This is a genomic window from Nitrosopumilus sp., from assembly GCF_025699125.1.
Taxonomy (GTDB): domain Archaea; phylum Thermoproteota; class Nitrososphaeria; order Nitrososphaerales; family Nitrosopumilaceae; genus Nitrosopumilus.
Map to the genome: position 1 here is coordinate 282,951 of NZ_JAILWC010000001.1, position 57,671 is coordinate 340,621.

At 32.7% G+C, this 57,671-nt stretch carries 65 protein-coding genes and 1 pseudogene (2 of these 66 cut by a window edge); 38 read left to right on the plus strand and 28 right to left on the minus strand.

The features are described from left to right. Positions 1–825, minus strand: the start of a protein-coding gene (locus tag K5783_RS01685) for a tetratricopeptide repeat protein (RefSeq protein ID WP_297471837.1). 978 nt of this gene lie to the left of the window's left edge; 825 of the gene's 1,803 nt are visible here — the first part of the coding sequence; its start codon is at positions 823–825; its stop codon lies off the left edge, out of view. Positions 826–961: 136 nt separating this feature from the next. Here K5783_RS01685 and K5783_RS01690 point away from each other — a divergent pair, with 136 nt between their 5' ends. Further along, positions 962–3,283 (plus strand): Ig-like domain-containing protein, encoded by a 2,322-nt coding sequence (locus K5783_RS01690; RefSeq protein ID WP_297471838.1) that lies wholly within the window; start codon positions 962–964, stop codon positions 3,281–3,283. 30 nt (positions 3,284–3,313) lie between these two features. Here the strand turns inward: K5783_RS01690 and K5783_RS01695 are convergent, their stop codons facing one another. After that, complete coding sequence (locus tag K5783_RS01695) at positions 3,314–4,009, minus strand: hypothetical protein (protein WP_297471839.1); 696 nt, start codon at positions 4,007–4,009, stop codon at positions 3,314–3,316. 183 nt (positions 4,010–4,192) lie between these two features. On the opposite strand from K5783_RS01695, the gene K5783_RS01700 reads away from it, so the two are divergent. Continuing rightward, positions 4,193–5,041 (plus strand): matrixin family metalloprotease, encoded by an 849-nt coding sequence (locus K5783_RS01700; protein WP_297471840.1) that lies wholly within the window; start codon positions 4,193–4,195, stop codon positions 5,039–5,041. A gap of 51 nt (positions 5,042–5,092) precedes the next feature. Continuing rightward, complete coding sequence (locus tag K5783_RS01705; RefSeq protein WP_297471841.1) at positions 5,093–5,563, plus strand: response regulator; 471 nt, start codon at positions 5,093–5,095, stop codon at positions 5,561–5,563. A 26-nt stretch (positions 5,564–5,589) separates the two neighbouring features. Here K5783_RS01705 and K5783_RS01710 read toward each other — a convergent pair whose 3' ends face one another. Both K5783_RS01710 and K5783_RS01715 read right to left on the minus strand, forming a co-directional pair. Continuing rightward, entirely contained in the window at positions 5,590–6,741 is a 1,152-nt protein-coding gene (locus tag K5783_RS01710) for an ATP-binding protein (protein ID WP_297471842.1), read from the minus strand. Positions 6,742–6,857: 116 nt separating this feature from the next. Then, on the minus strand, positions 6,858–7,241 hold the full coding sequence (locus tag K5783_RS01715; protein ID WP_297471843.1) for a hypothetical protein: 384 nt from the start codon (positions 7,239–7,241) through the stop codon (positions 6,858–6,860). A 136-nt stretch (positions 7,242–7,377) separates the two neighbouring features. On the opposite strand from K5783_RS01715, the gene K5783_RS01720 reads away from it, so the two are divergent. The 8 genes from K5783_RS01720 to K5783_RS01755 all read left to right on the plus strand — a co-directional run bounded on the left by K5783_RS01720 (position 7,378) and on the right by K5783_RS01755 (position 15,464). Then, positions 7,378–7,626, plus strand: coding sequence for a hypothetical protein (locus K5783_RS01720; RefSeq protein ID WP_225866908.1), 249 nt, complete (start codon positions 7,378–7,380; stop codon positions 7,624–7,626). A gap of 279 nt (positions 7,627–7,905) precedes the next feature. Further along, positions 7,906–8,070 carry a DUF1059 domain-containing protein gene (locus K5783_RS01725; protein ID WP_109877304.1) on the plus strand — a complete coding sequence of 55 codons (165 nt, stop codon included), beginning with the start codon at positions 7,906–7,908 and terminating at the stop codon, positions 8,068–8,070. A gap of 391 nt (positions 8,071–8,461) precedes the next feature. Continuing rightward, complete coding sequence (locus K5783_RS01730; protein ID WP_297471844.1) at positions 8,462–9,520, plus strand: ATP-binding protein; 1,059 nt, start codon at positions 8,462–8,464, stop codon at positions 9,518–9,520. Between the two features lie 3 nt (positions 9,521–9,523). Beyond that, positions 9,524–9,712, plus strand: a complete 189-nt coding sequence (locus K5783_RS01735; RefSeq protein ID WP_297471845.1) for a hypothetical protein — start codon at positions 9,524–9,526, stop codon at positions 9,710–9,712. Positions 9,713–9,759: 47 nt separating this feature from the next. Further along, positions 9,760–10,185 carry a response regulator transcription factor gene (locus K5783_RS01740; protein WP_297471846.1) on the plus strand — a complete coding sequence of 142 codons (426 nt, stop codon included), beginning with the start codon at positions 9,760–9,762 and terminating at the stop codon, positions 10,183–10,185. A 262-nt stretch (positions 10,186–10,447) separates the two neighbouring features. Further along, positions 10,448–14,653, plus strand: a complete 4,206-nt coding sequence (locus K5783_RS01745; RefSeq protein WP_297471847.1) for a hypothetical protein — start codon at positions 10,448–10,450, stop codon at positions 14,651–14,653. Further along, positions 14,653–15,039: a hypothetical protein gene (locus K5783_RS01750; protein ID WP_297471848.1), complete on the plus strand. Its 387-nt coding sequence runs from the start codon at positions 14,653–14,655 to the stop codon at positions 15,037–15,039. The genes K5783_RS01745 and K5783_RS01750 overlap by 1 nt, the downstream gene beginning before the upstream one ends. Positions 15,040–15,050: 11 nt before the next feature. Then, positions 15,051–15,464, plus strand: a complete 414-nt coding sequence (locus K5783_RS01755) for a hypothetical protein (RefSeq protein ID WP_297471849.1) — start codon at positions 15,051–15,053, stop codon at positions 15,462–15,464. A 63-nt stretch (positions 15,465–15,527) separates the two neighbouring features. Here the strand turns inward: K5783_RS01755 and K5783_RS01760 are convergent, their stop codons facing one another. The 3 genes from K5783_RS01760 to K5783_RS01770 form a co-directional block, all read right to left on the minus strand. Then, positions 15,528–16,043 (minus strand): hypothetical protein, encoded by a 516-nt coding sequence (locus K5783_RS01760; RefSeq protein WP_297471850.1) that lies wholly within the window; start codon positions 16,041–16,043, stop codon positions 15,528–15,530. Positions 16,044–16,172: 129 nt separating this feature from the next. Continuing rightward, the gene (locus K5783_RS01765) at positions 16,173–16,997 is read right to left on the minus strand and encodes a signal peptidase I (protein ID WP_297471851.1); all 825 of its coding nucleotides are present in this window, start codon (positions 16,995–16,997) and stop codon (positions 16,173–16,175) included. Positions 16,998–17,042: 45 nt separating this feature from the next. Then, positions 17,043–17,492 (minus strand): hypothetical protein, encoded by a 450-nt coding sequence (locus tag K5783_RS01770; protein WP_278975086.1) that lies wholly within the window; start codon positions 17,490–17,492, stop codon positions 17,043–17,045. Between the two features lie 756 nt (positions 17,493–18,248). Between K5783_RS01770 and K5783_RS01775 the strand changes: the two genes are divergently transcribed. Then, positions 18,249–18,455, plus strand: coding sequence for a hypothetical protein (locus K5783_RS01775; RefSeq protein ID WP_109877296.1), 207 nt, complete (start codon positions 18,249–18,251; stop codon positions 18,453–18,455). On the opposite strand, the gene K5783_RS01780 is transcribed toward K5783_RS01775, so the two are convergent. Continuing rightward, on the minus strand, positions 18,456–19,619 hold the full coding sequence (locus K5783_RS01780) for a citrate synthase (RefSeq protein WP_297471852.1): 1,164 nt from the start codon (positions 19,617–19,619) through the stop codon (positions 18,456–18,458). It lies immediately after the preceding gene. A gap of 118 nt (positions 19,620–19,737) precedes the next feature. On the opposite strand from K5783_RS01780, the gene K5783_RS01785 reads away from it, so the two are divergent. Continuing rightward, positions 19,738–19,929 (plus strand): hypothetical protein, encoded by a 192-nt coding sequence (locus tag K5783_RS01785; protein ID WP_297471853.1) that lies wholly within the window; start codon positions 19,738–19,740, stop codon positions 19,927–19,929. A 45-nt stretch (positions 19,930–19,974) separates the two neighbouring features. Then, a complete protein-coding gene (locus K5783_RS01790; protein WP_297471854.1) occupies positions 19,975–21,081 on the plus strand; it encodes a DHHA1 domain-containing protein in 1,107 nt (368 codons plus the stop codon). Positions 21,082–21,086: 5 nt separating this feature from the next. Here the strand turns inward: K5783_RS01790 and K5783_RS01795 are convergent, their stop codons facing one another. From K5783_RS01795 to K5783_RS01815, 5 genes are all read right to left on the minus strand, one after another. Continuing rightward, complete coding sequence (locus K5783_RS01795; RefSeq protein ID WP_297471855.1) at positions 21,087–21,455, minus strand: PPOX class F420-dependent oxidoreductase; 369 nt, start codon at positions 21,453–21,455, stop codon at positions 21,087–21,089. Between the two features lie 22 nt (positions 21,456–21,477). Next, entirely contained in the window at positions 21,478–22,257 is a 780-nt protein-coding gene (locus K5783_RS01800; RefSeq protein ID WP_297471856.1) for a PEFG-CTERM sorting domain-containing protein, read from the minus strand. Between the two features lie 203 nt (positions 22,258–22,460). Continuing rightward, on the minus strand, positions 22,461–22,916 hold the full coding sequence (locus tag K5783_RS01805; RefSeq protein WP_297471857.1) for a RidA family protein: 456 nt from the start codon (positions 22,914–22,916) through the stop codon (positions 22,461–22,463). Between the two features lie 63 nt (positions 22,917–22,979). Next, positions 22,980–23,336, minus strand: coding sequence for a response regulator (locus K5783_RS01810; protein ID WP_297471858.1), 357 nt, complete (start codon positions 23,334–23,336; stop codon positions 22,980–22,982). A gap of 133 nt (positions 23,337–23,469) precedes the next feature. Continuing rightward, positions 23,470–24,630: a TrmB family transcriptional regulator gene (locus K5783_RS01815; protein WP_297471859.1), complete on the minus strand. Its 1,161-nt coding sequence runs from the start codon at positions 24,628–24,630 to the stop codon at positions 23,470–23,472. Between the two features lie 159 nt (positions 24,631–24,789). On the opposite strand from K5783_RS01815, the gene K5783_RS01820 reads away from it, so the two are divergent. From K5783_RS01820 to carB, 5 genes and pseudogenes are all read left to right on the plus strand, one after another. Further along, positions 24,790–25,353 carry a hypothetical protein gene (locus K5783_RS01820; protein WP_297471860.1) on the plus strand — a complete coding sequence of 188 codons (564 nt, stop codon included), beginning with the start codon at positions 24,790–24,792 and terminating at the stop codon, positions 25,351–25,353. After that, positions 25,350–25,841, plus strand: coding sequence for a hypothetical protein (locus tag K5783_RS01825; RefSeq protein WP_297471861.1), 492 nt, complete (start codon positions 25,350–25,352; stop codon positions 25,839–25,841). The genes K5783_RS01820 and K5783_RS01825 overlap by 4 nt, the downstream gene beginning before the upstream one ends. 9 nt (positions 25,842–25,850) lie before the next feature. Next, complete coding sequence (locus tag K5783_RS01830) at positions 25,851–27,044, plus strand: AAA family ATPase (RefSeq protein WP_297471862.1); 1,194 nt, start codon at positions 25,851–25,853, stop codon at positions 27,042–27,044. Positions 27,045–27,212: 168 nt separating this feature from the next. Further along, a complete protein-coding gene (gene carA / locus K5783_RS01835) occupies positions 27,213–28,328 on the plus strand; it encodes a glutamine-hydrolyzing carbamoyl-phosphate synthase small subunit (protein WP_297472690.1) in 1,116 nt (371 codons plus the stop codon). A 91-nt stretch (positions 28,329–28,419) separates the two neighbouring features. Next, positions 28,420–31,578: pseudogene (gene carB / locus K5783_RS01840) on the plus strand (carbamoyl-phosphate synthase (glutamine-hydrolyzing) large subunit); the annotation flags it as partial. A gap of 12 nt (positions 31,579–31,590) precedes the next feature. Here the strand turns inward: carB and K5783_RS01845 are convergent. Continuing rightward, positions 31,591–32,337: a metallophosphoesterase gene (locus K5783_RS01845; protein WP_297471863.1), complete on the minus strand. Its 747-nt coding sequence runs from the start codon at positions 32,335–32,337 to the stop codon at positions 31,591–31,593. 34 nt (positions 32,338–32,371) lie between these two features. On the opposite strand from K5783_RS01845, the gene K5783_RS01850 reads away from it, so the two are divergent. Further along, positions 32,372–32,674, plus strand: coding sequence for a hypothetical protein (locus K5783_RS01850; protein ID WP_297471864.1), 303 nt, complete (start codon positions 32,372–32,374; stop codon positions 32,672–32,674). Between the two features lie 48 nt (positions 32,675–32,722). Further along, on the plus strand, positions 32,723–32,974 hold the full coding sequence (locus K5783_RS01855; RefSeq protein WP_297471865.1) for a hypothetical protein: 252 nt from the start codon (positions 32,723–32,725) through the stop codon (positions 32,972–32,974). Here K5783_RS01855 and K5783_RS01860 read toward each other — a convergent pair whose 3' ends face one another. Further along, the gene (locus K5783_RS01860) at positions 32,975–33,274 is read right to left on the minus strand and encodes a hypothetical protein (protein ID WP_297471866.1); all 300 of its coding nucleotides are present in this window, start codon (positions 33,272–33,274) and stop codon (positions 32,975–32,977) included. Positions 33,275–33,363: 89 nt separating this feature from the next. On the opposite strand from K5783_RS01860, the gene K5783_RS01865 reads away from it, so the two are divergent. Genes K5783_RS01865 through lsrF form a run of 3 tightly spaced genes read left to right on the plus strand, consistent with a single transcriptional unit; the run spans position 33,364 to position 35,723 of the window. Next, positions 33,364–33,657 carry a V-type ATP synthase subunit F gene (locus K5783_RS01865; protein WP_109877281.1) on the plus strand — a complete coding sequence of 98 codons (294 nt, stop codon included), beginning with the start codon at positions 33,364–33,366 and terminating at the stop codon, positions 33,655–33,657. A 40-nt stretch (positions 33,658–33,697) separates the two neighbouring features. Beyond that, on the plus strand, positions 33,698–34,726 hold the full coding sequence (locus tag K5783_RS01870) for a zinc-dependent dehydrogenase (RefSeq protein ID WP_297471867.1): 1,029 nt from the start codon (positions 33,698–33,700) through the stop codon (positions 34,724–34,726). A 46-nt stretch (positions 34,727–34,772) separates the two neighbouring features. After that, a complete protein-coding gene (gene lsrF, locus K5783_RS01875; RefSeq protein WP_297471868.1) occupies positions 34,773–35,723 on the plus strand; it encodes a 3-hydroxy-5-phosphonooxypentane-2,4-dione thiolase in 951 nt (316 codons plus the stop codon). A 4-nt stretch (positions 35,724–35,727) separates the two neighbouring features. Here the strand turns inward: lsrF and K5783_RS01880 are convergent, their stop codons facing one another. Next, positions 35,728–36,129, minus strand: a complete 402-nt coding sequence (locus K5783_RS01880) for a nuclear transport factor 2 family protein (protein ID WP_297471869.1) — start codon at positions 36,127–36,129, stop codon at positions 35,728–35,730. Positions 36,130–36,353: 224 nt separating this feature from the next. On the opposite strand from K5783_RS01880, the gene ilvB reads away from it, so the two are divergent. Genes ilvB through K5783_RS01905 form a run of 5 tightly spaced genes read left to right on the plus strand, consistent with a single transcriptional unit; the run spans position 36,354 to position 41,963 of the window. Beyond that, on the plus strand, positions 36,354–38,051 hold the full coding sequence (gene ilvB / locus K5783_RS01885) for a biosynthetic-type acetolactate synthase large subunit (protein WP_297472692.1): 1,698 nt from the start codon (positions 36,354–36,356) through the stop codon (positions 38,049–38,051). A gap of 9 nt (positions 38,052–38,060) precedes the next feature. Beyond that, positions 38,061–38,543 carry an acetolactate synthase small subunit gene (gene ilvN, locus K5783_RS01890; RefSeq protein ID WP_297471870.1) on the plus strand — a complete coding sequence of 161 codons (483 nt, stop codon included), beginning with the start codon at positions 38,061–38,063 and terminating at the stop codon, positions 38,541–38,543. Beyond that, on the plus strand, positions 38,540–40,054 hold the full coding sequence (locus tag K5783_RS01895) for a 2-isopropylmalate synthase (protein WP_297471871.1): 1,515 nt from the start codon (positions 38,540–38,542) through the stop codon (positions 40,052–40,054). Before ilvN ends, K5783_RS01895 begins: the two co-directional genes overlap by 4 nt. A 32-nt stretch (positions 40,055–40,086) precedes the next feature. Beyond that, on the plus strand, positions 40,087–41,106 hold the full coding sequence (locus K5783_RS01900; protein WP_297471872.1) for an isocitrate/isopropylmalate dehydrogenase family protein: 1,020 nt from the start codon (positions 40,087–40,089) through the stop codon (positions 41,104–41,106). A gap of 11 nt (positions 41,107–41,117) precedes the next feature. Further along, positions 41,118–41,963: a hypothetical protein gene (locus tag K5783_RS01905; RefSeq protein WP_297471873.1), complete on the plus strand. Its 846-nt coding sequence runs from the start codon at positions 41,118–41,120 to the stop codon at positions 41,961–41,963. Between the two features lie 249 nt (positions 41,964–42,212). On the opposite strand, the gene K5783_RS01910 is transcribed toward K5783_RS01905, so the two are convergent. Beyond that, complete coding sequence (locus K5783_RS01910) at positions 42,213–42,488, minus strand: hypothetical protein (RefSeq protein ID WP_297471874.1); 276 nt, start codon at positions 42,486–42,488, stop codon at positions 42,213–42,215. 161 nt (positions 42,489–42,649) lie between these two features. Between K5783_RS01910 and K5783_RS01915 the strand changes: the two genes are divergently transcribed. Beyond that, positions 42,650–42,781 carry a hypothetical protein gene (locus K5783_RS01915; RefSeq protein WP_263970079.1) on the plus strand — a complete coding sequence of 44 codons (132 nt, stop codon included), beginning with the start codon at positions 42,650–42,652 and terminating at the stop codon, positions 42,779–42,781. Position 42,782: 1 nt separating this feature from the next. Here K5783_RS01915 and K5783_RS01920 read toward each other — a convergent pair whose 3' ends face one another. Genes K5783_RS01920 through K5783_RS01930 form a run of 3 tightly spaced genes read right to left on the minus strand, consistent with a single transcriptional unit; the run spans position 42,783 to position 44,865 of the window. Next, positions 42,783–43,028 carry a hypothetical protein gene (locus K5783_RS01920; RefSeq protein WP_297471875.1) on the minus strand — a complete coding sequence of 82 codons (246 nt, stop codon included), beginning with the start codon at positions 43,026–43,028 and terminating at the stop codon, positions 42,783–42,785. A 35-nt stretch (positions 43,029–43,063) separates the two neighbouring features. Then, the gene (gene aspS, locus K5783_RS01925) at positions 43,064–44,350 is read right to left on the minus strand and encodes an aspartate--tRNA(Asn) ligase (RefSeq protein WP_297471876.1); all 1,287 of its coding nucleotides are present in this window, start codon (positions 44,348–44,350) and stop codon (positions 43,064–43,066) included. A gap of 2 nt (positions 44,351–44,352) precedes the next feature. After that, positions 44,353–44,865, minus strand: a complete 513-nt coding sequence (locus K5783_RS01930) for a transcription elongation factor NusA (RefSeq protein ID WP_297471877.1) — start codon at positions 44,863–44,865, stop codon at positions 44,353–44,355. 84 nt (positions 44,866–44,949) lie between these two features. On the opposite strand from K5783_RS01930, the gene K5783_RS01935 reads away from it, so the two are divergent. Continuing rightward, on the plus strand, positions 44,950–45,885 hold the full coding sequence (locus K5783_RS01935) for an ABC transporter ATP-binding protein (protein WP_297471878.1): 936 nt from the start codon (positions 44,950–44,952) through the stop codon (positions 45,883–45,885). 5 nt (positions 45,886–45,890) lie between these two features. Here the strand turns inward: K5783_RS01935 and K5783_RS01940 are convergent, their stop codons facing one another. Together K5783_RS01940 and K5783_RS01945 are read right to left on the minus strand one after the other, a co-directional pair. Next, entirely contained in the window at positions 45,891–46,175 is a 285-nt protein-coding gene (locus K5783_RS01940) for a hypothetical protein (protein WP_297471879.1), read from the minus strand. A 143-nt stretch (positions 46,176–46,318) separates the two neighbouring features. Further along, positions 46,319–46,699, minus strand: coding sequence for a DUF6659 family protein (locus K5783_RS01945; protein ID WP_297471880.1), 381 nt, complete (start codon positions 46,697–46,699; stop codon positions 46,319–46,321). Positions 46,700–46,790: 91 nt separating this feature from the next. Here K5783_RS01945 and K5783_RS01950 point away from each other — a divergent pair, with 91 nt between their 5' ends. After that, positions 46,791–47,423, plus strand: coding sequence for a VTT domain-containing protein (locus K5783_RS01950; RefSeq protein WP_297471881.1), 633 nt, complete (start codon positions 46,791–46,793; stop codon positions 47,421–47,423). Positions 47,424–47,428: 5 nt separating this feature from the next. Here the strand turns inward: K5783_RS01950 and K5783_RS01955 are convergent, their stop codons facing one another. The 4 genes from K5783_RS01955 to K5783_RS01970 form a co-directional block, all read right to left on the minus strand. Continuing rightward, on the minus strand, positions 47,429–47,980 hold the full coding sequence (locus K5783_RS01955) for a DNA-3-methyladenine glycosylase (protein ID WP_297471882.1): 552 nt from the start codon (positions 47,978–47,980) through the stop codon (positions 47,429–47,431). Then, complete coding sequence (locus tag K5783_RS01960) at positions 47,970–48,563, minus strand: uracil-DNA glycosylase (protein WP_297471883.1); 594 nt, start codon at positions 48,561–48,563, stop codon at positions 47,970–47,972. Before K5783_RS01960 ends, K5783_RS01955 begins: the two co-directional genes overlap by 11 nt. 2 nt (positions 48,564–48,565) lie before the next feature. Then, complete coding sequence (locus tag K5783_RS01965; protein ID WP_297471884.1) at positions 48,566–49,978, minus strand: TldD/PmbA family protein; 1,413 nt, start codon at positions 49,976–49,978, stop codon at positions 48,566–48,568. 244 nt (positions 49,979–50,222) lie between these two features. Further along, the gene (locus tag K5783_RS01970; protein ID WP_297471885.1) at positions 50,223–52,106 is read right to left on the minus strand and encodes a HAMP domain-containing sensor histidine kinase; all 1,884 of its coding nucleotides are present in this window, start codon (positions 52,104–52,106) and stop codon (positions 50,223–50,225) included. 55 nt (positions 52,107–52,161) lie between these two features. Between K5783_RS01970 and K5783_RS01975 the strand changes: the two genes are divergently transcribed. Genes K5783_RS01975 through K5783_RS01985 form a run of 3 tightly spaced genes read left to right on the plus strand, consistent with a single transcriptional unit; the run spans position 52,162 to position 54,769 of the window. After that, complete coding sequence (locus K5783_RS01975) at positions 52,162–52,521, plus strand: Hpt domain-containing protein (RefSeq protein WP_297471886.1); 360 nt, start codon at positions 52,162–52,164, stop codon at positions 52,519–52,521. Positions 52,522–52,557: 36 nt separating this feature from the next. After that, entirely contained in the window at positions 52,558–52,947 is a 390-nt protein-coding gene (locus K5783_RS01980) for a response regulator (RefSeq protein ID WP_109877261.1), read from the plus strand. Between the two features lie 4 nt (positions 52,948–52,951). Continuing rightward, positions 52,952–54,769, plus strand: a complete 1,818-nt coding sequence (locus K5783_RS01985) for a PINc/VapC family ATPase (protein ID WP_297471887.1) — start codon at positions 52,952–52,954, stop codon at positions 54,767–54,769. Here the strand turns inward: K5783_RS01985 and K5783_RS01990 are convergent. Then, positions 54,756–55,220, minus strand: a complete 465-nt coding sequence (locus tag K5783_RS01990; protein ID WP_109877260.1) for an iron dependent repressor, metal binding and dimerization domain protein — start codon at positions 55,218–55,220, stop codon at positions 54,756–54,758. The genes K5783_RS01985 and K5783_RS01990 overlap by 14 nt on opposite strands. Before the next feature lie 134 nt (positions 55,221–55,354). Here K5783_RS01990 and K5783_RS01995 point away from each other — a divergent pair, with 134 nt between their 5' ends. Then, positions 55,355–55,705, plus strand: coding sequence for a hypothetical protein (locus K5783_RS01995; RefSeq protein WP_109877259.1), 351 nt, complete (start codon positions 55,355–55,357; stop codon positions 55,703–55,705). Positions 55,706–55,734: 29 nt separating this feature from the next. On the opposite strand, the gene K5783_RS02000 is transcribed toward K5783_RS01995, so the two are convergent. Then, positions 55,735–56,289 (minus strand): hypothetical protein, encoded by a 555-nt coding sequence (locus tag K5783_RS02000; RefSeq protein WP_297471888.1) that lies wholly within the window; start codon positions 56,287–56,289, stop codon positions 55,735–55,737. A 275-nt stretch (positions 56,290–56,564) separates the two neighbouring features. Here K5783_RS02000 and K5783_RS02005 point away from each other — a divergent pair, with 275 nt between their 5' ends. Beyond that, positions 56,565–57,056, plus strand: a complete 492-nt coding sequence (locus K5783_RS02005) for a DUF192 domain-containing protein (protein WP_297471889.1) — start codon at positions 56,565–56,567, stop codon at positions 57,054–57,056. 41 nt (positions 57,057–57,097) lie between these two features. Next, positions 57,098–57,671 carry the 5' portion of a hypothetical protein gene (locus K5783_RS02010; protein ID WP_297471890.1) on the plus strand. Its footprint extends 68 nt past the window's final position, so 574 of the gene's 642 nt are visible here — the first part of the coding sequence; the start codon lies at positions 57,098–57,100; its stop codon lies off the right edge, out of view.

Sequence of the window (57,671 nt, forward strand, 5' to 3'; positions counted from 1 at the left end):
ATGTGCCTCTATATTGTTTGGTGTTTTATTTAGTACTTTTTTAAAGTGTGCAATTGCATCATTAAAATTATTGATTTCAACATATATTTTTCCTAAAAGCAAATGAGCTTCTACATGGTTTGGTGAAATCTCTACAAGTTTATTCAAATATATTAAAGCCTTTTGATATTCATTTTGTTTTGTAAATGTATGTCCTAGCAACAATAATGAATCAACATGATCATTATCTGCAATGATTGATTCTAATATGCTAATTCCATCTTGAATATTTCCAATTTTTATTTGTGATTTTCCTAAATAAAATTTGGCCTCTAAATTTTCAGATTCTAAATCTAGTATGTTTTGAAACTGTTTAATTGCTTCTGAAAAATTTTGTTTTGCAAACATGATTTTCCCTTTCATAAAAAACGCCTCTGGAATATTCTTATATGTAATTAAGGCTTCATCATAACATGTTAGCGCCTCATCTAATTTTGATAATTTAAAAAGACATAATCCCTTGTTACATAAAGCTGAATATGATTGAGGGTTTTTTGCTAAGGCACTTTCATAGTACCTTAATGATTCAGAAAATTTTCTACATGCAAGAAAATAGTTTGCAAGATTTAGATCATCTGTAAAATCTTCAAAATCATCATCTCCGTCAATTTCTCCTTTAATTCTCTCTCTTGATTCTAATAATTTCTCGATTTTTGATCTTACTTCCGTATCAATTTGGGGTAATTTAGGAAATAACGTTCTAAATGATACTCTATTTTCCTCCAAAATACTGCCTATTAGGCCATTTACCATCTTAAATTTGACTAACGCAGAATTTGCAGACATTAATTATGCAGAGATTTTTGTTGTAATAGCATTCTGTACGTTCAATTTGTTTAAACTGAGCATTTTTGTTGGAAATATTTGTGCGTTCAATTCGGGTGAACTTATGATTATAATGTTCATTTAAGTTGTTTATATATTGAAATCAATATTATTTGGAGTATCTCTTTTGTTGACTTTTTCTGTCATAGGCTATGCTTATGCAATAGAAAATGAGTATGAATTGGAATATAATCTTCTTCCTAACAAAATTCATGAAAATGATATAGTTACTTTAGAAGTGTATAACACACATGGCAGTAAAGTATCTTTGGATAAAATACGTGATCTGAAAGTTGAATCTCTTGACAAATCCATTATTGAAGTAATTGATTTTGAAAAAATCCATCCCTACAAAACCTTGATTAAATTAAAAGCATATGATGAGGGTGAAACAATTCTTTATGTTTTCACTGAAGGTTCTACATTATTGGAGATTCCTGTAAAAGTTTATGGAAATAATCTTCCAAAAAACATCTCTCTTGATCTATTTCCTGATGTTTTTGAAATAGACCAAAACAATCAAGGAATATTGTCACTTTTACTTACCGATGAAAATGGTATGGTGACAAGAGCAGACAAAGATTATTTAATAAAACTTGGTGCTTCAAAATCGGGAGTTATCACTTTTAGTGATTCTACTGCGATTATATCTAAGGGGGAGTTTGAAACCATGCAAACTTTTACGGTAAATAAAAAAGGATTAATCACTATTACTGCAAAGTCTGATGATCTTGAATCATCTAAATTATTAACTGTTGATGAATCTGCTGACAGAGAAATTCAAATATTTATAATTCCTGAAGATATTAGTTCGTCTAACACTTCAAGTGGACATTTAATTGCACAGCTATTTTCCAATGGAAAGTTAATCAAAGCTACAAAAGATATCACTGTTTTCTATGAAATTGAAAGTTCAACTGATTCAGAAACTGTAAACACAAGTTCTGATGTTAATACTATAAACCCTAATGGATACTTTCAAATTAAAAAAGGGCAAACTTATGGACATGAGTTATTTTCAATTCAAAAAGGCGAAACTGACTCCTACACACTTACTGCAACAACTCAAGATCCATTAGTAATAGTCGAAGAAACATTTGAAACAATAGATGTTGAATTGTATGGGCATGAACAAATAAAATTTGAACCCCTATCTGTTTTATCGGATGGTTCTAGGCAATTAATAGGCGTGCTTTATCTTGAAGATGAAAATGGTCATCCTGTAACTGCTGATAGAGATATTGTTGTTCCATTTACTACCTCTGATAAAACAATCTCTATTGAGAATTCGATTATTAAAAGAGGATTTGAATCTGCTTTGGTATTTGGGAACATGGGGTATTTTGTTCCTGCAAATTCTAACATTGCCCCAAATATTCCCAACTCTGAAGTTGTTACACTAGATATTGATGGATTTGATGAGGATTCTGTATCCTTGAAGACCTATGTGTCTACAGATCATTTTCTAAAAGGTGAACGACATTGGATTGCTGTATATATGGAATCTTCTGATGGGTTGTTTCAAATTCCAAATTACCTGCAAATTGATATCTCTGATTCTGATATATTTGCAGTTGATAAAGAAAACATAATGAAATATCCTTATTTTACAATAATCCCTATAATGGCAGTTAATTCAGGTGATGACGATTTAGTAATTAATGCAGGTGAATTTGAAACTAGTATTTCATTATCTAGTGTTTCATCAAAACCTGATTCATTATCCCTTGACTATTCTGATAGATTATTTAATGGAGTTAAAGATACATTTGTTTTGCAAATATTAGATTCCTCAGGATTCCCTGTAAAAATCAATGAAGACATTAATGTCAAAATATTTTCTTCTGATTCCTCCATACTTGATTTTCCCAAAAGTGTAACAATTCCCAAAAAGTCTAGTTTTACATTGTTTGATCTAGAACCTGCATCTTCTGGAACCTTTGATGTTTCTTTTGTTTCTGAGGGATTACCAATACTTACTGAAGAGATCGTCGTCGAGGAAATTACCCCTACAATACAAATTACTAGCGCCGATATTGTGGAAGAAGGAGACTCTTTTATTGTTTCAATTTTGGCAAAACAAAATGGAGTTCCTTTGCAAAATGCTCCTGTTATTTGGGAATTAGAGGGCGGTATTACTACTATCAGTGATGAACAAACTGGTCCCACAGGTGAGGCAATTGCATCTATAATTTCTACTTCGGATGAATCTGTAAAGATTTTGGCTAGTATTGACGGTCCTATTCAATCAGCATTTGCATCAAAAATTATCAAAGTCAATGCAACATCTATTGAAATGATTCAAGAATCTGATGATTCATTTAAGAAACCTGACGTTGCAGGATTTGATCCTATATTAATTATGGTCCCTGCTGTAATTGTGGGGATGATATTTTATATGAAAAGAAAGTCAAAATAAATTCATTTTCTATGAATTAATTTTTTAAAGTTAAAATTCTGCAAGTCGTTTTAGTTCTTTTAATATTTTATCATTATTTTGTATTATGTCTTCTGGTGTGCAATTAAGCATGTGTCCATTCTCTATTTTATAAAATTTCCATTCCTCGCAAATTGTATTATTTGAAATATTTGAATTATCATACTTCCAATCAAATCCGTTAATTGTGTCTGGATCTGGAAATGACGGTCCTCTCTGAAGAATCATTGTTTCCTTCTCATAATTTATCTTGACTTTGGAATTTAATGCGCCTGGATACATAAAAATAACATTTGGATGAGAAGTTATTGCTAAAAATTCGTTTTCTGTAACAAATTCATTATGTAACAAAACTATTGAATCATAATTGTTCAAAATCTCAGGATTTTTATCAATATCTATGTCATCTATTACACTATATCCTAAGAATTCTAAAACCCTAAAACTTTTTGCACCTACAGAAAAAATAGGATCATAATATTCTTCAATTTTCACTTCTGAACATGTATCACATCTGCCCAAATAGAAGTCATGAATTCCTCCCCATGCATACGCTGTTTGTGTGAGAATAGGATATATCACTGCAGTTTTTTCAGGGGCGCTAAGTTCGTCATATTGCTCAAAAAATCGAGTCTCTGGCATTTGAGATATTCTATACTCATCAAAATCATTAGATGTGTTTAGTGCTTCTGAAGAACCTGTTTTCAAAATAATTATCACTGATAACATAATCAAAATTGAACAAATCATAATTTTTCTACTTATCGGCAATATTTTCTATGCCTAAGAATAATACAAAAAGAACTATTTGTTCGAATTAAACAATATGAAAGGTTTGTTCATGGTGGACAGACTCTCATATATCGATGAATAATTAATAAACAAATTCAAATGTTAGGCATATCTTATGTTCTTAAAAATAAGAAATTAATTCATTTCACTAAAAAAAATCTCCCACCTAGAACAAAAGTATCCAAAATTAAACATCAGAAATCAATTCTAGTTTTACAAATTGGAATACTGATATTTTTTGGAGGTTATTTTACTGGACTTCCATCTTCATCTGGTGAAAATGAAGAACTTCTAAATTATGTTGGCCTTTTTAATTCCGAACATACTGTCGAAAATTTGAGAGGTGATTCTATTAGTCTTTCTAAATACTGGAGACTTTCTCAAGGATCTTCATTAAGTGTAAATATTCTAAACCCTGTTTCAATTTCTAACGAATCCATTGAAACTATTCGGGAATCTATATTATCAAAAGAAAAAATTAATCTCGAAGATTCTTTATTGCACAAAGGACCTCAAAACTCTTTCTCAAATTATTACATTGGTTGGGCTGGAGCCCTTGAAAATACTCCTGAAACAAAAATTCCAATCCCCAAAAATTTTGAAGTTCTAAACTCACAAAAATCAAATGGTGATATTGTTGTGATTTTATCAAACATTAAAGATCGTTCAGGTAATACTGGTTATACCAAAACAATTCTGGAAGGCGAAGAAATTGTCAAAGCCTTTATAACAATTTATGATGTTGATTCACTTTCAAATACTCAGCTTGGAACAATTATGAGACATGAATTTGGACATGCGTTGGGATTGGGACATTCAACTGCTCCTGAAGATCTCATGGCCCCAACTATTGATATGACTTATCCATATATCTCAGACTGTAACATAATTGCAATGACTGATTTGTATAATGAGAATTCTGATGGGACTACAATATGTGAAAAATGAGCTTAGATTCAACAAACAAGTCTTGATAACTAAAAAATTGGTAAAACAGAAATGGTCAAAAAATTACTAATCGCAGAAGACAACAAATTTACTGCGATGCAATATAAAAAATTCTTTGAAGCAAATGGTTATGATGTTGATATCTTTAACAATGGTGCTATCTGTCTTCAAAAATATGAAAACGAATTAAGATACAGGAAAATTGTATTAAAGGATAAAACACCTCCCTATGATTATGTTTTATTAGATCAGGATATGCCAAAAATGACGGGTACTGTAGTATCTGAAAAAATCCACAGACAATGTCCTCGACAAAGAATTATTTTCTTGTCTGCATATGGTCAAAGCATCATGCAATCAAATGAAAGCACAAAAGATTCCTATCTTCAGATCATGCAAAAACCCTTTTCTTTGGAATTTTTACTAAAGAAAATTACTCCAAGATCCTTTTCAAGTATAAAAAGATCTAACCAAGAAAATAATCTATTAACTGCAACTCAAAGTCCAGAAACAATCCGATAATTTTGCTTAAAGATAAGTGACTTTCATTAAAAATGAGAATCAATGAGATCATTATCTATTCCTTTTTTTGGAATTCTGATTGTAAATATTGTGGGTGGTGAAGTGACGAAAATTTTTCCTCCATGTCCGCTAATTATTGATTTAACACTGGCTAATCCTAGGCCTGTTCCTTGCTGTTTTGTAGTAAATAAAGGTTCAAAAATTTCTTCTATTATGTCACTTGGAATTCCTTTTCCTGAATCTTTAATTTTGATGACTATGTTTTCTCCTTTATCTTCTAAAATAATTTCTATGGTGCCTTTTCCTTCAATTCCTTGAATTGCATTTAAAATTAAATTGGTAATAGCAACTGAAAGTCGTTTTTTATCACAATAAATTTCAAAATCGTTTTTAGAAATTTCAAAATAAATTCTGTCTGGAAGATTAATTGAATCTAACGAGTCTGCAATGATTTCCGAAATTAGGGTTTTTTCAAATCGCATAGGTTCTTTTCTAATGAAGCCTAACACATCGTCTATTTGATGAGATATTCTGTCAATTGCGCGCTCAACTCTATCAAAATGCTTTGTTTCTAATTCATTTTTGCCATATATGATCTTGAGATTTTCAAGTGATACTCTAATTATTGAAAGGGGATTTCTAATATCATGTGATAATCTTGCTGCTAGTTCTCCAATAGTGACTAGTTTTTCTTGCTTAACCAATTTTTTTGATTGTTCTTCAATTATTTGATTGGATTTTTGTAATTTCATTAACGTCTCTTCCATTTTACTTTCTTTTTCTTTTTGATTTGTAATGTCAAAACGTATGGCGATATATTCTAAAATTTCTCCATCTTGATTTTTAATAGGTATAATGGTTGCTTTGTTCCAAAAGAGCTCTCCGTTTTTTCTTTGATTACAAATTTCTCCAGTCCATATTTCTCCTTTCGAGATTGTTGCCCATAACTCATCATAGTATTCTATGGGATGTACGCCACTTTTCAACATTAATAGATCTGTTCCAATTATTTCATTTTCTGTAAATCCTGAAATTTCACAAAACTTTTGATTTACATGTGTAACAATTCCATTTGTATTCATCACTGTTACGATTGATGAAGAATCAATCGCTCTTCGTAAATTGTCTTCTAGAGAATTTTGTTTTTCCATTTTGGATATCTTCGTTTTCTCTGCCATGACCAATACAACAAAATAATGTTGAATTGCTTTGATTTATGTGCATCTCACATAATAATATAATAATGTCCACATTTTCCGAAATCGGTAATTCGATTATTTTTAATAAAATGAACCTATCTTCTTTCTTCTGATTTAATTTCCCACTTTTTAGTACCGAATCTTGAAGTTTCTAATTCCAAGTGCCCTATGACTTTATCTCCATTGAGAACTTTGGCATAATCTGATTTTTTCCTACGAATGATCCTTGCTTCTTCTTTATATCCTCCTTCTATCATTTTTATTCCAAATCTTTTTCCAGCTTTGGAGATTAACTTCCTACTTTTAACTGAGTCATCTGATAATAATAATAAATCAAAGTCACCAAAATTCTGTGTAGATAAAATACTATTTTTTAATTTTACTTGCAATTTTAAATCTGAATCTTTCGCTTGTTCGTTTAACCAACTTGCAACTTTTTCACCATTGCCTTTTTCAGCTCCATAAACCTGTTCTTTCATGGATTTACTCACAACAATCTATTAATATGATTTTTTAATAATTCTGTTTTTTTAGTTTGACGGCTGTATTTCTGCCAATTTGGAATTGGTTTTTTACCTATTTTTCCATCTAATCTATAACTTTTCTTGTGATAATATGAATATGTACAAGATATCTGTTCATCTAGGTACCTGTATTGCAACCCAACAAAACAAACCTACCTCATATTGGACTGTGTTGAACCATTATGGGATAACTCATACTGATCTAAAAAAACTGAATTTATCATACGAAGAACTCTATGAGATATATAAGATAATTCAAAGACATGAAGAAATACGTGAATTCCTTAAAAATCTAAAGGAAAAAATTGCAATGACTGCAAAAAATAACAACGTATCATAATTCAGATTAGAGATTTCACATTTTTTGAAATTTGAACAGGTTGCCTACTTTGCACATACAACACCCCATTAACCAATCTGTTGTAATTATGTTGTCATCGATAACTCTCAATGGGATGTCGCGTCCTTTGCGACTCCCCCTTTTAGGGGGTTCGATTTTTTTATTTTCAAAATTACATATTTTATTAAAATGATTTCTCTTTCTGTTGTGTATTTGACTAAATTTATTTGTTTTATGTGAACAAACCAAATGATTTATTTATATTTTTAAAAGAACAACATGGTAAAAATATCCTGTAACAATTATGGATTTGATTGTAGTTTTGAAATAAATGGCAATACAAATGAAGTAATTGAAAAATATCAAAAGCATTCTATAGATGAACATGGAATAGAATATAGCACTGAAGGGATTAATCAATTGCTTCTTAGAATGAAGAACTAACATTGTTTATTCTGTTTAGAACATTCTATGAGTTGATTTTTTTGATAATATGAGAAATTTATGAATATTAATTATTATTCATTAATCTCAATATCTTCTAAAATCTCTAAATGGTATAAGTATGACTCAAAAACCATTGGGGCATTTTGCTGCAGTGATTTTTTAATACTTTTAGAAACTTCTGTGGTTTGCTTCATATCTGTAGTACTGTTTTCTAATATGAAAATACGTTGAACGAAATTTGGTTGACTAATACATGAATATGTTTTATTGATAAATATCTCATTATTTTCTCTAATGTGCTCTAGCATTCATGAGTATGTTTGAAATAAACAAACTGTACGTAATATGGTGCTTAGAATAATTTCTTATGATGTTGGTAGATAATCCTATGGAACGAGATCCAGTTCTACGTGATTTGACTGAAATTTCAGTTAATGCCCTAAAGGATTTAGAACTAGCTAGAAAGGAACTTAAAGAAAACGATCTCCGAATGCAAGAAATGAACAAACTTGCAAATGAACGAGTAAATGAAATGTCTAGAGTTAATCAGCAACTTCAAGATAAAATATCTTTTGTAGAAACCATGACAAAATCAATCCAAGAAAAAAATGAACACCTTGAAAAAGAATTAAAAATTACTGAAACAGAAAAAATCAATTACAGCAAACTCAATTCATTATTAAAAGAAGATCTTACTAAAGTAATTAAAAAAGAAAAAGAACTCTCCATCAAACAAATTTTCCTTGAAAGAAAAGTAAAGGAACAGGCCGAGAATTTAATGAAAGGCGAAAAAATGTCTATAATAGGAACATTTACGTCCAGATTGGCTCATGATATAAGAAATCCGTTATCAAAATTAAAAATGTCTCATGATATTTTATGTAATTCTCCAAACATGCCAGTACTTGAAAAAATAAAACATCAGCAAAGAATTGAGTCTGCTATTTCTAATATGACTCATATTATTGAAGATGTTTTAGAATTTGTTCGAATGTCTGAACTTAACATGCATGAAACATCATTAAAAACAATCATAAAATCTAGTCTTGAAGGGATTCATATTCCGCCATCAGTGAAATTAGAAATTAAAGGGGATGATCGAATGACTTTATGTGATTCTAGAAAATTAGAAGCGGTGTTTATCAATCTTATTACAAATGCTATTGAATCCATCCGTGGAAAAGGATTTGTAACTATAATCATTAAGGATAACAAAGAAAATATCGAAATATGTTTTGAAGATTCAGGATCTGGTGTAATTCCACGTTTGCAGGAGAAAATTTTTGAACCAATGTTTACAACAAAACAGCATGGTACTGGACTAGGATTGGCTATTTGTAAAATGATAGTTGAACAACATGGGGGTAGATTAATTTACAAAAACACTCCCTCTACATTCTCAGTACTTATGCCAAAAGTTAACAATTCAACAATGGTGGCACAATAACTCATGCAAACTTATCGTAAAGAATTAATTGGAACCTTAGCTGAACAAATAACAAACTGTATGTATTGTTCATTGGATGGATATGTTTGTAAAATTCATGCACAAATTACAACTAAAACCATATTTGAAAACACACAAAAAATTATGGATGAATTAAAATCTTGTACAAAGATTTATGGGAAGTGTGTTTGAAAAAATCACACTAGTCAATATGTATCATAATTATACTTTGTTTAGGTATGGCTAGAAAATTTCCTGTAATATTACTTGCTGATGATTCTCAGGCATTTAGGGTATTTTGTAGGGATGCAATTAAAAATTCTATAAAATTTATTCAAATTATAGAGGCTTCAGATGGAATTGAAACCTTAAAACAGTATCAATTACATAGACCTGATGTAATTTTATTGGATTTAAAAATGCCTAGATTGGAGGGTGATAAAGTCTTGGAAGTAATCAAAAAAAATGATCAAAATACAAAAATCATTGTCACTTCAGCTTATGGACGAGATCAAGAATTTATTAATAAATTACTGAAAATGGGCGCAATAAGTTTTGTACCAAAACCATCGAATCGTATTAGTTTGATGAAAGAGATTACTGATGTTTTGGCAAAAGGAAAAATGCCTGGCACAAATTTTACCAAATCTATTCCCGCCAGTTAAACTAAAAAATAATTTTATTTTAAAATTGTCCTATTTTTAGAATGGCATGTATGATATGCTGAATTTTAACAATTCATAAATTTAGGCATAAAAGTTAGTATTTTTCACAAATCTGTGAGCCTATTTTTAACATTTCTCAGATTTTTTGATTAAAACAAACATCTGGCACATTGTTCAAAATAAGCTGGCAGAAATTCAGTTTGATCATCTTGATCATACCATTACGCATTACTCACCTGTAACTTAATTTATTGTGGACTAAATGAAGTGGAATTCAAAAATAATCTGTATTTCTATGATGTTATTTGCAATTTTGTATGTCTCATCATTTGATCAAGTTTTAGGGGATCATAAAATTGGTGATGATGTAATTCATAAAAATCTTTATGAATTAAAAGTCAAGTCTTCACCACCAGGATTACACATTGATGGATCCGGAATATATGAAGAAGACTCTTGGGTTGTAATTGGCACTGCCAAAGATAAATGGGGTGCATATGAATTTGTCAGTTGGACAGTAAATAATGAATTGGTAGATGGCAATCCAATTAATGTTTTAATGGATGGAGATGTCACTGCGATTGCAACATATGCATTACATCCAGCTCAAAAACAAGATAGTGTGAACTTTTTACAAGGTTCAAGTAGTGGCACAACATATGATTTGAGAATTATTTCTCCGTATGGAAACACAATTGGAAGTGGCAGTTATGATTCTGGAGAAATTGTAAATTTTAGTGTGTTAGAACCTTATGTTTATGATGAAAATGATCTTGGAATACGATATGCCTTTTCTGAATGGAGTGATGGGTTTACTCCAAATCTGAAGACTAATTTCATAAAAATGGATGAGGATAAAACAATTGCTGCAAATTGGAATGTCCAATACAGATTGCAAATATTGGATTCGACTCAAAATATGAAGGTAATCAACACTAGTTGGCATAATGTTAATTCAACTGCTCCATTAGTTATGAGTACAGTAAATTCAGAATCTGATGGAAAAATAAAAAGAACAATAAATGAATGGGTAAGTAGCGGTTCTAATTTTGCTGCTATCAAAGATTCTACACAACCTATAACCAGTGTTAAAATGGAAAATCCTTATTCGATCTCTGTGGATTGGAAGGATCAATTTTATCTTGATGTTAAAAGCAAATATGGTCAAGTTCAGGGAAGTGGTTTTTATGATGAAAACGATGTGGTGGTTGCCTCTATTGATTCTACCACTCAAGATTCGGGCATTCCAGGAACAAGATTGATTTTTGATGGTTGGAGTGGAGATGTAAATTCTGATGGTAAAAATGTTCAGGTAATCATGAATTCTCCAAAATCTATTGAGGGAATATGGAAAAAACAGTATTTACTTACTGTAAATTCTGGATACGGTACTGGAGGTGGAACATATTGGTATGATGAAGGAAGTGTGGCTAAATTTGGAACAAGTATACCTAGAGATCCTGCAGGAATGTGGAAACAAACTACTTTTCAAGGTTGGGGTGGTGATTCACAGAGTACATCCCTTAGTGGAAGCTTGTTGATGAATGGTCCAAAAACTGTTACTGCACAATGGAATGAAGATTACACTATAGCATATTTGAATATCGGAATAATCTCTGCCGTTGCAATTGGAGGATTTATTGTATATAATAAAATAAAACAAAATGAAAAACAGAAAAAATACCGCACCAAAGAAATAGTTGAATCAATAAAAGAAAAAAGACAAAAACCATCAGGATTAAATAAATTATTTGGTGGAAAAATCAATTTTGGTAAAAATGTATTTGCAATAGAAAATAAAGACTATGAAATAGTTTTAGAGAATGCTGAATCTGAAAAGAAAGTTTTACTGGAAAAGACACAGGAATTAAGAGAAAATATAGAAGAGGAAAAGAGAAATGTGCTTAAAAAATCAATGCAGTTAGATAAACGATTATCTGAAATAGAGCTTGAACAGAAAGAATCAGAAATTGAATTTGAAAAAAAGAAATTAGAAGAAAAAACAAAATTACTTGAAAAAAACCTATCTGACGTAGAAGAAGAAAAGCAAAATATCCTTAAAGAAAAAGAATTACTTGAAAAAAACCTAACTGATTCAAAATTTGAAAAGAAGAAAATAATGATAAAACTTGAAAACGCAATTGAAGAAGTAAATCTTCAAAAGAAGAATTTATCAGAAAAAACTGAAAAACTTGAAGAATCTCTATCCGAAGTTGAGCGTGAAAAGAAAAGAATCATTCAAGAAAAAATTCAATTAGAAATAAAATTACAAGATGTGGAACAACAAAAGGATAGAATTATTGACAAACTTGAACAAAAAACACATGCGATTGAATTGGAAAGAAAAGAGTTGGAAATTGACCTTAAAAAGAAATATGCTGAAGTAGATATTCAAAAAAAGAAATTATCTCAAAAAACTGAACAATTAGAAAAAAATCTTTCTGAAGTAGAATTTCAAAAGCAGAGTCTGACTCAGAAAAAAGAGAATTTGGAAGATAGCATTACTGATATAATTCTACAAAAAAAGAAGATTTCTTCAGAATTTGAGAATAAGGCAGAACTATTTGAATTTGAACGACAGGCACGAATTAAAAGAATCAATCAATTAGAAAATCAACTCACTAAGGCTGAATCTGAGAAAAAACAAGCTGAAGTGGAACTTCAAAAAAATCTCTCTGCAATTGATCTTACCAAACAAAGAATTCAACAAAAAACTGAGCAATTAGACAAAAATCTATCCGAAGTTGAATTACAAAAGAAAGCAGTCATTTTTGAAAAAGAAGAATTAGAGAAAAGCATAACTGCTGTAGAACTTGAGAGAAAAATTCTATCACAAAAAACTAATGAATTAGAAAAAAGTCTTTTGGAAATTGAGCAAAAGAAAAAGATTCATGCTGATGAGATCCAGAAAAATTTTGCAGCTATAGAATTGCAGAAAAAGGGTGCTTCTCAGAGAATATTGGAACTTGAAAAAAGAATCAAAGAAGTAGAAATAGAAAAGAAAAAAGTAGCAGAAAATCTTGAACAAAAAGAATCTGAAATTCAATTAATTAAAAAGAATTATGATGAAAAATCAAAACAACTTGAAAATGATCTACAAACAGTTAATTTTCAAAAAACGAATCTCTTTGAAAAAACAAAGAAACTAGAAGAATCTTTACTTCAAGTAGAAAACGAAAAGAAAAACATGATTGATAAAAAAAGAAAATTAGATGCAAGTTTATCCGCAATTGAATTTGAAAAAATGAAATGCTCAGTAGAACTAGAGAAAAACATTGGGGATGTTGAACTTGAAAAAAAGAAATCGATCATCAAGCTTGAAAATGAAATTGCAGAAGTCAATCTTCAAAGACAAAGTTTAACTGAAAAAACTGAACAATTCGATAAAAATCTTGAAGAAATCAATCTACAAAAGAAAGAATTAGCTGAAAAAACAAAACAATTGAACAAAGCTATAGAGGATATAGAGTATGAGAAGAGAGAAATATCTAATAAATTAAAAAATAAAGAGGCAGAATTTGAATTAGAAAATAAAAGCAAAACAATTGAACTTCAACGAAAAGAAAATGAGTTAAATTTTGTCAAACAAAATTTGGAGCATAAAGCAAAACAACTTGAAAGTAACCTCGCCGAAGTGGCAATTCAAAAGAAGAATCTATCTTCTCAAAGAATTGAACTTGAAGGTAAATTGTCAAAAATTGACCTTGAAAAGAAAAAACTTTCCTCCGAACTTGAAAGAAAGGAGTCTTTGATTGAAGTCGAAGAGAAAAGACTAGGGCAAAAAATATGGGATTTAGAAAAGAGAATTGCCAATTTCTCTCTTGAGAGAAAAATAGCCTCAATTGAGCTAGAAAAGAAGAAAATTAATGCTGAACTTGAAAGAAAACAAACTCTCATTGACCTTGAAAAGGAGCATCTTTCTCAAAGAAGGGAGGAATTAGATAAGAGCATTGCATCAATTGAAATTGAAAGAGACATCATTCCTACTGAAATTCAAACGAAAAACAATTCAAAATTATCCAAGAAAAACATTTCTTCAAAATCAAAGGATTTGGAAAATATCATTGCAGAAATTGAACTTGCAAGAAAAATTTCTGTAGTTGAACTTGAAAGAAAAGAATCTGTAATTAAACTACAAAAACAACGTCTGGATGAACAAACTGCAATGTTGGAAAAACGAATTTCAGGACTTGAAGTTGAGAGAAAAATTTCTGCAGTACAAATTGCACGAATAGAATCTGAAATAGAACTTGAAAAGAAGAATTTAGAGCATCAAACACGTGAATTTGGAAAAAATAATTCAAAAAATAATGCTTTGACAAAGAAAGTTCTAGATTATTCTTATTCTGCAAACTTTGACAACAGTTCCTATGAAAAATTTAGAGAATGGTCAAATGTTCTAGAAGATGAATTATCCGTACAACAATCATCTGATGATGAACACACGACATATTCTGGTGATAAATAATGAGTTTACTTTTACTTGCTCTGTTACTGTTCTCTACATTTGGGGTTGTATTGCTGAGCACTCAAGGTCTTGCAAACCCTTTAGATACACCATCTGATGTAAGTAAAATGGGGGCTCTGCAAGTTTTTGATTCTTCTGACAGTACTCTACTAGGATTGAATTTAGGAACTTCTGATGCTATATCTTCTGTAACTCTTACCTTTGATTCTAATATTCCGGAAGATACTACTGTAACTATTTCACTCAAGGATACTAATGATGTTGAAATTGGAACTGGTTCTACAGTAACTGGAGGCCCAACTCAAACTGTAGTTATCAGTCTAAGTGATTCTATTACTGATCCAGAAAGACGTACTTTACAATATGCAAGTATTACGGTAGCCTAAAGGTGGTATAATTGAGTCTCAAAATAATTTTCTTAGTAGGCGTGTTAATTATCACTGTATCTACAATAGGATTGGGTTCAAATCTAAATAGTTCAATTACGTTTAATTCCATTGGAAGTGATGATAATATTTCATCTCGTGCGTCTGAAGTAGATATTACAAATGTGGTGCATTCTACAAGTGGCAGTAATATTGATTCTTCCACAATCACTATTCGAAATACTGATAGTGTTTCTCACTCATATCGTATCTGTGTAATTACAAAAGCTGGATCTTCAATCAGTGATACTGTTGGCACTGTTCCTGACTGTGCAACTACTTCCATTTCTTCTAATGATATAGATTCTGTTGTAGTTACTTTTACAAACCCTCTGAATAAAACTACTGTGGATTTTGCTGATATTTCAATACAAGAAATCACTTAGAATATAATCTGTAAAACTTTAAAACAGAAATAAATTATTGATTTTCAGAAAAATATCTATTTTTTATTTATCCAATTCTTGAATTGCTATGGATATGTCTACGAGTTCACTAACTTTGACTCCGCTAGAAAAATCAATAAATTGATTCACTATTTTTCCATAAGGTTCAATTTTTTCTGTATTTGTACATGCAAGTGGACTATCTAACGATGGTGTGAATTTTTCTAATGGTCCTTGAACTATGGTGCAAATTTCAAAAGACTGTACTCTGTCATCATCATTGATAACTGAAAATCCGATGCCACTAATTTCAATAACTCCATCTGGTGAAACCCTTTTTGTCCATGAAAAATCTTCAATATGTCCACGAGGAGTAAATGCCGAATTTTCTATAACTTCCAAATTTGAGAATGATTGAGTTAGAATTGATTCATCTGCAATAGCCATTGTGGTGGTTGCAATGATTAGAATTACTATGAAACTAGCATGAATAAAGAATTTTTGAAAACCGTTTCTTCCATCAAATTTTATTTTATTTGCAACCTTTTTCAGGCTTTTTCCAAAGTAAACATGATTCAATTTGATTCTTCTTAATTACGGGAATTGTGCATATTATCAGGTACGGAAAATATTCTAATTCTCGTATTCCATAATGGTATTTTACAGGAATCTGTTATGCTTTTAAAAATCGCTTTAAATGACTTTCATCTAAAAAATGGGAGGAATTAGTTGATTCTCACTGATGTTTGTAATTAGTATAGGAATGGTGTTAATTGCACTAATTATCTGAAGTACAAGAATCATTATTCCGCCTAATGCAAATATTAATTTCAAAGGTTTTATCTCGTCACTTTTATTATGTTGGATTTTTCGTGAAAAAAGATATAGCATAATGATTGCCATTGTTAGCATTCCGAATGATACTGAATTTGCAATAGTTGGCTCAAAAATATTTGAAAAAGGTATGTTCATTGTTTTAGATAGTCTGATGTCAAATCCCAAAGTAATCTGAGTTAATACATAATTTATTAATACAGAAATCAGTCCAATTTTAAAAATTATAAAACTTTCTGATGATTTCTTGTTATTAGTTTTGGATTTGTTTTTATTAAACATTATCAAAGCCCATATTCCAAAAATTGACATTCCTATAGGGGTTTGTAAAAATAATGAAGTATATCCTACATATGGTATTACAAATATCGATCTTCCAACTACTTTGTCAACTGGAATTACTCCTGGATCATTTTTTCTATTGTTGTCTCCTTTTGTTATGAATCCTTTATCTGTTTGATCTACTATTCTGTGTACAACATTTTTGTTATCTTCATTAACAAATCCTATTATGTCTCCCAGAAAATATTGTTGTTCTTGTTTTAGTACGACAAACGTACCGCTTTCTATAACTGGGTACATACTGTTGCCTACAAGCATAATGTATGTTGTATCCCCATAAAGTTGAACAGGCCAAAAATATATCAAAATTGGAATAAATAAAAGTACTATGATAATTTTAATTTTTTTCTGAATCATATCTTTTCACATACGATATTTAGAAAATAAAAAAATGATTGTTGATCATTCTTGGTCTAGTTCTTCTATTGAGAAACTAATGTCAACTATGCTGGTTACATTTACAGGCGTTACAAAATCAATTGTGTGACCAGTTGAATTTGCATGTGCAGCAACACTTCCTGTAGTAGTGCATGCTGGAGGTGAACCTGCTGCAGGAGAGTATGTTCCAATTGGTCCTTCAATAACTGCACAGATCTGGAAATCATGTGCCTCTGTTCCATCTTCATTACCCACTGCGAAAGTAATCTCATCAGTTTCAATTACTCCTTCTGTTGAAACCTCTTCAGTCCAAACTAAGGCTGTAATATTTCCTCTTGCTGTTGTCACTGCATTATTGTCACTTGCTCCAATTAGGTTAAATGTTGGAGTGTTAGTAAGACTAGCTCCAAATCCTATGGTAGATGTCACTAGAATTGCTACTCCTATTAGTGCAATAATGGGTAAACTGTTCATATTAGAACAATCAAAATGTAATTATTATCATCTAGTTATTTCATAGTAAACAAGCTACACACATTCAAATCATTTAATTTCTAAAATGTGTTAATAGGTATTCTTATAGGTTTTTACTAAAACAAAATTTCCAAATCCATATTTCTATTAATTTAGAAAAATATGTTACTTTGATCTAATTATTCTAACTGGTGTGCGCTTCGTTATAATTATTTTATAAAATTTTTGTTAAATTATGCTGCATTTTTATCGTTTTATAAATTCTATAAAGAATTAGACTCCTCAATTTCTTAAAGATTTTGACATGAGTCCAATTCTTTTCTCAACTTAAGACCAACCACGGGAAGGTATGTTGGTGACAGTTACAGTACTACTAATTAATTAGTATGTATTTTTCTGTGTGTCCTAATTGATAAAACACTAGTAATTATTAGATGATTATTGATATTTTCACGGAGAAATATCAACGCTCAAAAATTTTGATATCAATCAATGCTTTCCTAATTGCTATTGCAAAAGAAAAAATAATTCTCACATAATTTTAACATCGTATTAAAATTACATCAAAATTATTTTGTTCAATATTTTTCTACAATGTACTTGCCCATAAATTAATTCATTTTTTATCCATGTGATTGTAATTTCTAAACGGATATTTTATCATGTTTGGAACGGGTGAATTTTAAAAATAATGTGACTCTTTTGTCTATATAATTTGAATCCTTCACTTATGATCGTAGATTTAAAGGTGTACATATGCTTGAATCTCACACTTTCTTCTCAAAGATGGTAGATGAACTAGTGGAATTCTCCGAACATGATCCTGAATTAGCTGACGGAATAAAATGGCTTGATGATCAGGCTCAAAAAAAAGGAATTACATTTTATGATATGGTTTTTGAAGTATTGTATAAACATGATGTAAACTCTAAAGCAAAAGAGTGGCTTAGTACGAGAAATTAATTATTTTCTCAAATCTAGAGTTTTGTATTCACAACCTTCTGGCCCGCAATATTTTCCAACATATGTTGCCTTTGGTCTATACAGTGCTGGCTTTGGTGCTGCCTCTGCAAATTTTTCCTCAATGATGTGTGCTGCCCATCCAACAACTCTTGAAATTGCAAAGATTGGGGTGTTCAAATCCATTGGGATTTTTAACATATAGTATAATGATGCACTGTACAAGTCAACATTTGGATAGATGTCTTTGTTTTTCTGGGATTTCATTTCAGAAATAGTCACAGTTTCAATTTTTTCTGTGATTGCAAACCATGGGTCTTTAGTTTTTTCTGCCAACTTCCTTGATAACTGCTTTAGTACTTGTGCTCTAGGATCATATGTTTTGTAAACTGCATGGCCCATACCCATAATTCTTTCTCCTTTGCTCATTTTTTCTTTAATCCATTCTTCAACTTTTTCTATGTCTCCAATTTCTAACAACATCTTCATTACTTCTGTATTTGCACCTCCGTGTAACTCGCCACTAAGTGCTCCAATTGCCGCACTACATGCTGAATACATGTGTGCTCTAGTTGATGCAACCTGTCTTGCTGTAAATGTGGATGCATTGAAAGTATGGTCTGCATGAAGAATCAAGCATACATCAAAGATTTTTTCGACCTCTGAATCTGGTTTTTCCCCTGACATCATATATAGAAAATTTGCCGCATGACTTAATGTTGGATCTGGATCTACAATATCTAATCCGTTTCTAATTCTATTCCAACTTGCAATAATAGTAGGCACTTTTGCAATTAGGTTTATTGCCTTATCATAACTGGCCTCTTTATTTGCAAATTCTTCATCATAATATCCTGCAAGAGCTGCTACAAAAGCCTGAAGCATATCCATAGGATCTGCATCCTTTCTCCAGTTTCCCATGTTTTTTTGCATCTGTTTTGGAATGAATCTTGCATCAATTAATTTAGAATTAAACTCCTCTAACTGATTTCTGGTTGGCAGATCATCATAAAGTAGTAAATATGCTGTTTCCTCAAATGTTGAGTTTTTGGTAAGTTCTAAAATGTCATATCCTCTGTAAATCAGCCTGCCCCTTTCACCATCAATATTCGAAATTTTGGTATCTGCTACTTCGATTCCTCTGAGGCCTATATTTTTAGTCTCCATGATGAGCCTATCCAAAATCTTTTATTATATTTTCTCCAACATTGTGTCTATAAAATTTAGTAATTAGTCTAATCAGCCAACTTTTGGTCATAAATGATAATTTTTAATCCAAAATTAATTGACTCCCAAAGAGCGTGAAGATTTGAAAAAACTAGATGATTTGGTGCTTAATGCATCTTCAGATGAATTAAAAAAAATCCAGGAAATCGATCATCAGACCCAACTGGAAGGACTATCATTCTTTGAAGTATATGTGGATTCAAGTTCTTTAATTCATAAAAATATTAAAAAATCATCAAGACGATCCTGATTTCATTCTTCATTTAAATGAGGGTAATTAATTTTTCATTCTGTATTGACAGTATCTAAAACTAAAAAACATACAACCAAAAAGATTGTTAAAAAAACAGCTACAAAAAAAGTTTCTAAAAAAATCAATAAAAAACCTACAAAAAAAATCACTGCTACAAAAACTGTTAAACCACAACGCACCAAAGTAATTTGTATTTCGCATAAAGAAGATTGTGATGGAATTAGTTCTGCCGCGTTGATTAGACAGGCATTTGGTGGTGATGCAATATTGGTTGATTACCCAGGCCAAATGGAGGCACTAAATCAAGTAGTTTTAGATGAAAAATTAAAATCATTATTTATTTGTGATTTAGGTCTTAGCAAAAAAACCCAAGATGAATTTATTGATATTATGACCACTTTAAGAAAAAATAAAGTGTCAGTGACTTACATTGACCACCATGATATTGATCCTAATGTTCTAAAGGAATTAAATAAGATCAAAGTAAAAATAATTCATGATATCAATGAATGCACTGCAGTTTTAGTTTACAGTGCATTTAAATCAAAACTAAATGATCATGCATCATTTGTTGCAGCATGTGCTGCAATCACTGACTATATGGAAACTCGACCAATTGGTGCAAAGTTATTACAAATCTATGATAGGCAATTTGCATTGATTAGCGCAACTGTTCTTACCTATAATATTGTGGGGCATCAAAAAGAACCTGACTATCTTTTGTATTTGGTTGAGGAGTTGGCCGATTCTAAATTTCCGCATGCTATACCAAATACTTTTGAGTTTGCACAAATTCAAGTTGAGAAACTATCTCAAATGATTGCCAAGGTCAAACAAGGTATGAAGACTATGAAGAATCTTGGATATATGGAAATTCTTGATGCTGGTGCAAGCGGTGCTGTTAATTTTGTTATGGGATTGTCTGGAAAAAATGTAGGTGTTGCATACAAAGAGCGTGTTGATCATGGAATTTATGCAGTATCTGTTCGTGGTTCTAAAGACTGTAAAGTTCATTTGGGAAAAATTGTCAATATTTTGGCAACCAATCTTGGAGGATCTGGTGGAGGTCATGATAAGGCATGTGGTGCTGTAATACCAAAACCCAAAATTAAAAAATTCATCACTGAATTAAACAAACAAATAAAATAATTCTTTTAATCTATCTTAATTGAAAATGCACAAAGTTCTCCCTTGTTTTTACTCAAGAATTTTGCAATCTTAGCCATGAATCCGTATTTTTTATCTCTCATTTCTATTGTGTTTTTTGTTTGATTCTTATCTAACATTTTTACAGTTCCTGAAATCCATTCTCCTGTGACTTTTCCTTTTATGGTACATAGAGCAAATTTTACTTTAGGATTATTTTGAAGGCGTTTTACTTTACCTGTATGGCTTCTCGTTACTACATACACAAAGTCATCATTGATTACAAACCATACTGGAGTTTTAACTGGTTTGCCATTTTTTCTATATGTTTCAAGTGCGATGTATTTCTTTGATTTTATTTTCTCTAAACTAATCATATTGTTTTGATATATTCTCAGATTAATATCTGAATGGTATGGCAAGTTTTAATTTTGTTGAAACAATAATCATTGAAATAATTGATATTGCTAAAACCAATGATGCTACGACTCCAAATTCTGGAACTACCACCCCGTCTTTGATTTCAACTTTGATTGATTCTTTGTACTCTGATGAAGATCCGTGATTTGCAGTGATTGTGTACATGCCGTCTTCCTTCCACATTGGACCTCCTATTTTAATTTCTGTTTGAAAATCTCCATATATTCCAGGTGTGACTTGATCAATTGTTATCATGTTCCCTACTGGTGATTTTACAATCAACGTGATGTCTGTTCCTCTAAAATTGGTGTTTCCTTTAATCATGATGACATCTGAACCGTTTTCTGCTTCAGCTTGTATGGTAATTTCCTTTGAACTTTCTTGTTCTTTTTCTACTATTACTTTTGATTCGCTTGTCTGGATATCTGAATTTCTTGGAATCTCTTGTGAAATAACTGTGAATTGAGTTTGTGCAACTGATTTTGTGTCATCGTGGCTTGCAGTGACAATGTATTCTCCTGGCTTAAAACTTGGAATTGGCGGATTTAGTAATTTTCTAAATTCTCCATTATTGTCAATCGTAACTTGTGGTGCAAATACTATTTCTCCATCTGGACCGATGATCCTTAATTTTACTGGCTTGTATTGTGCGACATCTGTAATTTTACCTGTAACCCAAATTGATTCTAATGCTTTGATCTTTGTTTCTGATGTTTGTACTTCTATGGTCGTGTCTGCAAAAGCTAAAGTTGAAACCAATGATATTGTACATAACATTAATAATGAAATCTTGAACACTTTTTCAGTAAATTTTTAGAGTATATGAATTGTTTCTTAAAATCAATAGAAATATTCTTATCTTTGAATTTATTTTTTGTATTTTTCCTTTTTCTTAAATTTTTTTAATTAGTTTGTAGCCTAAAAGAATACCCTGATGAATCCTGTTTGTGAAAATATGCAAATCACTCCATAAATTCTACAATGGCGTCAATTTCCGTCATTGAATTTAGGGGCAAGCAAGATACTCCAACAGCAATTCTTGAATGTTTACCCTTTTCACCAAAGATCTCAAAAAATAAATCCGATGCCGGATTGATTACTTTTGGTTGCTGAGAAAATTCTGGAACCGAATTCACAAATCCTGAAAGTCTAACTATTTTTGAAACTTTGTTTAAATCTCCCAATTCTCTTTTTATTTGTGCTAAAATGTTAATTGCACACATTCTTGCTGATTTCTGTGCCGTCTCTAAATTCTCATCTGAAACTTTACCTGTAAATATCACCTTTCCGTCTTCCATGGGAATTTGTCCTGAAATGAATAATAAATTTCCCGTTCTAATTGCAGGTACATATGAGCCTGCTGGTGTTGGTGGGTTTGGAAGTTTTATTCCTAATTCATCCAATTTTTCTTCAATCATAAATTATTGCAATAAATTGTTTGAATTTATTTTTACCTGAATCTCAAAATTTTCTTTTTATTTCTATAATTTTGCCAGTTCATTTTTTATCATAAAAGGATCTATTGGCTTTGTAATGTATCCTAACTGAGGAATTTTCCCACTCTTGACTGCAATCATGTTTGACTTGATAGATGTGACAATTATCATCTTTACATTTTTATCAATTTCTCTAATCTTCATTGCTGTCTCAATCCCATTCATTCCAGGCATCTCATAATCTATGGTAACTAAAGACGGTCTGTATTTTCTAAATGCTCTAATTGCGTCCATGCCGTTTTTCGCCTCTATCACAGAATTGATTTTCATGTATCTGAATACATCTTTGATATTTTGTCTCATAAATGGTGAATCATCCACAACCAATACATTTAATCCCATAAAACGGTATGAACATCATAATACATTAAACATTGTTTGTTTGAAAATAACACTTTTTTTGATATTGTTTTATTCTAAATTGAAAAAATGTTAAAAATTCTGATATTTTGTTCCTGATTTGTCCTATGAAATTTTAACTTTTACTTATTTTGATGTGGACTTTTTCCCCTTTGTTTGCATTGTTTTGATAAATTGTTCTAGTCTTATATCCTTGTTTTTGAAGACATCCATCTAGAATTGACACCCATGGCAATGAATGTCCGCTGTTTAATTTTGATTCTACTGTAATGTTTTTTGTATTTGCCTCAAAATTCACATGTCCTGAACATGTAATTTGCATTATTGCATCCATTATTTCAATCACATCATCCAGCGATTTTGATTTGAATGATATCCCGTTGTTTTCTAATAGCTTGAACATGTCTGATTCAGATTTTTTTGATACCATTGTAGAATTTAGAATGTATGTTAAACCAATCTCGTTTACCGTTTTAATTATTTTGTATATTTCTTGGGCTTCAGTTTTAGACATGTCTGCAAGTGCTTTTGTCTTTATTGAGTTTTTCCAGAGATTTGAAAATATTTTTTCTTGATTTGAACCAAGAATATCTGTCGATGAAAAAATTGCCCCTTTTCCGTTGTCATTGTTTATCAATAATAATTCTGTTTCATCAAATATGAAACAATTTTGAGTTATTTCTGATGCTCTGATATCTATTCTATCTGGGATTTTTCTATGCGATTCTGAACAAATTTGAGTTGTTGGAACAATGATTTTGATATCTAAATTTCGTCGTACAACCGAACTTAATTGATCTTTGCACTCTGCCAACAATCCAAATCCCCACTGATCAGTCATAATTTTGATGGATGATTTTGAACCCTCAATCATTGTTTGAAGTTGTAATAAGACGTTGTTCGCACTGATGTGGAAATATCTTTTTTCTTCTGATCCTCTGGTTTTTCTACTTTCTTCACTTGCTTTTTTTAAATTAGATACCAATGAATTCATTGCGTTTACCTTGTTGATTTGTTCATGAATAATTCCATCAAATGCATCTTCAGGCGCAATCGCTGTGCACATGATTGGTTTGCTCTTTGAAATGATTGCTAGTTTCTTATTTTCTAATTTCAACAATGTTGGGTAAATTTTTGTCCGTGGGATCTCTGAATAATATGCTAGTTCACTAGCTGTAATGGTACCTTTTGAAATGAGCGCCACATATGCCTGTGCTTCATACTTACTTAATCCAAATTCTTCTAAACTTACTGTTAACACATGTTCATCAACCATGATTTTTCTTGATTTGTTATTAGGTAAAATTGAGAGCTAAATTCCTTTACACAAATACTCAAAAAAAATCAAAATTGTATCCACAGGTAGATGTAACTGTGGTTACCAAAATTACTGTGACATCGTCCTCAAATACAAAATCTGAATGAAAATATTGGTATGATGGTAAAGGCTAGTACTGAAACAGTGGAATGTGAAAACATCTCTCATTCAGTGACATTGGTTCCTAGATTAGGATACTCTGCCCATTTATTGTCTGAGATAATTGATTTTATTGCCAAAAAACTTGATGATTTGAAACAATCAAACTGTGATTTAGTTTTATTTTTTGATGAAACTGACAAAAATCATGTCTCTATAATAGAATTGGAGCGTGTTTTGCTTTTTTCATCAGATGTACTCTTACACATAAAAAAAAGAATTGCCAGTATTTCTGGTTTGAGTAGCATTCCTGAGATGCTTCCTTCTTCAATTCCTATGATTAGGACTGTTAGTGCTCAATTGTTTAGTGTTATTCCAAATTGCAGCCAAAGATTATCTGAATTGTCTGTCCATCTGGGCAGTATTGTTTTAGATTCAGCTGCTCTTACAAAGGCTAGATTTGATTTCAGTCAATCAAATAATGAGGCTTCGATATTTCTTGATGAAGTAAAATTGATGGTGGACTCTAAATTAAGTAAGCAGTATCCTAATGTTGATTTTTTCAAATTATGTGATACTTGATTACTATATCGTCAAAACATGATTTTTCAAAAGATTTTCAGCGAATTAAAGAAATTTCAGCAAAAATTGATAAAAAACTCTCTGAAGTAAAACCTTCCGATGATGAAAAAATTGATAAATTAACTTTGGAGGAATTACAGGATTTGGATAAGATTGTTAAAATTGCTGATTTTATGATGTGCAAATATTCTGATAAAAAAGAGATGAGTTCAATTTTGAGGCATTTTACCTCTGTTATATCTGAAACTGCAGTATCTCTTGAAGACTTGGATGATGAAATATCTGAATTGATTATTTCAGCTGAAGATTCTATCAACAAAGTAAAAGACATTCATACCCATATTTCTGATAAATCTGATTTTAAAAAGAATTATCATGATGGCCCTGATTTTAACGAGGAAGAAACAAGTGGAATTAATTTAACCAATTTTGTGACAGAGATTAACACCGTAGAATACCAACAAAATTCTCAAAGACATACTGCGTAGGTAAATGAAATGAGTTTAGCCCCACAAGAATTAGAAAACACTGCAAGCAAATATGCTTCAGAAGCTATAAAATTTGATTCTCAAGGAGCCAGAGGGATGGCGATAACTCATTATCAGCATGCCATTGACTCTTTGGTAAAATTGTTACAATTGTATCCTGCTAGTAAACTAAACCAAATCTACAAAGACAGATGTAACTCTTACCATAACAGAATTAACGCACTACAACAGGCTCATGGTGTTGAACCTGCAGTAGATCCAAAGGCTTCTGAAGAAGAACAGAAAAAATCTGTCCAAAGACAAGAAGATGAAAATGATTTTGAAGATCTTTTGATGAAAGAAAAACCCAATGTAACTTGGGACCAAGTGATTGGATTAGATGATGCAAAAAGTGCTTTACGTGAATCTATTGTATATCCAACTAAAAGACCTGATCTATTTCCATTAGGATGGCCAAAAGGTATGTTACTTTATGGTCCTCCTGGTACTGGAAAAACTATGCTGGCTGCAGCAACTGCAAATGAGATGGACGGATATTTTATCAACGTTGACGCATCTTCAATGATGAGTAAATGGTTAGGTGAAGCAGAAAAAAATGTTTCAAAATTATTTGCGATGGCAAGACAATATGCTGAAAAAGAAGGGAAACCTGTTATTTTGTTTGTGGATGAGGTGGATTCATTGTTAGGTTCTAGAAACAGCGAAGTTGGTGGCGAAGTGAGAACTAAAAATCAATTTTTAACTGAAATGGATGGTGTAAATGGAAAAGGAAAAGATTTAATGCTTTATGTAATTGGCGCAACAAACAAACCCTGGAGTCTTGATTGGCCTTTCCTTAGAAGATTCCAAAAGAGAATTTATGTATCTTTACCAACTCAAGAAGCAAGAGAAAATCTATTTGAACAATACACTGCACCTCTTAGCAAAAATTATAAAGTGAATAATTCTGAATTGGCAAAACTATTTGATGGCTACAGTGCTAGTGATATCAAAGATGTATGTCAAGCAGCTCAGATTAAAACTGTACATGAAATCTTTAATGCTCCGGATTATCATGAACCTGTTGAAGGCGAAGAACCTGTACAGCCAAGAGAATTGACCACCTCTGATTTTAAAGATATAATGGCTAGAAGAAAACCCAGCGTTTCCCTTGAAATGATTCGTGCATATCACAAATGGAGTGAAGAGTTCCAAGCACTTTAGATTGCTGATTACTAACTAATTTCTAAAATTATCTGCTCTAAAATCTTGGTTTTGCGATCAATTTTTTTATTTTATTTTTCTCATAAAACTTAAATTCGCTTTCTAGCGGACTTATCGAGGGTCACAATTACTATAAAGAAATCACACCACGCAAAAAAGTTTGGAAAACTGATTTTTGATGATGGTACTGTTCTTGATGGGGAAGGTTTTGGCTACTCTACTACTACTTTTGGTGAAATTGTCTTTAATACGGGTATGGTAGGTTATACTGAGGCACTTACAGATCCCTCATATAGCGGTCAAATTCTTACCCTGACATACCCATTAGTTGGGAATTATGGAGTTCCAGACTCCTCAATTAAAGATAATGATGGAATCCCAAAATTCTTTGAATCTGAGAAAATTCAAGTTAGGGGTCTTGTGGTTCATGAATTATCTCTTACTGCAAGTCATTGGAATCTTGCTATGACTCTTGATGAGTGGCTTTACAACGAAAAAATTCCTGGAATTTCTGGTATTGATACTCGTGAATTAACAAAAAAGATTAGAACTGGTGGAGTCATGATGGCAGCACTAGTTGTGTCTGATTCCGAAATTAATACTGAGGATATCAAAAAACAACTTGCGTCTGCACCACGTTATGATTCTGAACAATTTATGGATGATGTATCTACAAAACAAGAAAAAGTGTATGGTAATGAAAATCGTTCTGTTGTAGTTGTTGATACTGGTGCAAAAAATGCCATTATCCGAAATATTCGAGAGATTGGTTACAAAGTGATACGCCTTCCTTGGGACACTTCATATGAAAAGATCATGTCCTATCATCCAAAAGGAGTTGTACTTAGTAGTGGCCCAGGTGATCCACAAAAATGTCCTGACACCATAAACACAGCTAAAAAATTAATTGAAAACAATGTTCCGACATTAGGAATTTGTTTAGGTGCACAAATAATTGGTATTGCCGGAAATACTGAAACATACAAACTAAAGTATGGCCATCGTGGCCAAAACAAATCTTGTGTCAATTTAGAAAACAATCAAGTTTATGTTACTAGTCAGAATCATGGATATGGAATCACTCCAGAATCCCTTCAAAAATCTGAATTTAATTTATGGTTTACTAATGCAGACGACAAGACAGTTGAAGGAATAAAACACAAAAAACAAAAGTGTATTGCAGTACAGTTTCATCCAGAAGCTGCGCCAGGTCCTTATGATTGCAAGTTCGTCTTTGAAGAGCTACAACACCTTATGGAGGAAGGAACATCTGCCAAAGAATGAAACGTTAAAGAAAATTCTTGTACTTGGTAGTGGGGCAATTAAAATCGGAGAAGCCGGCGAGAGTCGCTAAAACGACCGTCAATTTGACTACTCCGGAAGCCAATGCCTTAAAGCCATACGGGAAGATGGACTAAGCAGTGTTTTAATCAATCCAAACATTGCAACGATTCAGACTGACACTAGATTTGCAGATCAAGTGTATCTTCTTCCTGTAAACCAAGAGTATGTGGAATCAATTATCGAAAAAGAAAGACCAGATGGAATTATGCTGGCATATGGTGGACAAACTGCTCTAAATTGCGGGGTTGGACTAGAAGAATCTGGGATTCTGCAAAAATATAATGTCCAAGTTCTTGGTACTCAAATAAAAGGAATCCAGAAAACTGAGGATAGACAACTCTTCAAAGATTCTATGAATGAATGTAACGTGCCTGTGCTCAAAAGCAAGACTGTAACCAACTTTGATGATGCTAAAAAAATAGCTGAAGAGCTCGAATACCCTGTAATTGTTAGAGTCGCATATACATTGGGTGGCCGTGGAGGTGGGGTTGCCTATAACGAAATTGAATTACATGAAATTGTTGAACGTGGTTTCAAAGCAAGTCTTGTGGGTCAGGTTCTAATAGAAGAGTACATTGGACATTGGAAACAAATTGAATATGAGGTTATGCAAGATTATGGTGGCAATAACGTAATTGTTTGTAATATGGAAAATGTTCTTTCTATGAAAGCTCACACCGGTGATAATATTGTGGTTGCACCATCACAAACAATTGACAATCATGAATATCATATGTTGCGTTCTGCAGCACTGCGTGCAACAAAACATGTTGGAATTGTAGGTGAATGTAATATCCAATACGCACTGGAACCAAAATCAGACAGATACGTTGCAATTGAAATCAATCCTAGGCTTTCTCGATCTTCTGCCCTTGCAAGTAAAGCAACTGGATATCCATTAGCATACATGTCTGCAAAAATTGGATTAGGTTACAATTTATCTGAACTTGTAAACCGAATTACAAAAAATACTACTGCATGTTTTGAACCCTCTCTTGATTATATTGTGTGCAAACATCCTAGATGGGATTTTGAAAAATTTGAACTCGTTAACAGAAGACTTGGACCTACAATGAAATCCGTTGGAGAAGTTATGGCTGTAGGAAGAACATTTGAGGAATCATTCCAAAAAGCAATACGAATGCTAGATATTGGAAATGATGGACTTGTCCTAAACCGCACAAACGGAAAAACATACTCTGAAGAAGAAATTGAAGATAAACTAACTCATCATGATGATCATATTTTGTACAATGTTGCCATTGCACTAAAAATGGGGATCTCCGTTGAGCGCATCTACAAACTTTCTACAATTGATCCTTGGTTTATTGAAAAAATTAAAAATATTGTCGATGTTGAATCAAAACTAAAAACTTCTGAACTTAACACCTCTCTCCTTTGGGAAGCCAAAAAAATGGGATTTTCAGACAAGCAAATAGCAAGAGCTAAAGGGTTTATTCCTGATGATATACGAAATTTACGTAAGAAATTAGGCGTACTGCCTTCTGTAAAACAAATTGACACACTTGCAGCAGAATGGCCTGCAGTGACCAATTATCTCTATCTTACATATGGCGGGCATGCCCATGATATTCAAATTCCATCTGATGAAAAAGGAATTGTAGTCCTTGGGGCTGGTCCTTATAGAATTGGTAGTAGTGTTGAATTTGATTGGGGCACAGTCAACATGGTTTGGGGATTACAGGAAAATGGTGAGAAAAGTGTTTCAGTTGTTAATTGTAATCCTGAAACAGTATCGACAGACTATGATATCTGCACTAGACTATACTTTGAAGAGTTAACTCAAGAAAGGATTTTAGATATTGTAGAATTTGAACATCCAAGAGGTGTAATCACATGTGTAGGGGGACAAACTGCAAATAATTTGACTCCTGGCCTTGCACAACATGGTGTAAATATTTTGGGAACTAGCGCATATGATGTAGATAGAGCAGAAAACCGTTCAAAGTTTAGTGCAGAACTTGATAAACTTCACATTAAACAACCTCGTTGGCAAGCATTCTCAAATCTTACTGAAGCCAAAAACTTTGCACAAGAAGTTGAATTTCCAGTAATTGTAAGACCTTCTTACGTTCTTTCTGGTGCTGCAATGAAAGTTGTTTGGTCTCAAGATGAATTAAAAACATATGTTAAAGAAGCCACCGATGTTTCCCCTGATCATCCAGTCGTAATCTCAAAATTCATGTTAAATTCTCTTGAAGTAGATGTAGATGGAATAAGCAATGGAAAAGAAGTAGTCATTGGTGCAATTGTTGAACATATTGACAGTGCAGGTGTTCATTCTGGAGATGCAATGATGTGTATTCCGCCATGGCGATTAAGCAATAAAATTATTGAAACAATAAGTGAATATACTAAAAAAATAGCATTAACCTTTAATGTCAAAGGACCATTCAATCTACAATTTTTGGTTCATGATGATCATGTCTATGTAATTGAACTAAACATTAGAGCTTCACGCTCTATGCCATTTGTGTCAAAATTAGTAAAAACAAATCTCATATCACTTGCAGCAAAGGCAATTCTAGACAAACCTCTTCCTAAAATCCCTGAAAATAAATGGCAAAAGATTCACAACTATGGAATCAAGGTTCCCCAATTCTCATTTATGCAATTAGAAGGTGCTGATATTGCTTTGGGTGTTGAAATGCAATCCACTGGGGAAGCTGCATGTTTTGGAAACAGTTTCTATGACGCATTATCAAAAGGATTGACTTCTGTTGGGTATAATCTTCCCGATAGAGGAACTGCGCTTGTTACAGTAGGCGGTGCTCAAAACAAAGAAAAACTTGTTTCAAGTATTGCAAAACTAAAACACTTGGGATTTAAAATTTTGGCAACAGAACATACTGCCGAATACTTTGAAGAAAAAGTAGGTCAAGTTGAAATTGTTCATAAAATTTCTGAACCTGAAAGAAAACCAAACATTGCTGATCTTCTTTATGAACGAAAGATCGATTTTATCATAAACATTCCAAGTACTTCTACATTGGAAAAATACGTTGGAATGCTTGATGATGAATATCAAATAAGACGGAAATCTTTGGAACTGGGAATTCCTGTTCTTACTACTATTGAATTAGCAGATTCTTTCGTTAAAACTTTGGAGTGGCTTAAAACAAATCAAACTACCAAAGAACCAATTGAACCCTATGACAAGTATGATTAATGATATTTTAAATCACAAAACTTGTTTAATGATTGTTTCATCTCCTAGTATTACTCCTTCTAGCGAAACAATTTTTGCTGACAAAATTTCCAATCTTTCTATTATCGGGGAAATGGATTTTTTATAATATTTTTTGTGTGTGGCATAAAAATACCTGTTAAACGATGGTACAATAATAATTTCTAATTCACCTGACTTTGATGGGAATATTTTTTGTTTTTCTGTTTTTAGTGAAACCCACACTCTCTGTCCGTTCATTATCGAGTCTTCTTGGAAAAATACTGGATGAATGTGTCCCATAATGATTTTGTCAATATGGGAAAAATTTTCTGATGGCATTGTATGCCCATGTGTTAGTAAAACATTCTCTTCAACCATCCCTGTTGAACTAATCATGGAAATATTGTTTGGAATTAATTTTTGAATATTTGCATCATGGTTTCCTGGAATCAATATGATATCGCATTTTTTCCCGATCTCTTCAAAAAATAATGGGACTTCCTCCCATTCATTTCTTGATATGTTTTTTATGCTTGATTTTATGTCTCCTAGTAGAATTACTGAATCAGGATTCTCTGAATCAATAATTTCTGATAACTCTTGAATTGTTTCATTAATTGTTGAATTTTTTCCAATGAATATCTCATTTGATTTTAGTGTATTTTCAAATCCCAAATGAATGTCAGTAACAATAAGATTCTTTTTCTCTCCTTCTAAAACCAATGCAGGTTTGGATGGAATAATTCTTGTTTGCAACATCAAAGTTATACTGTACATATCTGATTAAATCCTTATGAACAAAGACTTTGATAGAGTTGAAGTTCTAGTTTCTGAAAAACGTGTAAAATTACATGTTTTTCAACCCAGTCAAAGAAAAATTTGGACTGTAGTTGGAAAAGGTGAAGAGCACTGGATTGATCCAAATGGGAGTTATTGCTCTTGTCCTGGATTCTATTTTGGCCAACTAAATGGAAAAAGCACTTGTTATCATCTTGACTCTGTAAAATTAGCTCAAAAAGAAAATAAAATTGAAAAAATCATTTTTTCTGATGATGAATTTGATGATTTTCTTTTTGGATTAATTTCTGATTTGTAACTATTTTTTATTCGAATGTATTAATAACTAGAAATTATATCACACACTATGAATGACGAACAACAGAATTCTGAAATTGAGAAAATTGCAAATTTAATGGTTCATGATGGGATTTCCCCTGATGAACAAGATGAAACAAAATTAGAAAAATACAAAAATATGATCAAAGAAGATTGCAATCTTGATGATGAGTCATCTATGAAATTAGTTTATGAAACATTACTTTACCGAAAATTAAAAAATTCTGATTCTGGTGATATTTTAGAAAAAGGCAATGATTTTGGTGCGGGATTCAGTTAGTTATTCTAACTGAATGGTGTCTATATCTTCTTTCGAAACACCTTTCCAGAGTCCAATCATTCCTTCTGGTTTCACTTCTTCGACTTTGGTAATTTCTTGAATTTTTACATGATCTGGGTTTGGTGGCATCCATAACATTGCCATATAATCTCCAACATTTCCAACTTTATTTGGTAATGCCATCACGACTTTATCGCTAGAAAACCCTTTTGTTGTGAGTGCATTCATTGCTTTTTCTTTAAGATCCATTCTTCCGTGTAGGAATAGGTACACATCCTTCTGAGTATTAATTTCTGTCATAAATTAACTGGTTTTCTAAACTAAATCAATCTTTCTTGATCTAATTACTACCATAAAGGGTTAAATTAGAATGGACAAAAATTTTAACTGTGAAAATCTTTACTGTTGGTAGCAAATCTTTTGTTACCAGTTTCCAATTAGCTGGAGTTCCAGGTATTATTTCTGAAACTCCTCAAAAGGCTTTGGATGAAATTAAGAGATTGACAGATGATTCTGATGTCGGACTAGTTTTGGTTAGTGATGATATCACTGAACCAATTAATGATGAATTAACAGCATTGAGAGCAGAGAAATCTACTTTAGTTTTTGCATTACCTGCAACTGGAAGTGAAAAAACCGAAGTCGATTACAGAGTAATGTTGAAAAAGATTCTAGGCGTATGATTGTTTAATCTACTTATATTCAATTTTTTAATGATTTATCATGAAAACTGCATCAGTTAAAGAACCATCTGTTATTATTGTTGATGAAACTAAAAGACCCTCATTAGGTGATGGTGATGTTTTGGTACAAATGAATGCGTGTGGGATATGTGGCTCTGATTTGGAAAAAGTCTTTGGCCAATACGGGCAACCTTCAATGCGATTAGGTCATGAACCATCTGGTGTTATTTTAGATGTGGGCTCTAATGTTATTGAATTTAAAAAAGGCGATCGTGTTTTTACACATCATCATGTTCCTTGTTATGATTGTCATTTATGTAATCATGGAAATGAAACGATGTGTCCAAAATACTATGAAACAAATCTCTTTCCATGTGGTTTGTCTGAAGAATATGTTGTTCCTGAATGGAATGTTTCTCATGGTGGTATTTTGAAAATCTCTGATTCTATAAGTTTTGAAGAAGCAGCCATGATAGAACCCCTTGCTTGTTGTGTGAGAGCGTGGAGTAAATTTCATTATCATGAACATGATTCAATTGCAATTTTTGGTGTAGGTCCTACTGGTATGATGCACGTAATGCTTGCACATGTGAAAAAATTCTCAAAAATCTTCTGCTTTGATGTAAATAGATTTAGATTAGATTTTGCAAAAAAATTTAACATTACCGATTCCATTAACTCTATGGATGAAAATAGAAAGCAAAAAATTTTGGATGGTACTGAAGGAAGAGGAGTCGACGTGGCAATTGTTGCTACAAGTAGTCTCAAAGCACTTGAAGATGCTATAGATATGGTTCGAAAAGGGGGAACTGTTATGATGTTTGGTGTTCCTTCAAAGGATTCCCAACTAAATTTGGATATGAGCAAAATTTATTCTAAAGAAATCACACTAGTAACTAGCTATGCTGCTTCAGACAAAGACACAAAAGAAGCCCTTGAGTTAATCGAATCTTCAAAAATTGATGTTAAACAACTAATCACTCATACTTATTCTATCGTTGATTCACAAAAGGCATTTGACCATGCGCATACTGGTGAAAACGCAATGAAGATAATTATTACAAAATAAGAAAGGCTTAAGAAAGGTATTTCGATTATTTCAAATTCGATGAGATATGGATTGGGGATTAAAAAACAGAATTTCTAGTATTATTAAACCACAAAATAATCGTGCTTTGATGTTAGCTGTAGATCATGGCTATTTTCTTGGTCCAACTGAAAAATTAGAGGATCCAAAAAAGGTAATTGCGCCTCTCTTGAAGCATTGTGATTCATTGATGCTTACAAGAGGTGTTCAAAGAGCATGTGTTCCGGCAACAACTAACACACCTATGGTGTTGAGAGTTTCTGGTGGATCTAGCATCATTGGTGAGGATCTATCTCAAGAAGATATCACAGTATCCATTGAGGATGCAATTAGACTAAATGCTAGTGCGCTTGCAATGTCTATCTTTGTTGGTTCAAAATATGAATATCAAACTATTGTCAATCTTGGAAAATTAGTCAATGAGGCTGCAAAATATGGACTTCCAGTTTTAGCTGTAACTGCAGTAGGAAAAGAACTTGGAAAAGATGCTAGATATCTGTCACTTGCTTGCAGAGTTGCAGCTGAACAAGGTGCACATATTGTCAAAACTTACTATTGTGATGATTTCGAAAAAGTTGTTCAATCCTGCCCTGTACCAATAATTGTTGCAGGGGGAAAGAAAATCCCGGAACGTGATGCATTACAATTAACATACAATGCAATCAAAGGTGGTGCAGTTGGTGTTGATATGGGGAGGAACATCTGGCAATCTGAACATCCAGTTTCAATGATTAAAGCAGTTAGAGCAATTGTACATGGAAATCAAAATGTGGATCAGGCATTCAAACTTTATAAAAAACTAGTAAGCGAAGAACCAAAACAAAAATCAAACACACCAAAGAAACCATTCAATCCTAATCAAAAGAAATCAAACACACCAAAGAAACCATTCAATCCTAATCAAAAGAAATCAAACACACCAAAGAAACCATTCAATCCTAATCAAAAGAAATCAAACCTTCCTAATCAAACTAAATAATATTTCATCCAATTTTTGATAGATGAATATGTGCAATTTTCCACGTTGGTTGTTTTACTAGTACAAATGTCGCACGTCCAGTAATTATCATATGTTCTCCTGTGTATGCTTTAGTATCAACTAGCATCCCTTTCTGAATCAATCCCATTGCTACAACTGCTGTATCTCCAAAGATGCTGATTTTCGGACTCTTAATTTCATAACTGTAATCCGATATACTTACAAATTTTAGTTCTTCAAGCTCAATTGTGTTTTGATAATCTTTTAGATCATATGGTGGCAAATCACTGAAACTAGAAAATTTTGAATCATTCAGATGAATTTCTTTTAATACTGACAAATCTTTTGTAATTCCAGCTTGAAATAATGTTTCAATAACATTGATGATTTCTTCATTATCGGACAAAACAACCAATATCAAATATGAAAATTCTCAGTTTAAGTCTTCTGTGTAATTGAGCACAAAAAAACAATCATTTTCAGAGAATCTTTATTAATTATCAAATGAGTGATTTTATGATTTCAATGTGTGTGCAATTAACAGGAACCTTTGACAAAAAATTGTCTGTTGTTTTTCTACTGTAAAACACACTCAAAATTTACTAGGTTAAAATTATGGCGAATGATTTAATGAATAAAATGGAAAATATGAAGGGTGCAAAAGCCTTGATGATGGCTATGGAAAAAGAAGGTGTTAAACAAGTATTTGGTTTACCTGGCGGGGCTAATCTTCCAATGTATGATGAATTTGCTAGATGTAATATCAGGCATATTTTGGTTAGACATGAGCAATCGGCAGCTCATATGGCTGATGGCTTTGGTAGAGTTAGTAGAAAGGCCGGTGTTTGTTTTGCAACATCTGGACCTGGCGCTACCAATATCTTAACAGGCATTGCAACAGCTCAAGCTGATTCTGCACCCATGATTGCAGTAACTGGTCAAGTACCTGTTGCCATGATTGGAAGAGATGCATTTCAAGAAAGTGATATTATTGGCATGGCAAATCCTGTTGTAAAATATGCATTCCAACCTAGAACAGCTGCCGAAATTCCAGAAGTTGTAAAAAAAGGATTTTTCATTGCAGAAACTGGAAGACCTGGGCCTGTGTTAATTGACATCCCAAAAGATGTTCAAACAAATGAAGCAGAAATGGTATTTCCAGAAGAATTTAAAATTCAAGGATATCATCCATGGGCTGATCCTGATATTGTTAATGTTGAAAAAGCAATTGATATGTTGCTTCATTCTGAAAAACCGATTATTTTAGCTGGTGGTGGAACAATCATCTCATCAGCTTTTGCTGAATTACAAGCTATTGCAGAAGCCTTGATGCTTCCTGTAGTAACCACATTCAAAGGCAAGGGAGCATTTCCTGAAAACCATCCTTTATCATTAGGTCCAATTGGAATGCATGGTCATGCTGAGGCAAATAAAATGATGGCAGAAGCTGATTGTGTGTTGGCAATTGGAACAAGATTTTCTGATAGATCTGTTGGGACATTTGAGGCCTTTGAAAAGAGATTAAAAATTATTCATATGGATGTAGACCCAGCAGAAATTGGAAAGAATCAAACTGCACAAATAGCTGTAGTTGGAGATGTTAGAGCATCACTTAGAATAATGGTCAAGTTGCTTTTACAACGTGCAATTAAAAAAACAGAAGAAACTCCTTGGATTAAACATGTTAAAGAAACCAAAGCATACTGGAAAGAAAACTTGAAGCTTCATCCAGGTGAATTAGGTGCAGCAAAAATATTGCGTAAACTTCGTGAATTATTGCCAAAAGAATCTATTGTAACTACGGAAGTTGGACAACACCAAATGTGGGCCTCCTTGTTCTATGATGTGATTCAACCTGGAACTTTCTTTAGTTCTACTGGTCTTGGTACTATGGGTTGGGGATTTCCTGCAGCAATTGGTGCTAAAGTTGCAAAACCTGATGTTCCAGTAGTTGACATTGCAGGGGATGGAAGTTTTAGTATGACTGAAAATTCTCTTGCAACTGCTGTGTTAGAAGATATTCCTGTAATCGTGTTTATTTTAAACAATTCCTCATTGGGAATGGTTGCGCAATGGCAAAGAACTTTCTATGACAGAAGAATGAACGGTGTTGACCAAGGTCATTGCCCTGATTATGTTAAATTAGCAGAATCTTATGGTGCACAAGGAATACGCGCACAATCGATGGATGAACTTGACAAGGCAATCAAAACTGCATTAAGCAGTGATATTGCAACTGTAATTGACATTCCAATTGATCCTGAAGAGGACGTATTGCCATTTGTAGCTCCCGGAACTTCACTTTCGGATATGATTTTACCTTCATAGTGATTTATCATGTGGGCGATTCTTTCTATTTTAGTTGAAAACAAACCTGGGATCTTGTTTAAAGTGACACATCTTTTCAGGTCCAGAAATTTCAATATTGATAGCATTTCAGTAGGCGTTACTGAAAATCCTGAATTCTCAAAAATGACTATTACCACATATGGTGATGAAAAACAAGTAGAACAAATTGTAAAACAACTTGATAAAATGATCGATACTGTAAAAGTTGAACATTTGGATGAGCATAAAACAGTATATCGCGAACTGAGTCTTTTTAAGATAAAACTCAGTAATGCTAATGACAGTATGGAAATTAACAAATTGGCAAATGCATATGGGGGCAAAGTCCACGATGTAAAAAGAGATTCAATTATGGTTGAATTAACTGCAACTCCTGATCAAATTCAAGCATTTGAAGAATTAGCAAAACCGTTTGGAATTATAGATGTGGCCAGAACTGGTGTTGCTGCTTTGCAAAGGAGTGGAGCATGAAAGTTAGAATATTTGATACCACATTAAGGGATGGTGAACAAACTATTGGCGTATCGTTATCTCCTGATCAAAAACTATCCATTGCCAAAAAACTTGATGAACTCGGTGTTGATGCAATCGAAGCTGGCTTTCCAGTAATTTCTGATGGTGAATTAAAAGCAGTCAAAATGATCACATCTGAAGGCTTGTCATGTGAAATAGCAGGTTTGACAAGAACCATCAAGAACGATATTGATGCTGCAGTTAATGCGGGTCTAAATTATATTCACACATTCATTGCAACGTCCGATATTCACTTAGAATACAAACTAAAGATGACCCGTGATCAAGCACTTGAAAAAGCTATTGAAGCAGTTGAATATGGAAAATCACTTGGACTTCAAGTTGAGTTTTCAGCTGAAGATGCAACAAGAACTGATAGAGAGTTTTTGAAAAAAGTATTTGGTGAAGTAGCAAAAGCAGGAGCAGACCGTGTTAATATTCCCGACACTGTGGGATATTCAACTCCTGAATATATTGCAGAGATAACTCGAGATACCGTTGAAGCTACACATCTTCCAGTAAGTGTTCACTGTCACAATGACTTTGGGTTGGCAGTAGCAAATTCTTTGTCGGGCATTCATGCGGGGGCATCTTGTGCACATGTGACAATTAACGGAATTGGGGAACGTGCTGGAAATGCATCCTTGGAAGAATTTTCCATGGCACTCAAATGTTTGCCCTATAAACAAAAATACGAAACCAATATCAAATCTGAATTAATTTATGACACATCACGATTTATTTCAAAAACCGTGGGTATTATGGTTCAGCCAAACAAGGCAATTGTTGGCGCAAATGCATTCGGTCATGAATCCGGCATTCACACACATGGTGTATTAAGTAATCCGCTTACTTATGAGCCAATTAGTCCTGAATTAGTTGGAAGAAAGAGATGGCTTCAAGTTGGAAAACATGCAGGAGTCCATGGAATGAATGCGATGCTTGCAGAATATGGAGTAAAACCTACAGGGGAACAATCAAAACAAATCTTAGATAAAGTAAAAATATTAGGTGACGCTGGAAAGCAGATCACTGATGTTGAATTATTGTCAATTGCAAGTGATGTCTTGGGAGAAAAAGAACTCAAAAGAATCGTTCAATTAACTGGGTTTTCCGTTTCAACAGGGATTGGAACAATGCCTTATGCATTTGTAAAATTAAACATTGATGGCCATGATCACATAGGTACTGATTATGGGGTTGGTCCAGTAGATGCAGCATTGAATGCAATCCAAAAAATTACTGGAAAAATTTCTGAAATTAGAATTAAAGACTATGGATTAGCATCCATTTCTGGCGGTTCTAGTGCATTATGTGAGGTTACTGTAAAAGTAGAGGATGCATTAGGAAACAAGGTTTCCGCAAAATCAGTAGGCGAAGACATTGTGACTACATCTGTTAAGGCAGTGATTGATGCGATTAATAGAATAATGCTCAAAAAGATGCTACAAGAGAAGCAGGTCAACTAAATCCTAAAATTCTCTTTCTGTGATGCGTTATTATGTATAAAATCTCATTAATAACTGGCGACGGAATTGGTCCTGAATTATCTGATTCTGCAATTTCTGTATTTGATACCATAAACGACAAACTTGGATTAAAATTCGATGTTACAGAATTATCTGCTGGTGATAAAACCCTCAAAGAAACTGGTGAAGCACTACCTGATGATACAGTTAAGACAATAAAACAATCTGATGCTTGCATGAAGGCACCAGTTGGAGAATCAGCCGCTGATGTCATTGTAGTTTTGAGACGAATACTTGATCTTTATGCAAACATTAGGCCTGCAAAATCATATCCTCACATGCCTGCATTACGTGATGATATTGATATGGTAATTGTTCGAGAAAATACTGAGGATCTTTATACTGGAAAAGAATTCAGTTTAGGAAATGCAGCAGTTGCTCTGAGAATAATTTCTGAGGATGCATCAAAACGAATTGCAAAATATGCATTTGAAACAGCTGTACATAGAAATTCTATGAAAAAAGTAACATGTGTTCATAAATCAAATGTTATGAGGGTCACTGATGGATTATTTGCAAAGGCTTGTGCTGAAATTTCAAAAAATTACCCTGATGTTGCATTTGAGGAAATGTATGTTGATGCATGCGCCATGAATTTGATCCGCCAACCGGAAAAATTCGATGTAATAGTAACTACGAATTTGTTTGGTGATATTCTCTCTGATGAATCATCTCAAGTTGTTGGTGGATTGGGGATGGCACCAGCTGCAAACGTTGGAGATAATTTTGCATTGTTTGAACCTGTTCATGGGGCCGCATTTGATATTGCAGGGAAAAACATTGCAAACCCCTCATCATTTTTGTTATCTATGAAGATGATGTTGGATTGGTTAGGTAACAAACACAACGATTCAAAATGCATCGAAGTTGGAACAAAGTTGGAATCTACAATTTTTGATTTGGTTAAATCTGGCGTTAAAACTAAAGATATTGGAGGCGACATGTCCACTTTAGATTTTACTAAACACATTACAGATAATATGCAAAAATAGTTTCTTTAACAATGAATACTAAATTTTTTATTTTAATAATTTTCATTGCAATAGTTGCCTCTTTTGCAGGGTTTCAATTCTTTTTAGATGAAACTTACGTGTCTGTTCAAACTCAAGATGAAATAAAGAAAACAAAATTGGATATTAAATCACTTTTCAACATTTATGGGTATGAGGATAATTTTAGAATCCAAGATGGAAAGAAAATTTGGAATGATCCAAAATTTGAATTAAATCCTGAAAATAATGATCTTTATTCGGAACTCAACTATTCTCCTATAGAAAATGCTGTGGTGATTTATCCTATTTTTACTGCATCTGCATACAGCGAGCCTGGGTTTTACACCTTTTTTAGAGGTGAATGTGGACAAGAATGCCTTACCGATGAAATCGATTCTGAATATTCTTTAGATTTTGTTGCAAGTGGTAATGGATATCAAGTATTGAATCTGTTAGGTTATCCAATAATTACTGATATTGATGTAGATCAAAATCCTGAAATTCTTGAAAAATATGACAAAGTAATATTACTTCATAATGAATATGTGACAAAAAAAGAATTTGATGCTATTACTAATCATCCCAAAGTTCTTTATCTTTATCCTAATGCTCTTTATGCTGAAGTAGAGGTAGATTATGAGAAAAATACTATTTCTCTAATAAGAGGTCACAATTTCCCTGAACCCGAAATTGTCAATGGGTTTGATTGGGAATTTGATAATAGTAATTTAGAATATGATATGGATTGTAAGGATATGGGGTTTTATAGAATTGTAAATGGGTGGATGTTGAATTGTTATCCTGAAAATCCAATTCATCAAAGTAAAGTTTTACTTCAAATGATCAAAGATTTTTAGAATATGTCTCTAATTAAATCCAATTTTTTGAAGATAATAATGGGGAAAATGTAATTCAAGGAAACAAAATGAACACTCATTTAGCATTTTTTTTAATTGATGAACTTGATGGTAAATCTGTTGAGAAGATACTGTTTTTTTGAACTTTCTGCAGGTGATTGCCTCTTTATGTACAATTCATCTATCGGGATGATTTGGCGGTTGTGGTGATCTCTCTAGTTTGGAAGTCTTAGTTTTCCCTGATAACTGTCAGTCCTTTCTTTTCTTTACATCTGATTTTGGTGGATTCAATGACCAAAAGAATAATGCCAATCCAATAGGAATCATGATTAGTAAAGCAGCTACTAATGAAATTGTATAAAATGTTTGATCCAATCCTGGTATGAATGGACCTGGAAATACTGCGTATACCCACAAAATTGCAACAAATATTAGCACAACCTTGTTCTTCTTGATTAGTTTTTTCCATCCTAGATGGCGTTTTTTAATGTAGCACTCCTTGCAACGGGTTCTGTCATCTACCATACATGATGTACAACAAGTCTTTTCACAAAAATAACATATTCTGTCCCCAAACACGGATCCGCAGCAATCACACTTGTGCACTAATTAAGATCCATTCCTTTGAATTTATCTCTTTTTCAAAAATTACCAATTTTTATTAATCACATTTTTCTCAAAATGATATGGTTAAATGCTGTATTTGTAAAATAGTTGAAGGTACACTTAAAATTTCTGACGGTAATCCAAAATACAAAGGTAAACCAATCTGCAAAGAATGCCAAGGTTACAGAAAACTTCTAAAAGAAACCAAATAGATTATTCTGTTTTAGTTTTATTTTTCTCCGCCCATTTCTCGTACATGGAAATCAATTCATCGACATCTTTTCCCTCTTCTGAATATGTCACGATCACCCCAAACGTTCCTTTTTTGTCATGACCTCTTGCAAAATATCCCCAAAAAGAATCAGGCAGCTTTGCAAAACTGTTTGAATCATGAGATACTCCTATCAAATTATTTCCTATTACTTCTACTATTTTTTTAGCATCTTGAGTTTCAATCATGAATTCTAATTATTACAATGCAATAAAAATCTGAATCATGGGGTTAGCCTATCTGGATCCCTGGGATACAAAACAACCTCTCGAACATTATCTATTCCAATTAGGGTAGTCATCAGTCTGTCTAATCCCATTCCCCAACCAGAATGCGGAGGCATTCCCCAATCAAATGTTTTCAGATGGTCTTGGAATTGTGCTGGATCCAAACCTTGTTCTTTTAATCGTGCCTTTAACATGTCTGGATTGTGTAATCTAGTTCCACCCGAAGACAATTCTAGATAACCAAACTGTAAATCAAATGAGCGCGATAAAGTGGGATCTTCATCTTTTTCTCTAATGTAAAATGGTTTTAGCTTCATTGGCCAATCAGTCAGGAAGAAAAATCCTGGATGATTGTTTCCAATTGTTCTAAGATGTGAATCAAGCAAATCATCCCCGAACTCTATTTTTTCTCCGTCCTTTTGTAATTCCTCAACACATTGTGAATATGTAATTCTCTCAAATGGTGATTTTGGAACTTCTATTGTGTGACCAATAACCTCTTGTTCTTTTTTACACCTCTCTGAAGTGAATTTATAAACTTCCAATACAAGTGATTCTAGTACATCCATAACGTCATTGTAATCCATAAATGCTGCTTCAATGTCGATACTTGTAAATTCTGATAGATGCCTCCCTGTATGGGAGTTTTCTGCACGATAAAAATTGGAAATCTCAAACACTCGCTCTAATCCAATAGTCATCTGTTCTTTGTATAATTGTGGACTCTGAGCTAAATATGCGGTCTTTCCAAAATAATCTAGAGAAAATAAGTTTGCACCTCCTTCGCTTGCACTGCCAATTATTTTGGGAGTTGTGATTTCAATGAATTTTTTTTCAGACAATGTTTTTCGTAATGATTGCAAAACATAATGTCGAAGCTTGAAAATCGAAGCTGTTTTTTGATTTCTCATGTCTAGTGCTCGATGATTTAATCTTGTATCGATATTGCTCTCTACTCTGCCAATAGGATCAACTGGTAATGGATGAACTGCTTTGCCTAGCACTTCGATCTCTTCAGCTTTAATTTCAAATGCAAAGTCTCGAGCTTTAGTCTCTTGCACAATTCCTTTTACAGAAACCACGCTTTGACGATTAATCTCTCCTAAATTGTCATTTAATTCTCCTTTGACAATTATCTGGGATATTCCTGTAACATCACGTAATGTAATAAATGACATTTTGCCTAATTTTCTAAAATCTTCTACCCATCCACCAAGGATTACTTGATTTCCAATTAATTCAGAAGTTAATTCGTCAATATCGTGTGTTTTTACAAAACCCATGCCTATCTTTTATCCTCAAATTCTATCTCAATGTCAAGGTTTCGGGCATTTCTTACAATTTGTACTACTTTTTCGGTGTCTATGGGAAACTTTGGTGTCCATTTCCCTGACACTACTGCTTTAGTTTTTTGTACTCCTCCTGGTGCCCATACTGCATTGATTGATAATATTTTAGTAGGAAAGAATAGGTCTTCGATGAATCTTTTATCGTTTTCGTCTGCCTCAACCAACCAAATTTTTCCCTTGAATTGGTCTTGAAGAAGTCTGTACAGTGTACGGCTTTGCCTGATGATCATAATGTCATTTTTAGCTAACGATAAAACAAAATTTCCATCAAACTCCTTACATGAATACAATGTGAAATTTTCAATCGCTTTATTCAATTTTGCAGTTTTTGCAAGAATAATTGATGCATCTATATCTGCTTGTGTAAGTTCTCCTGCATCCACTTTACCTTCACACTTTGGACAAAGAACTGAATTTTTTGCATCAAAACCACAAATTGGAAGAATCATTTCGATCGACTTTTTTTCATTTCAATAATGTTGTTTATATCCCTTAGTGCAAAACAAAAATTCTAGTTTGGATCAAATAGAGGTATGGTTTTCTTAGATATTCGTGGATTATCTGTAAAATATCCTTCATCATCTGGTCCAGTTTATGCCGTGGATGATGTGGATATTCAATTAGAAGATGGACAATCAATTGGAATTGCAGGTGAGAGTGCATGTGGAAAAAGTACACTGGGACTGTCAATAATTCGAATGCTTTCTAGTAGAAATATCCAAGGCAAAATTTTCTTTGAAAATAATTCTATTTTGGATATGAGCGAATCTGATTTTAATGAAAATTACAGATGGAAAAAAATATCCATGATTTTTCAAGGTGCAATGAATGCGCTAGATCCTGTTTTCACCATAAATGAACAATTCCATGAAATTCTCAAACAACACCACTTTGAGGGGAATTCCAAACAATTAATTTTGGATGCAATTAATTCTGTTAGTCTTGATGAAAATGTTTTGAAAAAATATCCTCATGAACTAAGTGGTGGTATGAAACAAAGAGTGGTCATTGCAATGGCATTGCTCTTAAAGCCAAAATTTGTTATTGCTGATGAGCCTACAACAGCACTTGACATGCTAATTCAAGCACAAATTATCGCATTGCTAAAAACCCTAAAAAAAGAAGGAATGTCATTTTTACTAATCACACATGATTTGGCAGTGTTATCTGAAATTGCAGATAAGATTGGAATAATGTATGGTGGACAGATTGTTGAATTTGGAACTGCTGAAGAAATTTACAAAAATCCTCAACATCCATACACACAAGGTCTACTAGAATCCATTCCAACATTAAAGGGTGGCTCGCCAAAATACATCAAGGGAAATCCTCCAAGTTTACTTGATGCTCCAACTGCATGTCGGTTTTTAGAAAGATGTCCTTTAGCAATTGAAAAATGCAAAAAACTTCCACCAAAACTTAAAACTAAAACAGGGTATGTAAGATGCTGGCTTTATGAAGATAAATGAGGTTTTTATTTTGAATTTAGATATTCTTTGTCAATTTTCTTTAGATAAATTTCTTGAATCTCTGTGATTTCTCGCTGTGTTGTATTTTTAGAAATCATTCTTAGATAATTTGCCAAATCTTGATTTTTTTGCATGTTTTCAAACTCTTCAATTTTTTTCAATGATTCTTGCTCAAACTTCATAATGTCTTGTAATTCTTTACTGATGTCTTCGATCTTCATCGTCTCGTAATCTTTGCATTTTGCTTTTCTAAAACTGATTTCATCTATTATTTTTTCAATTTCATCCATCTTTGGTATGTTTTTTACTTTATAATATTAATTTTAAATTCTCATTTTTGGTTTTCTTTTTTATGTTCTAAAATATGTTTTAATCCATTCGTCATGCTTAATGAATCTAAATCGATGCTACAGTAAGGACACTTCAAAGTGATTCATGTGTTTGAATATTTTTTTACAATTGGTAGACATGAATCTATAATTCGTAATACTTCTGATCTGATTACTTTTTTATCAATTGATATCCACACTCTGATTTTTTTTATGGCAAAAGAAATTGTCTGGACTTTTTTTCTTTCTTCCCACGAAAATTCAATTTCTCCCAAATTCTTATCAAAAAATCCTTCAAGGTCAGTTTTCATGGCAATATGTGAAAATTGATACTGTGTGTTCTTTTCGTCTAAAAGCGGAATTAAATCTGGCCTTCTTTTATAAGCCAATAACTCTCCACTCTCTCCAATCACACCTACGAATCGTATGTATGGACTTATTGTGGCTATTGTGTTGCATATTGTTTCAAAGTCTTTTTTTGACAATTTACTCCTCTTTGAAAAGATGATATTTTAATGATTGTTGTGAGCGACTCTTCTAGTTTTAATTAAATAAAGCCCAAAAACAGTTTGATTTGTGGATTTTGTTGATCTATTTCCATTTGCACCGGAAGTAGGTTATCTGAGCTTATCTTTAGTTAACTTCTTTGGTTCGCTTATTCCGTTTGTTCCATTACCTGGATTCTTGCTTTTAGCTACTATGGCAGTAGGTGATCAATTTGATCTTCATATTCTGGCACTCTTATCTGCAATTACTGCAACAGTTGCAAAACAAATAATCTTCTACATCAGTTATGGTGGGCGAAAAATTATCAATGAAAAAACCAGAAAAAGAATGCGCCCCTTTGAAAGATTAGTTAAGAGATACGGTGCTGGTGCTGCCTTTTTTGCTGCAGCTACTCCGATTCCTGATGATTTGGTGTATGTACCTTTAGGATTGGCAAAATATAATCCAAAACGATTTTTCATAGCAACTCTTACTGGAAAAATAGTTCTTAGTTATTCCATTGTTTTCATTTCTCATTATCTGGGATTGTCTTTAGTGGAGCCTCTAATTGAAAACATTGATGATGCGACTCCTATCTACATCGGAATTATTATTTTTGGTATTATGATGACTTCTGTTGTAATCTTACTGTTAAGGTTGGATTGGGAAAGAATTCTTGGTAAATTTGCACCATGGACTTTGGATGAAAACAATAAAGAATAGTTTTTTTAAATATCTATTTTAAAATTCCATAATTTGTCTGTCGCATTTTTTATTCCTATTCTCGGCGATGCTGTTATTTTTTTTGGTTGAATTCCTTCTGCAATGTATAGCCTTGAATCTTTGGTTAAATCTATTCCATAATGCTCTTTTGTAATTTCTAAGGCCTGAGTTAGTTTTGCTGGTCCATTTGTGAGATTTTTCAGATTTACAATCTTTCTATTTTTCTGCATTTTCTCAATTCCCTTTTCAGGCTTAATTGCTCGAATGAGAACTGCACCTGCTTTGGTTTTTGGATGTCTTGCTACTACATTAAAGCAATAATGCATTCCATAGGTAAAATAGACATAAGCATGCCCCACATCCTCAAACATCACTTTGTTTCTATCTGTCTTTTTGCCAAATGCATGACTTGCAGGATCATCGGTATGCCTGTATGCTTCAGTTTCAGTAATGATTCCTGATAACTCCATTCTTCCAATTTTCCTAATGATTCTTTTTCCCAGAATGTTTCTTGCAACTGTAATAGTGTCTTTGGAATAGAATTCTCTAGGAATCATATTCTATATCTACTTTGATTTCTTTTCCATTTTTTAATTCTCTTATGTTTTCAAATAATTTTACAATGTCGTTCTTTAGTACATCAATTAGCCCTTGATTGTATATCGTTGCTGCTGGATGAATGGTGAGAAAATACAGTTGATTGTCTTTTCTTACGATTTTTCCTCTAAATTTTGTTATTTCTGAACCTCCTAAAATCGAACTAAATGCAGTATTTCCCAAAATACAAATAATTTTTGGTTTTATTATTGAAATTTCCTGCTTTAGGTATTCTTGACAAGTGTTTCTTTCATCTGTATTTGGAACTCTGTTTTGTGGCGGTCTGCACTTTACAATATTTGTAATGTATACTGATTCTCTTGAAACTCCTGCTTCATCTAGTGCAATTGAGAGTTTCTGTCCTGCAATCCCTACAAATGGTTCTCCGCTTTTATCCTCATTTCTTCCAGGTGCTTCTCCGACAAAAATTACTTCTGCTTGAGAATTTCCTTTCCCTGGAACTGAGTTTGTCCTAGTCTTACAAAGATCGCACTTTGTACAATTTATGACATTTTGTTTTATTGACTCTAATTCTTGCTCCATTTTTAATTAACACTCTTTACAGTTGCTATTCCACGAATTGTTGGTCCCCCGTTTCCCATGATCATTGATTGCATAGGATCCCCTTTGCCACAATTAGTTATTGGTCTTACTGTAAAGTCATTCCCACAAGCATTAATTGATGCAAAAAATTCTGGTGCAGTGCCCATCACTATCACATCTCTTAGCAAGTCTGTAATTTCTCCGTTTTCTATTTTTTGAGCGTACTGGCATGAAATGCTCCAATTATATCGTTTCATATCTATTGAAGGGATTTTCATATTTGAAATGAGAATTCCGTTTTTTACTTCTTTTATTATTTCATCTGGATTTCTATCGCCGTTTCCAATACATGTACATGCCATACGAATTAAAGGCATGAATCTATAGTTGGTGGCTCTCATGTTTCCTGTTGGCTTTGTGTTAAAAATTTGGGCAGTTTCCCTGTTTTGCAGATGTTTTTTTAAAATTCCATTTTCAACAAGTGTCGTTTTTTGAGTTTTTATTCCTTCATCATCAAAAAAATACCACCCTAAACTCTCTTTGATGGTTGGATCATCAAAGACATTAAGATTCTCAGAGCCTATCTTTTCTCCAATCTTTCCTTTCCACCATGCACCCCCTGCCCATGCCATTTCTTTTCCTAAAACTCTGTCTGCTTCTGATGGGTGACCTAGTATTTCATGTGTTAGTAATGAAACAAAATCTGGATTCATGACAACTGTTGTTTGTTCTTCTTTTGCAAATTTTGCAATAATTAATTCCGATGCTTTTTGGGATATTTCTTTGGCTTTTTGTTGAATTTTTTCTTTATCTGTAATTTGTTCTAATCCGCCCCTCCCACCTTCTGTAATGTTAATTGATTGTGTAATTCCAGAATCATGAGCTACTGCATTCATGTCTATTACCACATCTGTAAAATTTTGTTCAATTTTTGAGCCTTCGCTATTTGTAAAATATTTCGAATTCTCTGTATACCATGGATTGATAACTGATTTGATAATTTTTGGTGTATCTAAAATAATTTGACTACAATCTAGACCTATTTTTATTAATTCCTGTATTGATGGTTTTTTCAAAACTGGGAAATCTATTTTTGCATTATTAACTGTGTTAGAATATGTCTCTATTTTCTTTTTTCTGTGGTGTGATGAATTTTTAACGGCGTGATCAATCTTGTCTTTTATCTCTTCAAATGATTTGGGATCTGTAACTGAACAAAAACCCCATGCTCCATTTTTAATTAATCTAATTCCTAGTCCCGAATCTGTAGATGTTTTGATGTTTTCTATATCTTTATTTTCTATTAACACTGATTTTTTATCTTGTATCTCAGCTCGTACATCACAGTAATGTGCTCCCAATTCCATTGCGTACTTGATTCCCTTGTCTGCTAATTCGCGTAGATCTGAATTCATAATTACTTGATTCAAAGGACTAGTAAATCTTCTACTATTCAGTGATTTGAAATTGCGGGCATGGTGAAATAATACTCGTCCTCAAATTCATAGTCTGCTGTACCTTTCTTACGTAAAAATTCAAAATATTTGGTACAATTTTCATAAAATTCATTATTTTTTTGCCCTTGTTTCATGACTGCTTTTTCAAAATCTGCATTTTTTTAGGAGAGTGAGTAATTTTAGCTCTGAAAGTTTGTTTTCTTTAAGTAGGATTAACTGCTGATTTTACGTGGCTAGTTAATTTTGGAAGTGTAAATGTAAATGTTGCTCCTTGATTGATCTCGCTTTGTACAGATATTTTTCCCATATGATTATCTATTATTCCTTTACAAATGGCTAATCCTAATCCACTCCCTCCTCTTTCCCTAGTTAATGTAGCATCAACTTGATAGAATTTCTTGAAGAGTTCTTTTTGATGACTCTTTGGAATGCCGACTCCGTTATCTTTGATGACAATTTTGACTTCTTTTGGAAGTTCTTCCATGCTAACTTGAATTTTTCCTGTGTTTGGTTGCACTGCATTCAAACTGTTTTTAATTAAATTTGTAATTACTTGCATGATTCTATCTGGATCGTGTTCTATTTCTAAATCTAACAAATTTGAACTTAATTCAATTTTATTTTTTTGGGCTTCAGGTAATAACGAATTGATTGCTTTGTTGATTGTTTCTTTGATGTTTTTGATTTCTTTTTTCATTCTTAACTGACCTAAATCTAATTTTTGTGCATCTAACAAGTCTGAAATAATTCCTAACAATGTCTCAGAACTTGATTTGATAATCTCGATTCTTTCTTTTTGTTTGTCTGTTAATTTTCCCAAATGTTCTCCAAGTAAAATATCTGAATATCCTTGAATTGGGACTAACGGTGTCTTTAATTCGTGAGTAATCATTGCTAAAAATTCATCTTTTGCAATGTCTGTTTTTTTAGCTTCTTCTTCTTTTTCTTTAATTGTATCAGACATTATGTTGAAATTCGTTACAAGCTGTCCTACTTCATCTGTGCCTGTATATTCAATTTTTTCACCATATACTCCTTCTTTTACCTTTGATAGTGCTTTACTGATTATCTCCAGAGGTAAAAGTGATTTTCTAATTATTGTTAGAACTAAAATGAATGCAGCGATGTCTACAATTAATAAAATTTGAATAATTATTTGACCTTCGGAACCTTCTTTTGTGATTTCATTATTCCAAGAATTTATCAATCTGTCTGTGTCTTCAAATAAAATTAACTTCTGTTCCTGCATTTTATTTTTCGCAATATTGAATTCTGGAGATAATAGTGCTCTATCTTCAAGGATGCTTATTCTTAATTGAATTGCTTCCCAAAGAGGGTCTATTTTTCTTAGAGATTCAGAATTTTCCCTTGGAATTGCTTCCAACTCTTCATGTGTCATACCTACACTTTCGACTTCCAAATCTTCAGTTGAAATTTGTAATAATTTTCTGATTCCAATTTCGAATTGTAGTTTTTTCTCTCCAAGTATTTCTTGAGCGTTTTCTCCCTCTCCTATTGAAATTAGCAAGCTTTGTTGTCCGATAATCTTTGCACATTCTGCTAAATCTTTTGCAATTTGTTTGTGAGTGTTGTAATTTCTATCCAAAGTGTCCAAATCTCTTACTAGATTATCTGTAAGCAGAACTAGATCTTGGTTTTTTTGTAAAACATAGTTCATTGCATTTGTAGCTTCTGGATCAAATACTGATGTTACTTCTACGTCTAATGCTCGTGATTTGTAATTTTCCCATGATGAGTAAACCTTGTTATAATCTAAAATAAGTGCTGGGGGAATAACGGATATCTCTTGCCCATTAATGTTTCCCCCGTTTTTAATTTTCAATAATGTTGATTGAACTTCATCAATTTCTTTTTGTAATTCATTTTTATCTTCTGCATTTCCATTTGCAACAGATGTTGCGAGTGCTGAAATTGATTCAGCTTTAACTTTCACATCCCCGATTCTAATTATGGAGTGTGATTGTGATATTCCAGATTTGTCATCTTGATATAGCAAAAACAGATTGAACACAGCTGCTGCGATTAAAATTATTATCAAAAGATATGCTTTACTTACTATTTTCACAACTATGATTTTCATACAAAGAGTATAAAAACATCCAGATACACTATTTTGCATAATGTCTGATGAATTTATCAAAATTGCTACAACCGAAATCAATGAGGAGATTTCTGCAATTTCATCGATTTTAAATTCATGTGCGACCAATGAGGATGTTTTTCAAAATTCTAAAGAATTACAAAGTCATACTCATAAAATCAAAGGATTGGCACCAATGATGGGTCAAGAAGAATTGGGTTCCATATGTTCTATGTTGGACGCAGTGTTAAAGCAAATCAACGATGGCAAAAAAATTGAGGGCATTTATGATATTTTTACTGAATCCTTGCCTTTCATGAAACATTCAATGAGTGAACCTGGATATGACATGACGTCTATCATAGATAAAGTGACTAGTTTTTCTTCTAATGTGAAATGATGAATATTTTTTATATTCATGCTTTCACAGTTCTGTATGGCCAATATTTTGATTGCTGATGATTCTAATGCCATTCGTCTGGTTTTAAAAGATATTTTGTCAATTGGCGAGCATGATGTTATTGCTGAAGCGTGTGATGGCTCTGAGGCAGTTGAATTTTATAAAAAATATAATCCTGACTTGATGTTACTTGATCTTGCTATGCCAAAAAAAGATGGTTATGCTGTAACAAAAGAAATTATCTCATATGATCCTAATGCAAAAATAATTTTAATTACGGCAAGTGATGATCAAAAAACAATTCAGAAATGTTTGAATGAAGGTGCATTCTCCTATGTTTCAAAACCTTTTGATTTTAATGCAGTTTTGGATACCATAAAAGAAATTCTAAAAAGTAATTTAGGTACTATTGGAACTAATAAGTAATAACTTGTCAAAAATAGTCCCTGATACTAGCGTTATAATTAACGGTGAACTAATTTCTCAAATAGAAACAGGTTCAATTAGAAATGCCCAAATCATCATTCCGCAAGCTGTGTTTGACGAATTACGATCTCAAGCATCAAATAAAAAAGAACAAGGGTTTGTTGGTTTGGAAAAAATTAGAAAACTTAATGAATTATCTGGAAGTTTTGGTTTAGAAATTGTAATGAAAGGTTCACATCCTTCTTCTGATGATATCAAGTTTGCTTCTAGTGGCAGGATTGATGCGCTTATTGTTGATATGGCAAAACAAAATGATGCAACTCTTTACACTTCTGATAAAATTCAAAATCTAGTTGCGCAAGCTGAAGGAATAAAAACTGTATTTCTTAAAACTAAGATCAAGCCTGAAAAATTAGAATTTTTGAAATTTTTTGATGCTGAAACAATGAGTATTCATCTTAAAGAAAATCAATTTCCTTTAGCTAAGAAAGGAAAACCTGGTGCTTTTATTTTAACTCAAATTAACGATGATGTTCTCACAAAATCTTATTTGAAAATGATTGCATCACAAATCTTTGATATTGCAAATGTGTCTGATTCCAGTACTATCGAAATTTCAAAGACTGGCGCCTCTGTAATCCAACATGATGATTACCGAATAGCAATAACTTATCCACCCTTTTCTGAATCATATGAAATCACAATTGTCCATCCCATCATAAAATTGTCGTTGGAAGATTATGACATCTCTGATGCGCTCATGGAGAGACTATCTGATAGAGCCGAAGGAATTGTCATTTCGGGTGCGCCTGGTTCTGGGAAAAGCACTCTTGCATCAGGACTTGCAAATTTTTATCACAAAAAAGGGAAAATTGTTAAAACTTTTGAATCGCCTCGAGATTTACAAGTTGATCCTGGTATAACACAATATGGTAAATTAGATGGAAGTTTTGATAATACTGCAGACATTTTACTTTTGGTTCGTCCTGATTATACTATTTTTGATGAAGTAAGAAGACGGGAAGATTTTAGGACTTTTGCTGATTTGCGACTAACTGGAGTTGGAATGGTTGGTGTTGTTCATGCAAACTCTCCATTAGATGCAATTCAGCGTTTTATTGGGAAAATTGAATTGGGAATCATACCAAATATTTTGGATACTGTTGTATTTGTAAATGATGGGCGGATAGAGAAAGTTTATGATCTTGAATTAAAAGTTAAAGTTCCTTCTGGTATGACTGAATCTGATCTTGCCAGGCCTGTTATTGAAGTAAGGAATTTTCAAGATAATGTTTTGGAACATGAAATATACACATTTGGAGAGGAAAATGTCATTGTTCCTGTTGCAAAACGTGTTCAAAAAATAGGGATTGAAAAACTTGCTGAAGATAAAATAAGAGATTCCTTCAAGAGATACGATCCTAATGTTCAAGTTGAGATTTTATCTGATAATAGAGTCAAAGTTCTTGTAAATGAACAATACATTCCATCAATAATTGGAAGAGGTGGATCCAACATTAACGAAATTGAAAAATCCCTTCAAGTACATATTGATGTTGTAGCAAAAGACTCCAAAAATTTGTCCTTGACCTCAAATGATCTCCCGTTTTCATTTTCAGAATCAAAAACTGCATTACTTCTTACTGTGAGTAGAGAATATACTTCAATGCATGCTGATATTTATGCAAATGATAAATTTTTGACCTCTGTTAGAATTGGCAAAAAAGGGCAAATCAAAATTCCAAAACGTTCTGACATTGCAAGAGATCTTATGAATTCCACTTCACACAATGAAATAAAATTATATCTTAAAGATTTTTAAAATTTTCAATGATTTTGGGATTTGCTTTTAGAAAAGTAATAAATTTTCTTAACTGTCTAATTGTTTTTGGATTTAAGTGATGCTCTATTCCTTCTGTGTCCTGATTTGCAGTGTCATATCCTACACCTAAAATTTCAAAAAATTCTAACAAAATTCCATGGTTTTGTCTTATTCCCTCGGCTATTTGTGAACCTTTTGCTGTAAGATTAATTCCATGATACTTTTCATATTCTAAAAATCCTCCCTCGTCTAATCTTTGAAGCATTTTAGTTACACTTGGTGCACTTACATTCATGTATCTTGAAATGTCTAATGTTGTGGCATATCCCTTTAATTCTACAAGTTCTGAAATAATTTCTAAATAATCTTCCATTCTGGCACTGGAACGGGTTCTTTCTGTTTGATGGGCTGCTTTAATTGAATCTAATCTCTTGGAATTTTTAGATTTCATGCGTTCGTTGTAATTACGTTAAATCTAGTATAATTGAGTGTCTTTTCAATAAACCGTGGTTACTCTTTGTTGACTTGAGTGTGATGGTAGTTGATCTTAGAATGTTAACTATTTTTTTATAAATCATAATTGGTATGGTAGACCCCCTAAAGGAACGACTAGCTAATTTAAAAAAAATATCTGATTCAGCTAAACGTAGAGCCAATTTATATACTGACATTGCTAAAATTGATAGCAAACATACCAATTCCTCATTGGGCGCACTTCAGAAAGCTCCTGCACCAGGCAAAAAACTCCAAAAAATCGGATTTTTGATGTTGTGGATTCCCGAACCTACTGGCGTCACTTGTGCTGTTGGTGGTCCGATGATTGTTGCAGGAAGATATCTTGACAAAAAATACAATGGTTCTACTATTCACGATATTGGTCATGAAACAAAAAATACCCTTTCATCAATTAGTGACTTTAAGAATTCCATAATGTGATAGTTTTTAAAAGATAAAAAAGAATTTCCTCAACCATTGGTTATCGGAAATATGTGAACAGGCATGCTGTTATGATTGTAAATATGTCCCATTCCTTTCAAAGGGATATCTACAGTTGTAGTACCTGACCAACCTCCGTTGATAATTGCAGTTCCTACCAAGTCTCCTGTACCTGCAGAAACTGAAATCTTTTGATTTATTCCAGGAGATGCAACACTAATTTCTTTTAGTGTGACTCTTAGAGTTCTTTCATCCACAGGATCAACATTGGAAATCTTTACGCCCACAACAGATGACATTCCTTTGTAATATGGTTCGCAATAGTGTGGAGGCATATCGCCACTCATGTTGCATTGTTCATGTATGGTCCCTGGAGCATACCAAACACCATGTTTGCTTGGATTTCCTCCCATCATTCCACCCATACTGGAACCCGAGCTTGAATCATGCCCCATACCTCCTCCTGAACTTCCGCCCATACTCATTTGAGCATCAGCTTGAGAAAAATCATGAGAGAATGCTAGCGCTCCAGAAGTTAAAACTCCTGCAACTATTCCGATTAACAGTCCTTTACTGATATTCATTGAGTATTTTAGGGAATGATTATGTTATAACTTGAAAATTTGATTCCCAGAATTGATTTTCAGAATTGATTTCATTATGAAATGTATCATAATGCCAAATACTTTCAAAATAGACGTATCAGAAATACCCTGAATGATAAGATAGGCCATAGCTTTTGAACTTTGTTATAGAAGGGAGATTTTTTGGAAATGATCCTATTATGATTTGTAAGTGTGTGTCCGAGGCGATAGTTGACAAATTAACGTATTTTAAAAGGATTGAGATTAGTTACCTCATGACAACTAGGTCTCAAGTACTAATTCCTATTTTTATTGCAGCTGTCATAATCGGTGTTGTTGGATTAATGTCGATTCCAAGTGAAAGTAAATTGGAATCTGTTGAATTTCCTAGGGGGACAATAAAGGTTGATGATGTTCCCTTGCAGGTACAGATTGCTGACACTGAACCCAGACGTGTTCGTGGTTTAATGTTTCAAGATGAACTTCCATATGATCAAGGTATGATTTTTGTATTTGAACAATCTGGATTATACTCTCTTTGGATGCTTAACATGCAATTTTCGCTTGACATGATTTGGTTTGATGAAGACGGTAAAGTAGTTCATATCGAAAAAAATATCCCTCCATGTAAAAGTCCGTTAGAAATAACTACATGTCAAAGTGTTGTACCTGGTGATGAAGCAATATATGTTCTTGAAGTAACATCTGGTTTTGTTGAACAAAATAATATTACAAAAGATTCTGTATTGACTATTATCTCTATCTGATTTTAAAAAAGCTTATCTGAGATGTGCATAAAATGATTCTAATGAAGAAAATAGTTTTAATTTCAGTAATTATAGGATTTGTAATTGTTGGTCTTATTTCTTCTCTATTAATTTCTCCAAATTTATTGGATGCTAAAACTTCGACACCTGTTTATGACATTGATTTTACTTTTTATGATGTCGAAAAAATTCAAAAATCTCTTAATGAGCATGATATTTTCGTGTCTACTCCAAGTGCAATCACTGATCATACAATAGACCAGTATTGCACTTTTTTTGATTCTACAAACACAAAAAGAACTGTAGAGTATTGTACTACTACAGCACTCTTGAACTCTGATGGAAAAACTATTGGAAATCTAAACATGGGTGGAACCACTGACAACCCTATCATGGCACTTGCTATTGTGGATGCATCACCATTTTTGAATTCAAAAGCAGACGAGATTGACATTATTTTTCAAACTATGATTGAAACATTGGTCTGTACTTGCTGGGAAGACCGTCAGCCTGGGGGGTTTGAATCTATATCAGAATGGATTGATACTACACAAGAGAAATATGTTGAATCCTCTCAAACCACCATCAAATCTGAGATTAATGGTTTAGATAACA

Bases quoted from the DNA above. Each gene is read 5' to 3' on its own strand.
- K5783_RS01700 (WP_297471840.1), top strand. From the start codon at position 4,193: ATGTTAGGCATATCTTATGTTCTTAAAAATAAGAAATTAATTCATTTC.
- K5783_RS01705 (WP_297471841.1), top strand. From the start codon at position 5,093: ATGGTCAAAAAATTACTAATCGCAGAAGACAACAAATTTACTGCGATG.
- K5783_RS01710 (WP_297471842.1), bottom strand. From the start codon at position 6,741: ATGGCAGAGAAAACGAAGATATCCAAAATGGAAAAACAAAATTCTCTA.
- K5783_RS01715 (WP_297471843.1), bottom strand. From the start codon at position 7,241: ATGAAAGAACAGGTTTATGGAGCTGAAAAAGGCAATGGTGAAAAAGTT.
- K5783_RS01720 (WP_225866908.1), top strand. From the start codon at position 7,378: ATGAATATGTACAAGATATCTGTTCATCTAGGTACCTGTATTGCAACC.
- K5783_RS01725 (WP_109877304.1), top strand. From the start codon at position 7,906: ATGGTAAAAATATCCTGTAACAATTATGGATTTGATTGTAGTTTTGAA.
- K5783_RS01730 (WP_297471844.1), top strand. From the start codon at position 8,462: ATGGAACGAGATCCAGTTCTACGTGATTTGACTGAAATTTCAGTTAAT.
- K5783_RS01735 (WP_297471845.1), top strand. From the start codon at position 9,524: ATGCAAACTTATCGTAAAGAATTAATTGGAACCTTAGCTGAACAAATA.
- K5783_RS01740 (WP_297471846.1), top strand. From the start codon at position 9,760: ATGGCTAGAAAATTTCCTGTAATATTACTTGCTGATGATTCTCAGGCA.
- K5783_RS01745 (WP_297471847.1), top strand. From the start codon at position 10,448: ATGAAGTGGAATTCAAAAATAATCTGTATTTCTATGATGTTATTTGCA.
- K5783_RS01750 (WP_297471848.1), top strand. From the start codon at position 14,653: ATGAGTTTACTTTTACTTGCTCTGTTACTGTTCTCTACATTTGGGGTT.
- K5783_RS01765 (WP_297471851.1), bottom strand. From the start codon at position 16,997: ATGATTCAGAAAAAAATTAAAATTATCATAGTACTTTTATTTATTCCA.
- K5783_RS01770 (WP_278975086.1), bottom strand. From the start codon at position 17,492: ATGAACAGTTTACCCATTATTGCACTAATAGGAGTAGCAATTCTAGTG.
- K5783_RS01775 (WP_109877296.1), top strand. From the start codon at position 18,249: ATGCTTGAATCTCACACTTTCTTCTCAAAGATGGTAGATGAACTAGTG.
- K5783_RS01780 (WP_297471852.1), bottom strand. From the start codon at position 19,619: ATGGAGACTAAAAATATAGGCCTCAGAGGAATCGAAGTAGCAGATACC.
- K5783_RS01795 (WP_297471855.1), bottom strand. From the start codon at position 21,455: ATGATTAGTTTAGAGAAAATAAAATCAAAGAAATACATCGCACTTGAA.
- K5783_RS01805 (WP_297471857.1), bottom strand. From the start codon at position 22,916: ATGATTGAAGAAAAATTGGATGAATTAGGAATAAAACTTCCAAACCCA.
- K5783_RS01810 (WP_297471858.1), bottom strand. From the start codon at position 23,336: ATGGGATTAAATGTATTGGTTGTGGATGATTCACCATTTATGAGACAA.
- K5783_RS01815 (WP_297471859.1), bottom strand. From the start codon at position 24,630: ATGGTTGATGAACATGTGTTAACAGTAAGTTTAGAAGAATTTGGATTA.
- K5783_RS01820 (WP_297471860.1), top strand. From the start codon at position 24,790: ATGATGGTAAAGGCTAGTACTGAAACAGTGGAATGTGAAAACATCTCT.
- K5783_RS01830 (WP_297471862.1), top strand. From the start codon at position 25,851: ATGAGTTTAGCCCCACAAGAATTAGAAAACACTGCAAGCAAATATGCT.
- K5783_RS01845 (WP_297471863.1), bottom strand. From the start codon at position 32,337: ATGTTGCAAACAAGAATTATTCCATCCAAACCTGCATTGGTTTTAGAA.
- K5783_RS01850 (WP_297471864.1), top strand. From the start codon at position 32,372: ATGAACAAAGACTTTGATAGAGTTGAAGTTCTAGTTTCTGAAAAACGT.
- K5783_RS01855 (WP_297471865.1), top strand. From the start codon at position 32,723: ATGAATGACGAACAACAGAATTCTGAAATTGAGAAAATTGCAAATTTA.
- K5783_RS01860 (WP_297471866.1), bottom strand. From the start codon at position 33,274: ATGACAGAAATTAATACTCAGAAGGATGTGTACCTATTCCTACACGGA.
- K5783_RS01870 (WP_297471867.1), top strand. From the start codon at position 33,698: ATGAAAACTGCATCAGTTAAAGAACCATCTGTTATTATTGTTGATGAA.
- lsrF (WP_297471868.1), top strand. From the start codon at position 34,773: ATGGATTGGGGATTAAAAAACAGAATTTCTAGTATTATTAAACCACAA.
- ilvB (WP_297472692.1), top strand. From the start codon at position 36,354: ATGAATAAAATGGAAAATATGAAGGGTGCAAAAGCCTTGATGATGGCT.
- ilvN (WP_297471870.1), top strand. From the start codon at position 38,061: ATGTGGGCGATTCTTTCTATTTTAGTTGAAAACAAACCTGGGATCTTG.
- K5783_RS01895 (WP_297471871.1), top strand. From the start codon at position 38,540: ATGAAAGTTAGAATATTTGATACCACATTAAGGGATGGTGAACAAACT.
- K5783_RS01900 (WP_297471872.1), top strand. From the start codon at position 40,087: ATGTATAAAATCTCATTAATAACTGGCGACGGAATTGGTCCTGAATTA.
- K5783_RS01905 (WP_297471873.1), top strand. From the start codon at position 41,118: ATGAATACTAAATTTTTTATTTTAATAATTTTCATTGCAATAGTTGCC.
- K5783_RS01910 (WP_297471874.1), bottom strand. From the start codon at position 42,488: ATGGTAGATGACAGAACCCGTTGCAAGGAGTGCTACATTAAAAAACGC.
- K5783_RS01915 (WP_263970079.1), top strand. From the start codon at position 42,650: ATGGTTAAATGCTGTATTTGTAAAATAGTTGAAGGTACACTTAAAATT.
- K5783_RS01920 (WP_297471875.1), bottom strand. From the start codon at position 43,028: ATGATTGAAACTCAAGATGCTAAAAAAATAGTAGAAGTAATAGGAAAT.
- aspS (WP_297471876.1), bottom strand. From the start codon at position 44,350: ATGGGTTTTGTAAAAACACACGATATTGACGAATTAACTTCTGAATTA.
- K5783_RS01930 (WP_297471877.1), bottom strand. From the start codon at position 44,865: ATGATTCTTCCAATTTGTGGTTTTGATGCAAAAAATTCAGTTCTTTGT.
- K5783_RS01935 (WP_297471878.1), top strand. From the start codon at position 44,950: ATGGTTTTCTTAGATATTCGTGGATTATCTGTAAAATATCCTTCATCA.
- K5783_RS01940 (WP_297471879.1), bottom strand. From the start codon at position 46,175: ATGGATGAAATTGAAAAAATAATAGATGAAATCAGTTTTAGAAAAGCA.
- K5783_RS01955 (WP_297471882.1), bottom strand. From the start codon at position 47,980: ATGATTCCTAGAGAATTCTATTCCAAAGACACTATTACAGTTGCAAGA.
- K5783_RS01960 (WP_297471883.1), bottom strand. From the start codon at position 48,563: ATGGAGCAAGAATTAGAGTCAATAAAACAAAATGTCATAAATTGTACA.
- K5783_RS01965 (WP_297471884.1), bottom strand. From the start codon at position 49,978: ATGAATTCAGATCTACGCGAATTAGCAGACAAGGGAATCAAGTACGCA.
- K5783_RS01975 (WP_297471886.1), top strand. From the start codon at position 52,162: ATGTCTGATGAATTTATCAAAATTGCTACAACCGAAATCAATGAGGAG.
- K5783_RS01980 (WP_109877261.1), top strand. From the start codon at position 52,558: ATGGCCAATATTTTGATTGCTGATGATTCTAATGCCATTCGTCTGGTT.
- K5783_RS01990 (WP_109877260.1), bottom strand. From the start codon at position 55,220: ATGAAATCTAAAAATTCCAAGAGATTAGATTCAATTAAAGCAGCCCAT.
- K5783_RS01995 (WP_109877259.1), top strand. From the start codon at position 55,355: ATGGTAGACCCCCTAAAGGAACGACTAGCTAATTTAAAAAAAATATCT.
- K5783_RS02000 (WP_297471888.1), bottom strand. From the start codon at position 56,289: ATGAATATCAGTAAAGGACTGTTAATCGGAATAGTTGCAGGAGTTTTA.
- K5783_RS02005 (WP_297471889.1), top strand. From the start codon at position 56,565: ATGACAACTAGGTCTCAAGTACTAATTCCTATTTTTATTGCAGCTGTC.